Consider the following 55791-nt stretch of genomic DNA (forward strand, 5'->3'; position numbering starts at 1 on the left):
CAGGGCCACGGGAGCGACGTCGTTATATTCCTGGTTTTCTCCGGTCATGCCCCAGACGAAGGCATAGGGACCGGTGCCGGCGCCCATGTGGATAGACCAGGCGGGCGACAAGACGGCGTCGCCATTGGCGACGATCAGATGGCGCGTCTCTTCGGGACGCCCCATCAGGTGAATGATCCGGTCCTCCGCCGCCATATCGAAATAGCAATAGGCTTCCATACGGCGCTCATGCAGGTGCGGTGGCATGGTGTTCCAGACGCTGCCTTCCGCAAGATCGGTAATGCCCATCAACAGCAAGCAGGAGGGGGTCACTTCCGGATGGATATACATGGCGAGGCGGCGCTTGTTGGAGCGGCGGCCGTCGCCGAGATCGACGGCCTTCGATTCCGCCCTCTTGATCAGCTTGTGCGGAATGTCGGCACCCGCCGGAACCGAATTCATGTAGAAGCGGGCCGGGGTCTTTCCCGACAGGCTTTCCATCGCAATCTCGCACGCACCGCGGCCGAGATAAAGCACGTCGCGGTTTTCCAGCGTGAAGGATCGACCATCGACGGTGACGGTGCCCGTGCCGCCCAGATTGGCGATACCCATTTCGCGCGCCGACAAAAGATAGGGCGTGCCGATCTCGGAGCCAGAGCCGAACGTCACACTTTTGGACACCGGCATGGCGCCACCCAGAAGCAGCCGATCGACATGGGTATAGGTGAAGTTGGCGGCGTCCGGCACGAACAGGTCCGTCATCAGGAAGGCGCTGCGGAGTTTTTCCGTATCGTAACCTTTGACGTCTTCCGGGGCTGCGCCGTACAAAATCGTCATGCTCATGCTGCTTGTCCTTCCTGTCCGACATGCTGCAGGCCTTCGGAAAGGCACAGGATTGCCAGCGCCTGGCCATAGCCGGTCGGTTGAATGGGGATATCCCTGTAGAACTGGAGATCTTTGCCCATGCGGGTGCCGTAGGAGACATTCAGCACGGTGCCGGTTTCGTCGATATTGTCCATCACGACCTGCATGGCCTTTAGGCCAGCTGTGCGCCACTCGAGGGTCCCGAGACCAAGGCGATAGCCCTTGAGCAGGCCATAGCCGATACCGGCGGTGGCGGAAATTTCCTCGTAGGACGTGGCATCGTCGAGCAGTGTACGCCACGCGCCGGAAGGCGCCTGCAACGACAAGAGCGCATCGACCTGGGCGACCAGTACGCCCTGAAGGAAGTGCTTCACGGGCTTGGCAAGGTCGGCGAGATCGAACAGATCGAGCAGGCCCGCTGTGATCCATGCATTGCCGCGCGCCCAGCGCGCCCGGGCGAAATTGTGCCGTCCGTCAAACGTCCAGCCGTGGAACCAGAGGCCGGTATGGGTATCGGCAAGATAGCGGGTGTGAACGAGGAACTGGCGCGAGGCTTCGTCGACGAGTTCGCGTCGGCCGCTCGCTTCACCATAGGATGCCAGAAACAGGGCGACCATATAGAGCGTGTCGTCCCAGAGTTCGTCATGGTTGACCTTGTCGGAGACATGGTGTTCGAAGCCACCTTCTGGGGTGCGGCCAAGCTCGGCCATCACGCGGCTTGCCCATTCGTCCAGCACCGGCTGCCAGCGTGGGTCGCGGGTCTTTGCCCAGAGTACCGACAGGCCGAGCATCGGCGCCGTCGTGTTGACGTTGAGCTGCGGCAAACCCGCCTCAATGCGCTGCAAATACCATCGTTCGACAAGCTGGCGCAGATCGTCGCGGCCGGTAAACTGCCAGAGCTTGATCAGGGCATAGAGGCCAACGCCCTGTGGCCATTCCCAGCTGTCGAAGCTGATGTAATCGCCGGCAGTGCCGTCGAGATTGGGCTCGTGGAAACGGCCGTCGTGCTTGAGGCCGGTCGTTCCGGCGACAAGGCGATCGAGACCATTGCGAATATCGCGGCCATCTGGACCCATGAATGCTCCTCCACTGCGCCGCTCTTCTGGCGGCTCGTTGAGGAAATAAATGCACGCAGAATTATCTTGCGCAATCTGAAAATTTTTCTCATCTTGTGGCGACGGAGGCGGACATGGCACTCAAACCGATCGCGGGCAAACGTGGAAAGAAAAGCAAACGGGTACGCCTGGAGGATATCGCTGCGGCCTGCGGCGTGTCGCTGAGCACAGCTTCCCGGGCGATTGCCGGTGAAAAAGGGGTCAGGCCGGAAATCCGCCAGAGGGTGCTCGAAGCGGCGAAGATCGCCAATTATGTGATCCCGACGGCGGTTGCCGGCCAGAAGGTCATTCTGGCTGCATCAAGCGCGGCGATGATCGACTACGTGCGCAACCAGTTCACGCTCTATGTGCTTGAGGGGCTGAAGGAACGGGCGCAGGCGCTTGGGCTTGAGATCGTCACGCGGCCGATCGCCGACCGGAACGAGGAACTGGCAGTGCTGAAGGAGGCGCAGGATGATCCGCAGGTGGCGGGCCTCCTATTTCTGACCGTCGACGACGAGGGCATGCTGGCGGCAACGCGGGGCTTCGACAAGCCGGTCGTGCTGCTCAACAGCGATGATCCGTTCATGCGGCTTTCCAGCGTGACACCCTGCAACCGCTCAAGCGCGCGGTTGGCGGCTGATCATCTGATCGGGCTTGGCCATGAGCGCATCCTGTTCCTGATGCGGCCGGGACGGCGCACCATCGAGCGGCGTTACGAGGGCTGGAAGGATGCACTGCTGCATCACGGACTTGCCGCAGATGCGGATCTGGTTGTCCCCGTCGATGACTGGCTGCCGGAACTGGCGGCGCAGGCCATTGCCTCACGGATCGAAGAGCGCGGGCTCGATTTCAGCGCCGTTCTGGCCGCCGGTGACAGCCTCGCCGTTGGCGCGATGATGGGCGTCCAACAGCGGGGTTATTCGGTGCCGGGCGATGTGTCCGTCATGGGCATGGACGATCTGCCGCAGGCGTCCTTCCTCAACCCGCCGCTGACGACGATGCATATCCCGATGCGCGAAATCGGCTCGGTCGCGCTCGACCTCCTGCGCGACAGCCTGTCTGGCCTCCCCTTGCCGCCACGCCGCGTCGAACTCGCCTGCCATCTTGTCGAGCGCGCATCGACAGCGCGGCGCCGATCTATGCCTGAATAGCACGTCTTGCAGGTTGCTCCAAAGATTTGAGTTAAGTGCGATTCCTTCAAGGCTTGGTGCCCCAACCGTCGCACCTGCTCGTTGAGCGCTAGCAACAGAGGTGGTGGCGTTGATGCACGGATCCGAAGCCTCGCGGATGTCGATCTTTGATGACGTGGGCGATGCTACCTTTTGGCGAGCGGCGGACGGAATTCAGACGTGTGCAGCCAAGCACGCGGTGGAGGATGGCGCAGCCGATGACAACGTCCGTCTATCGAACGTGAAACGTCCGATGGTGGTCTCGCCAGGGTATGACAGAATATAGCGCTGCAAACGTAAACGGCGGCGTGTTCAAAATGCTGACCACATCGACGATGATGTCGAAATTCGCGTCGATTAGCGGCCGGACGATCTCAAACATCAGCGGGACCTTTCGTCGAGAACCCGGTTTCGGCATGAAGATACTGGCTGTCTGCAGGTATGATCGGTGGAGCGGGGTCATTGCTGGACGGCATCGCCACAATAGGAACGGGAAGCACGATCTCGACCGTGGATTCTATCATGTCCGGGGGGAACGGAAGGGAGGTGTCCCGCCTTTTCGATCATATCCAAGCCTGTCTGATCCGCATCCTTGTGCCCGGACGATTTTTCCAAAGTGATACGGTCGATGAAACCGTCCCGCAACACCGTCCCGCGCAAGCGACCCGATTGATCCTTGTTGAAATTGTCCGAGTTGGACAGAGGCGGCAGGTTCCTGCTTAATTGGTCTTGAACGGCCTCGATCCATTGCTCCTTTGATACGGGCGATCGTGCCCAGGCAGGTGTGCCCGCAAGCCAGCGGTCCATGCAATTGCAAGCGATATGTGCCACCCAAACATGCCCTTAATGATCTTCTTCACACCTGAATTGACCATCGCGTACCCCTACTGATTTGCATAGGCCGGTGACTGCTCCAGTGTTTAACACGGACGCCGCCGAAAATAACGCTGCAGCTTGAATGATCTGAAGTCGGGACGATTACACTGGCAGCCAAGATGCCGTCCAGCTTGGAGTTCGCAACATCCGGCAGCGCGCAATCCACCGCAGCGCGGCCTTTACGCCATTGGCTGAGCGAGGACATTCCGGATTGCAGCCCGAAACCAACGAGCTGTTGTTGAAAGCGAGCGATGCCGGCTATTTTGCCTCTGGCCTAAAGCGGCCTTTAACGGGTTGTGGAGTGGTGCCTGCGCGTCGTGCCGCTTTGCCTATGGCACAATCGTCATTGTTTCTTCGGAAAAGGGCGTTAAATGCAGCGGTCTTGCGGTGGCCCGGTGGCATACATACCTAGGGAATATCCGAACGTCTCTTTGTGAGTAAGAACATGGACAAGTCCGCAATTTCGCGCTCGATCGTCGCCGTCCGCACGTCCATCCCCAACGATGCATTTACCGCCCATGCGCTTGGTACCGTGCGGGAAGGCAGTGGCGTCGTCATCCGCAGTGACGGGCTCGTCCTGACGATTGGCTACTTGATTACGGAGGCGGAAGAGGTCTGGTTGACGACGTTTGATGGGAGGATCGTGCCCGGCCATGCGCTGGCCTATGACCAGGAGAGCGGGTTCGGTCTTATCCATGCGCTCGGGACGCTAGACTGCCCGTCCCTGGTTCTGGGAGACGCGTCCAGAGCGAAAATCGGCGACCCGGTTTTCTTCGCAGATGGTCTTGGCCAAACGACCGAAGCCAAGATCGTGGCCAAACAGGAGTTCGCGGGATACTGGGAGTATCTCCTTGACGAGGCGATTTTCACGGCACCCGCGCATCCGTTATGGGGTGGCGCGGCACTCGTGGACCAGGACGGTGCACTTTTGGGAATTGGTTCTCTCAAGCTGGAGATGAGCCGGGGCGCAACCCGGTCCGATATCAACATGGTCGTTCCCATCAACCTGCTTCGGCCGATACTCGATGATCTCTTGACCCGCGGCAGGGTCGACAAGCCTGCTCGCCCTTGGCTGGGAGCGATCACCGCAGAGAGCAACGGCGATGTCGTCGTCGTCAGCGTGGCCCCTGATGGCCCTGCGGCCAACGCCGGCTTGAAAGGCGGCGATGTCATTTCCGAGGTCCGCAACGAAGAGGTCGGCGGCCTGGCCGACTTCTACCGGCAGGTCTGGAGCAGCGGCGACGCAGGTGCGGAGATCCCCGTCAGGGTCCTTCGCGACGGCCGGGAAACCTGGCTGAGGGTCAAGTCCGCCGATCGGGAGAGTTTCCTCAAGCGCCCGCACCTCCAGTAGCTCGGATCGGCAGACGTCCGGCTGAGCGCCAACGGCGGTATCCGTAATCGTGTTTCGAAAGCGATCTACCGCCCTCCTTCGACTGCCTGGTAGGTTTTCGGGCGCGAATTGAACGGTCTTGACAATGGTCGCGAGCGGATTGGCCGTCCCTGCACCCTGGAAAATGTGGAACCCTACGCCGGCGTGCGCGTTGATGGTTGCGCAACAGCCTCGCACGACATCTGACGGCTGCAGAAGAGGTAATCACTATGAATTCCAAGCAGTTTTTGATCGCAGCGATACTGTCGCTTTCTGTCACGCCTTCCGCACTTGCTCAGACACCAGAGGATCCAGCCGTCAGCGCCTGCAGGTCTACCGGCCTTGTGGCGCTTCAAGACCAATCGGCAGAGATAACGGGACTGGAGTTTGACGCCGAAAGCCTTGCCATCAGTGCAGCCGACACCAAGGTCGAGGACGTTGCGGTCAAGACCGTCATCCTGGGAGAGGCCTATATCGAACGAAAGGGTGTGGCCGGGAAGGCGGATCGTTTCGTTTGCCTTGTCGGCGAGAAGGGAAAAGTGCTTCTGACTTTCTTCACCGCGAAATAGACTGAAAACTCGCCTTAAGCCAGGCCACGTAAAGTCTGGTCACGGTCCTTCCTGCGACACACGGTCGTGCGTTGGCGTGGGGAACCGCAAGCCTCCCCACGCCATGGTTGGCGAGCGGTTGGGAGAGGGCTTCCCCCCAAGAATTAATCAGAATAGTTGTCATTTTTTCTGCACTAACATGAAGATCCCGAAAGGGCGACGGACGCTGGCATTGCTGTAAGCGCTATCAGGAGAACAAGCTTGGCTGGTTTCATGCTGTTTCTGCGGGGTGCAGTTGGGGACGACGTGGGCTTTTCTGCCGGCAGGCCGCGCAATATCGATCTGTTTCGAGATGTGCAGAGTTCTTTTGGACCGAAGGCACGGACGTGGCTGTTGAATTCCACTTGGAACTGAACCGGCTTGGTTAAATCTGCTGTTTCAAACCATCGCACAGCCCAACGGCAGATCTGTTCCTTCACTCTGGAATGGCTGCTTGGTAGCGGTCGAAATACGCAAGGATCATTGCTGCCTACCTATAGCGCCGGACTTGCGCGCGAAAGGAAGACAGCGATACAGGTGACGTCTTCCATCCTTAGTTGTGTGTAACGGAGATAAACAATCTATGGACTGGGCGTCAGGAACGGATTCATTGCGTCATTGGCTTTGAATTGGCGCCGTTACATTGCCAGCTCCGTGAGGTGAGTTTTTCCGTTTGGTGGCTTTAAAAGGAACAACGTTTCTTATAATCCATTATGTCTACTGATTTTATAGGCAATGTTCTGCAACCTTGCAAATGGATCGGTGGCTTATGGCCTATCTCCTCAGTCTTCTCGACAAAAGCCCTATCGACGAGGGTACCGCCGCCACAGATGCCCTGCGCGCAACGGTGAGGCTCGCTCAAAAAGCGGAAGAGCTTGGTTATCATCGTTTCTGGGTGGCCGAGCATCACAGCATGGCCAATCTTGCGAGTTCGGCGCCGGAGACGTTGATTGCGTATCTTTTGGCAAAGACGGCGAGAATCCGTGTTGGTTCGGGCGGCGTCATGCTTCAGCACTACAGCGCCTATAAGGTTGCCGAGAGTTTCAACCTTCTGGCGTCGCTGGCGCCCAACCGTGTCGATCTCGGTGTCGGCAAGGCGCCGGGCGGCTTTCCGCTCTCGACCCGCGCTCTTCAGGTGGGAGGCGGTACAGCCGGAAAGCCGGACTTTGCCCAGCAATTGTCCGACATCAATACCTATCTTGCTGCTGATCCCGCCTCCGAAGGCCCCCATGCAACACCGTTTCCCCCCGCGCCGCCGGAGCGCTTCCTGCTTGGCGCCAGTGTTGACAGCGCAGAGCTTGCCGCAGCCAAGGGCTGGCGGCTTGTCTTTGCCGGGCAGCTGAACGGTGACCCGGAAAACCTGGCCAAGACCTTTGACGCCTATGCGCGGGCAAGTGGGGGCAAGACCCCGATCCTCGCGCTTGCGGCCTATGCCGCCGAAGACGCTGCCGTCGCGCGCAAAGCTGTTGGCGATCTGCGGATCGTCAAGGTTTTCCTCGCCGACGGCCGAAGCGTCAATGTCGGCACCGAGGAGCAGGCCGCCGAATACGCGCGACAGGCCGGCGTCAGTATCAACCGTCTCGAAACCAAGGCGCCGAGCGTGCTGCACGGCACCGCCGCCGAGGTCCGCGGTCAACTCGACGAGCTGCACAGCCGCTACGGTATCGCCGAATTCATCATCGAAACGCCGCCTCTTGCTGCTGCTGAGCGCTTTGCCTCCATCGAACGCCTCGCCAAGGAACGGCTGTCGCTCGCCGCCTGATATCGACAAAAAGGATTTCTCCGATGGGTCAGAAACACATTCCGTTCGGCATCATGCTGCAAGGCCCCGGTGGCCATATGAACGCCTGGAAACATCCGAGCGGACCTGCCGACGCCAGCGTCAATTTCGAGTTCTTCGTCAACACGGCCCGCCGGGCCGAGGCGGCAGGCATCGCTTTTGCCTTCGTTGCCGATGGCCTCTACATCAACGCGCAGTCGATCCCGCACTTCCTCAATCGGTTCGAACCGATCTCCATCCTCTCAGCTTTGGCGGCGTCGACCTCGAAGATCGGCCTCGTCGGCACCGTCTCCACCTCCTACAGCGATCCGTTCACCGTTGCCCGCCAGTTTGCCACGATCGATCAGATCAGCGGCGGCAGGGCAGGCTGGAATGCGGTGACGACGCCACTCGAAGGATCGGGCCGAAACTACAGCCGCGAGCATCCGGAACACGAGCTGCGCTACGAGATCGCCGATGAATATCTCGAGGTGATCAAGGGGCTGTGGGATTCCTGGGATGACGACGCCTTTCTCCGCAACCGGGAAACGGGCGTCTATGCCGACAAGACGAAGTTGCATACGCTCAGTCACAAGGGGCGCTTCTTCCGTGTCGAAGGTCCACTGAACATAAGCCGTTCGAAACAGGGCCAGCCTGTCGTCTTCCAAGCGGGGGCGTCTGATTCCGGTATCAGGCTCGCTGGCAAGCATGCCGACGCGGTTTTTACCAATGGTGGACCGATCAATGACGCGAAGGTCTTCTACAAGCAGGTCAAGCAAAGCGCGATTGCGCAAGGCCGCCGCGCTGCTGAAATCGGTATCTATCCCGGCATCGGACCGGTGGTCGGCGCGACAGCCGAAGAGGCGGAACTGAAGTATCAGGCGATCCGCAATCTCGTCACCATCGAAGAAGCGCTGCTCTATCTCGGCCGCTTCTTCGATCATCACGATTTCAGCGTCTATCCGCTGGATGAAGCCTTTCCGGATATCGGCGATATCGGCAAGAACAGTTTTCGCGCCACGACCGACCGGATCAAAAAGACCGCGCGCGAAAAGAACCTCACCCTGCGCGAAATCGCCCTTGATGCCGCAACACCGCGGACGGCGTTCATCGGTACGGCGGACCATATCGCCAGCGAGATCATTCGCTGGGTGGAGGAGGGGGCTGCAGACGGTTTCATTCTCGGTTTCCCGGTGATTGCCGAAGGACTCGACGATTTCGCCACCCATGTCCTGCCGATCCTGGAACAGCGCGGCTTCTTCAATCCTGTCCTTGAGGGGGAAACGCTGCGTGATCACCTCGGTCTCCCCTTCCGCGAGAGCCGGTACACGGCCCAGGCCGAAGACGTCGAGCGCGGAAAGGCGGCCGGCGCCTGAGGGCTCCGGGAAAAGGCCATGAACATTATCGCACAGCCACGACGCCTGAATGATCCCGTAGAGCGCGGCATCGCCGCCTATCTCGACGAGATCGTCGCCCTTCGCCACGATCTGCATCAATATCCGGAGCTTGCCTTTCAGGAACGCCGCACCAGCAAGCTGATCGCCTTCCATCTTTCTTCCTGGGGTTATGACGTGACCACCGGTGTCGCCGGAACAGGTGTTGTCGCCACGCTGAAGCGCGGAGCTGGCGAGCGCCGGATCGGTATTCGTGCCGATATGGATGCGCTGCCGATCGAGGAGGCAACCGGGCTTGCCTATGCCAGCAACAATCCAGATGTCATGCATGCCTGTGGCCATGATGGCCATACCTCCATCCTCTTGGCGGCCGCCCGCTATCTCGCTGAAAGCTCGGCCTTCAATGGCACGCTCCATCTGATCTTCCAGCCCGCAGAGGAAATCGGCGCGGGTGCCCGCAAGATGATTTCGGAAGGTCTGTTCGAGCGCTTTCCGGTCGATGCGATCTTCGGGCTGCACAATTGGCCGGGTGTACCCTTGGGCCAGTTCGGGTTTGTCTCCGGCGCGGCAATGGCCTCCGTCGACCAGGCGAAGATCCGGATCGTCGGCAAGGGCGGCCATGGGGCTGAACCGCACCGCGCCGTCGATCCGGTTCTTGTCTCCGCGTCCTTCATCACCGCGCTGCAGAGCGTGGTCTCGCGCAATGTCGATCCACAAGAGATGGCGGTGGCGACGGTCGGATCGATCCACGCGGGCTCGGCCTCCAACGTCATTCCGGAAAGCGTCGAGCTGAAGCTGACCATGCGTGCCTTCACGGAAACTGTTCGCCAACAGCTGCAGGAACGTATTCCCGCTTTGGCGCGGGCGCAGGCCGAAAGTTTCGGCGCCGCGGCTGAAGTGGACTACCGGCTGGGGTTCCCGGCGCTGATCAACCACCGCCAAGAGACAGATTTCGCGCAAAGCGTCGCGCTCGACACTTTTGGCGCGGCAAGGGTCGAGGAGGGGTTCAAGCCGCGCACGGCGAGCGAGGATTTTGCCTTCATGCTGCAGGAAAAGCCTGGCAGCTATCTGTTCGTCGGCAATGGCGACACCGCCCCCCTGCACAGCGCCCATTACGATTTCAACGACGCGATCATTGCGCCCGCCGCCCGCTACTGGGTGCGGTTGGCGGAAACTTTTCTCGATTAGACATCAATAGGATTGGCGAAAATGAGCGATACGTTTGTCTACACCACGTCCCTCGATCCCCGCGCAAAACCGCTGATCGACGAACTCACTTACGAATATGACAGCCGCTACGGATCCTATTTCAGTGCAGCGGGCGCGGCCGAAGAAATGAACCGTTACCCGGCCGAAGCCTTCGCGCCGCCGCATGGCAATTTCCTGCTTTTACAGCGCAATGGCGAAACGATCGGCGGCGGCGCCTTCAAGATCTATGACGAGCGCACCGCCGAGTTCAAACGAATCTGGACGCGGTCCGACCTGCGCCGCCAAGGGCTCGCCGTCAAAGTTCTGCTTGAGCTTGAGGTGCAGGCGGCCCGGCAGGGTTACTCCCGGATCTACCTGACAACCGGGTTTCGCCAGCCAGAGGCCGTCGGGCTTTATCTGAAATACGGCTACACCGCGCTTTTCGATATCGCCGTTGACCCCGAGATCTACAAATCACTGCCCTTTGAAAAAGAGATCGGTCACCTCGCGACTGTGGGCCTGCCTGCAGGCGTGTCTGCAGAACAGCCATTCCAGCACGCAGCCGGACAGCGCTGAGCGATCAGAAACTTCATCCTTTACCAGGGGGCACACATGGCGCTCACGACAGATTTTGCAGGCATCGAGCCAAGCCGCAGAGCGGCCGAGCACACCCAGGACTATTCGCGCTACCGGATCATCCCGGCGCGCCATCCCGGCCGCCTGGCCGGTACAGTGTTCGCGGGCCTCGTCATTGCCGCAATGCTCTATTCGACCTTTACCAATCCGCGCTGGGGCTGGAATGTCTTTGCCGAGTGGTTCTTTGCCGAACCGGTTCTGGCTGGTCTCGGCAGGACGCTGCTGCTCACAGCGCTGGCCACCGTGTCAGGATCGGTGTTGGGTACGGCGCTCGCGCTCGCGCGTGTCTCGAAATCGCCGCTCCTGTCCGGCCTCTCATGGGGCTATGTCTGGCTGTTGCGTTCCATCCCTCTGATTGTGTTGCTGCTGGTTCTTAACAATCTCGGCTATCTCTACGAGACGATCCGTATCGCCGTGCCATTCACCGGTGTGGTGCTCGTCGATTATCCGACAGTGCAGCTACTGACGCCGTTTGCCGCCGCGTTCCTCGGTCTGACGCTGAACCAGTCGGCCTTCTTCTCCGAAATCGTCCGTGGTGGCATCCTGTCTGTCGATCAGGGACAGCTTGAGGCGGCCGCCGCGCTAGGCCTGCCGCGCCACCGCCAAGTGTTCCGTATTGTGTTACCGCAGGCCATGCGCTCGATCCTGCCGACCGGCTTCAACGAGATCATCGGTCTGGCGAAGAGCACGTCGATGGTCTACGTGCTTGCCCTGCCGGAGCTGTTCTACACGGTCCAGGTCATCTATCGCCGCAACCTTGAAGTCATCCCGCTGCTGATGGTGGCGACAGCCTGGTATCTGGTGATCATGACGGTTCTGTCGATCGCCCAGTATTATATCGAGCGGTATTTTTCGAGGGGCGCGGTACGCAATCCGGTGCCTCTGCCTTTCCAGTCCTTCTTCAACCGCCTTCGTAAACCGCGACCACAACAGACGGCTGAGATAAGCAGCCAGGCTGTGCGCAAGTCCGGCTTTCGGGATGCCCCCCTAGTGCGAGCTGGTGCTCCCGTGCGCATCCACGGCATTTCCAAAAGTTTTGGTGCGCTGAAAGTGCTGGACGCGATCGATCTGACCCTTCCGGCAGGCAGCGTCACGGCTATTCTTGGACCGTCCGGTTCCGGCAAATCGACCCTGCTCCGCGCCGTCAATCATCTCGAGCGTGTCGATAGCGGATTCATCTCCGTCGATGGTGATCTCGTCGGCTACCGGCAGAATGGCGAGACGCTCTACGAACTCAAGGAAAAGGACATCCTGAAACGCCGCGCCGATATCGGCATGGTTTTCCAGAATTTCAATCTCTTCCCGCATCTCACAGTACTGGAAAATTTGATTGAAGCGCCGATGCAGGTCCGGGGGACGGATCGCGCTGCGGCCGTCGAGCTGGCGCGGGAACTTCTTTCCCGCGTCGGCTTGACGGACAAGATCGACGCCTACCCCCGCCAGCTCTCAGGCGGCCAGCAGCAGCGCGTCGCTATTGCCCGGGCCTTGGCGCTGAAGCCGAAGGTGCTCTTGTTTGACGAGCCGACATCGGCGCTGGACCCGGAACTGGTGGGTGAAGTGCTGGATGTGATCAAGGAGCTGGCGCGCACCGGCACGACACTGGTCATCGTCACCCATGAAGTCGGGTTTGCCCGCGAAGTGGCCGACACGGTGGTGTTCATGGAAGGCGGCCAGATTCTGGAGGTCGGTCCGCCCGCGCGCATCTTCAGCCAGCCGAACCACCCGCGCACCCGCGAATTCCTCGCAAAAGTTCTCTAGCAAATTCCCTGCCGCCTGAGCGGACGGGATGAGACTGATATCAACTGCAACCTTAAGATGAAAATGGAGATGGACCACATGACATTCTTGCACCGTGCTAAACTTCTGATGGCAGGCGCCGTTACGATCGCGGCCCTTGGGTTGGGCTGCGCGCATGCGGCCGAGAAATTTGACTTGAGCCCGGATATTTCCAAGCGGGTTCGTGCCGAAAAGGATGATGCGGCGGTCAAGGCGATCTCCAGCGACTTTAAATTCGTGACGCCGGGCAAGTTCACCGTTGCGATCAACGCCTGGGATCCGCCGATCGCGACCTATGCTTCGGATGCAAAAACGCTCGTTGGCGCTGATCCCGATCTCGCATCTCTTCTGGCGGATTCGCTTGGTCTGGAGCTTGAACTTGTGTCCGTCGCCTGGGCAGATTGGCCACTCGGTGTTGCATCCGGCAAATATGACGCCGTGATCAGCAATGTCACCGTCACCGAAGAGCGCAAGGAGAAATTCGATTTCTCCACTTACCGCAAGGATGTGCTGGGCTTCTACGTCAAGGCCGATAGTAAGATCACCGAGATCAAGCAACCGAAAGACGTCGCCGGGCTGAAGGTCATCACCGGCGCCGGCACCAACCAGGAGAAGATCATTCTCGAGTGGGACCGGCAGAACGTTGCCGCCGGTTTGGCGCCGATCGAGGTGCAATATTATGACGACCGTGCTGCCGTCGATCTGGCGATCCAGTCGGGCCGCGCCGACATCGAGTTCAATCCGAACGCAACGCAGGCCTATAGCGCTTCGATCAAGAACCAGACCAAGCTCGTCGGCATCGTCAGCGGCGGCTGGCCGTTGGCCGCAGATATCGCGGTCACGACCCGTAAGGGCGGTGGCCTTGCCGATGCGGTAACGGTCGCGATCAACGATCTGATCAAGAGCGGAAAATATGGCGAGGTGCTGAAGCACTGGAGCCTCGAAGCCGAAGGCGTCGACCAGTCCTTTACCAACCCGGCCGGCTTGCCGAAGAGCGGTTCCTGACCCGGTACGAGGCGGCCTGGCGCTGTTTCATCGCGCCGGGCCGGATATTCCCATGGAGACAATAACAATGACCAATAGACCTGCTTTCCGGAACTTCCTTTTGACCGTGCTTGCCTCGACGCTGACCTTTTTCGGGACCGCCCAAGCGGACGAGGTGTTCGACCTCAGCCCCGAACAACCGGCCCGTATCCGGGCAGAGAAGAATGACGCCGCCATCTCTGCGATCTCGAAGGATTTCACATTCGTTTCCCCCGGAAAGTTCACGGTCGCGGTCAGTCCAGGCGGACCGCCGCTCGCCACCTATGCGATTGATGCAAAGACTGTGGTTGGAGCCGACCCGGATTATGCGTCCGCCATTGCCGATAGTCTCGGGCTTGAACTGGAGCTTGTACCGGTCGCCTGGATCGACTGGCCGCTTGGCCTGGTATCCGGCAAATACGATGCTGTTATCTCCAATGTCGGCGTCACCGAGCAGCGCAAGGAAAAGTTCGACTTCTCCACCTACCGCCAAGGGCTGCACGGTTTCTTCGTCAAGTCGGACAGCCCAATCAGCGCGATCAAGGAGCCGAAGGATGCCGCGGGACTACGCATCATCGTCGGTGCCGGCACCAACCAGGAGCGCATTCTGCTCAGATGGAATGACGAAAACGTCGTGGCCGGGCTGAAACCGCTGGAACTGCAATATTACGACGACGAGGCGGCGAGCCTCTTGGCTGTCTCTTCGGGCAGGGCCGAAGTCATCGTCCAGCCGCATGCACAACTCGTCTACATCGCCGCGCGCGATCACAACATCAAACGCGTCGGCACCTTGAGCGCCGGCTGGCCTGATCGCTCCGACGTGGCCATCACGACGAAAAAGGGAAGTGGACTGGCGGACGCTTTGACCGTCGCCACCAACGGGCTGATCGAGGAGGGCGTCTACGCCAAAATTCTCGATCATTGGCAACTTGCCGAGGAAGCTCTGCCAAAATCAGAAACCAATCCGCCCGGCCTTCCTAAATCCTGAAAGCCTACCTAAATCCTGAAGGATCAACGATGAGCAGCATCGCCATCAACCACATCGGCTTTCTGACGCCGGGGAATTATCCTGCTGACGATCCATTGTCTGGGTTTGAAAAGACGTTGAAACTTCTCGAATATGGCGAGGGGATCGGCTTCCAAAGTGCCTGGGCACGCCAGCGGCATCTGGAACCCGGTATCTCGTCGGCGACCGCTTTTCTGGCGGCGGCAACCCAGCGCACCAGCCGCATCCAGCTCGGCACGGCTGTCATTCCGATCGGATATGAAAGTCCCTACCGGCTTGCCGAAGACCTCTCGACGGTCGACGTCCTGTCACGCGGACGGCTGAACGTCGGCTTAAGTGCCGGGCGGCCGCTGCATGCCGATCTGATCGCGCCGCTGGTCTTTGATGGCGATTGGGAAAACTATGACTTCTCACATACGCGGGTGCTGCGCTTCGTTGACAATCTGAAGAGCAATCCTGTCGGTGACGAAACAACTTTCATCAAGACGCCCTTCGGACCGCAAAGGCCTCGGCTACAGCCTTATGCCAAGGGGCTGACGGACCGGATCTGGTACGGTGGCGGATCGCTGCGCTCGGCCACTTGGGCAGGACGTAACGGCTTCAATCTTCTGATCGGCAATGTCACGACCGGCGAACAAACGGATGATTTCTTCGTCGCCCAGTCGCGGCAGTTGACAGCCTACCGCGAGGCCGGTGGGGCAGGCAGGCGTGTTGCCCTCGGCCGCGTCATTGTGCCCACCGATAGCGCCGATACGCAAACCCGCAAGCGCTATCTCGACTACGCGGCGGGGCGCAATGAGCGGACGCGGACACCGCAAGGCGAGCGCCGAACGCTCTATGCCCATGACATCGTCGGCACGTCAGAGCAGATACTGGAACGGTTGTTTGCCGACCCGATCCTGCCGCATGTCAGCGAACTCAGGCTGGAACTTCCCTATGAATTCGAAGATGCGGAGTATCGCCAGATCATCCACGACTTCGCCAGCCGTGTTGCGCCCCGGCTCGGCTGGATCAACGATGTTGACCGGTCGCGATAATACCGGCTGCAAACGAGCGCAAACGCGCCAGCACGAAGCTCGACAAAAGACAGCCTATACTGGAGAGTGAGCGCGGTGATGTCTGCGCTCCGAGCCGGCTCATCAGCAGGGGGCTTTGCAATTATGCGCTGTGTGGAGCGATGCTGAGCGAGAATCCGGCATGCGCGTCGTTCGGACACGCAAAACTCCTCGATGATGGGCCAGTTTTCCGGTTAGTCCCGACGTAAAAACTGTGCAGTTCGGAGGTCCAGTGTTGAACGGCAGGGGCCACAAGGCGGGCGGCGCCTGCAGGGCGCCGTTTCCACCACATGAGACCGCCGCTGATAAACATCAAGATGTCGGCCTATTCGGCAGGGAGATCCGCTTGCTCAGGCAAAGTGTAAAGGCGCTGCGCGCCGGTCATGGTCTCGACGCCTCTGACCCGGTCGTGCGGATCTTTTTCCGTCTTGGACGAGGGATCGGTTTTCGGTTGCCGCTCGTGACATTCTCCCAGGTTATCCTTGAGACGGTCTGAAAAGACATCTCGTTCCAGTTACAGATCAACCTACCCCATGGAACCAAACGAGGTTTCGGTGATTGTGCCATGATGAAAGAACAGACACGGACGGCGCACGATTTGCCGAACATCGCGACAGCGGGCTGGTCAATTCCCAAGACCGTAAAGGAACGCTTTCCTCTGCAGGGGAGCAGTTTGAGCAGATACGCATCGGTCTTCGACGCAACAGAGATCAATTCCACCTTCTACCGTCAGCACAAGCCCTCGACTTTCGCGCGGTGGGCCGAGTCCGTGCCCGACGGCTTTCGGTTCTCGGTAAAAATCCCGCAGGAGATTACGCATACCAGGATGATGAAAGAGATCGGCGACCCGTTCGATAGTTTCCTTAAGGACATCGCACCACTCGCTGAAAAACGCGGCCCGCTGCTATGCCAATTGCCGCCGTCTCTGGCATTTGATCCTGCGCACATGGAAGCAGCTTGCAGGATGATGCGGGATGCCGATGCGGGACCGATTGTCATGGAAGTGCGGCACAAAAGTTGGGCGTCGGACGAAGCGGTCGCACTTTTAAAAAAGTATACCTTCGACCGGGTGCTTGCTGATCCTCCGCTCATATGGACCGCTGAGGATTTCACTGTCCCTGCACGGTATGTCCGCCTGCATGGAAAGCCGAAAATCTACTATTCAACCTATAGCGATGAAGAGATAAGGTCGCTTTCAAAACTGCTTTCGGCGGGTAGCTGGTGCGTGTTCGACAACACCGCGTCGGGGGCAGCATTAAACAATGCGCTCACGATGGTCGATAGCTGCAAGCCGGATAGCAACGATGATGTGTCCTTCCGTCATGCGGACCCCAAAAAGGTCCTGTCGCGTCACAAAGCCAGCAGCATGTTTGGAAAGTTGACATCACCATGAGTTTGGCCGCCGGCGACACGTGTTCCATGCACCCAATTGATTGCGGAAAGCCCACGGGTTGGTCGATGCGGGAGGACCGCTGCGGCATGAATGCGTTTTTCGATCGCTCAGCACCCACGGTCGCAGCCGACCTGGTTGGCGCGGCATTTCATATCGCGGGTGTCGGTGGCGTGATCGTGGAAACGGAAGCCTATACAGATGAAGACCCGGCATCCCACAGCTATAAGGGGCAAACTCCTCGAAACAGGGCCATGTTCGGGCGACCGGCAAGCGTCTATGTCTACCGGTCCTACGGGATCCACTGGTGCCTGAATTTCGTCTGCCGCGCCGGCAGTGCCGTCCTGATCCGCGCTTTGCAGCCGACGACCGGTCTGGAATTTATGCAGCAGAGAAGGGGATTGGACAATCCTTTTCTGCTTTGCTCCGGTCCGGGGCGTCTCTGTCAGGCGCTCGCCGTCACGGGTGATCTCAATGGTTGCCTGCTGACGGAAAGACCCCTCTCACTGACGGTCCCGGCGGAGCGGCCGACCGTCACCGCCGGGCTACGGATCGGTATCACGAAGGCGGCCGATGTGCCCTGGCGGTTCGGTGTCATGGGGTCGCCATTCCTAAGCAAGAAGCTGTGATGGGCCTGTTTAAACCAGTTATGATGTCGGGCGTTTCGCTCCAGCAAACTGATATGATAGCTCTGAGGGCAGTGCACAGATCCAGGTGCTGATTCCACAACGCCTCTCGGTAACCAATTGGAGACGACTTTTTGACGCAACGGGCAGGCAGCGCTGATCTTCCATTGCATGGCGGGCGCGTGCCGAAATGGCTCGGCGACCGGATGACGCGCCTTGGCGCTGTCATGACCGAGGCGATCGTCCAGCATTACGGTCGTGACGAGTTTTTACGCAGGCTGGCAAGCCCGTTTTGGTTCCAGTCGTTTGGTGCCGTCATGGGGATGGACTGGCATTCCTCCGGCATTACGACCAGCGTCATAGGCGCGCTGAAGCGTGGTTTGACACCCCTGTCCGGTGAACTTGGAATCCATGTCTGCGGCGGGCGCGGGGCGCACTCGCGCAAGACCCCGGATGAACTGGCGGCGATCGGCGACCGTGTCGGCATCGACGGCCTGGCGCTTGCCACCACCAGCCGGCTGGTGGCAAAGGTCGATAGCGCCGCGGTCCAAGATGGTTTCGATCTCTATCTGCATGGTTTCATCGTCACCGACGATGGCAAATGGGTTGTGGTCCAGCAGGGGATGAACGATGGGCGGCGGCAGGCCCGGCGCTATCACTGGCTTTCGGAAGGCCTGACAAGCTTCGTCGATTCACCGCACGCCGCGATCGAGGGCCGTGACCAGGGGCAGATCGTCAATCTGGCTGACCGCCGCGCGGTCCAATCACGGGAAGGGCAACTGGACGTGCTCGCATCCCTGGGGCCGGACAGGATCGTGCGCGAGATTTGCACGCTGGAGGCTGAGCTTGCGCCGAAAAAGGCGTCGGCGAGCGATGCACAGCCTCTGTTGCCACATCTCGTCATGCCGGACCATCACGATGTTCGCCAGAGCGATGTGAACATGCGCCGCCTGCACGGCAACCTGGCGGCGGCGGCCGACCGTGGGCCACTGGATTTCGAGAGCCTTCTGTTGACGCCGGGTGTCGGCGCCAGAACGGTCAAGGCCTTGGCCATGGTCGCAGAGGTGGTGCATGGCGCCCCCTATCGGTTTTCCGATCCGGCACGGTTCTCGCTCGCGCATGGCGGCAAGGATCGCCACCCGTTTCCCGTACCGCTAAAAGTTTACGACGAGACGATCAGTGTCATGAAATCCGCGGTGCGGAAAGGCCGACTTGGGCGCGACGAGGAATTGCAGGCGCTGAAGCGACTGGACGATCAGTCACGGCGGCTGGAGCGATATGTCACCGGCCCCGACCTCAAGGAAATCATCGCCGGTGAGTTCCACATTTCGGCGCAACTCGGTGGACGCAGCGTGTTCGGATGGGAGCCGCCTGATGATGCCGGCTGATTAAACAACCTGAAAGAGGATTTGCCCAACCGTTTCGAACGCCGGATAATCAGATCCCCTTTGATCTGTTGACGAACTGTTATTGCCCCTAAATGTCCAGGGATCGAGCGCGTGGGCAATGCGCCTGCTTAAAAAAGCCGCGAAAACACGCCGAATTTCCGCGTCAATAAACTCGAAATAATATTCTGTGTATATTGGATACGACTTAGAATGGTCGCGAACGATTTTCCCAATCAAGGATTTACCAATGGCTGATGATACGAACTTAGTGCCGGCACTCGAAACTCCTTCCTCCGGGGCGTCTTCGGCGCCAAAGGAAAAGAAGACGCGTGCACCCAGGAAGCCGAAGGCCGCTGCGGAAGCCGTTGCTGATACTTTGGTAAGCGCTCCGGCAAAAAAGTCCCGCGGTCCTGGAAAGAAACCAGCGGCGACTATCACACCTGTTGCAGCCGAGCCGGCCGCCAAGACACCGGCCGCCAAGACACCGGCCGCAAAGAAGGCGACAACTGCGAAGGCTCAGCCTGCCAAGCGCTCGCCGAAACAAGTCGACGCCGCGCCGGTTTATACGGACGGTTTTTCCGATCTTCTGAAGCTTGAGGAAGAAAACCAGACGCTTCGTAAAGCGCTTTCCGAAAAGCTTCGTGCCGAGAACGCGGATCTCCGCAAAAAGCTCGGAACGGCTTGAACGTAGACGACTTCAAGCAGCCGGCGATGTAATGCGGGTTCACGACTAAAGTCGTGGCTCGCATTGCAAGCCCGGTCTCCCGCTCGATACTATATACTCAGGAAACCGAGTCGGGAGATGTTCGATGAGATCACCATGGCAACTAATCAAGGGGCTTGTATCACGCAGCAAGTCGGATGATGCCGGTGCAACGGCCGATGAGATCACGGCAATCCCTGATCCGAGGGTGGAATCATCAGAGCAGCAGCACACTGCGCCGCAAGGTGAAAGCGAGGAACTCACGCGTTCACCCCCCCCCACGACGCCTGATCATGACGATACAGACCGGCAGTCGGCTTCTGTTGGTGAAGATTACGGGAAATCCTCATCAACTGTCCAAACCGCTCCATTGCCTCTTCGGGCAGCAGAAAACGTGGCTCCGGCGGCAGCTGACAAGCCTGCAGCGGTCGCGCTTGGCGATTCTTCTCTGGTCGGCGAACGAGATACTGGGACCGTTACAACCGGTTCAAGAAAGGCAAGGTCGAAGGCGCCTCAAACGCGAGAAAATCTCTCCAAGCAGATTATTGTCAAGATAGCCGTTGGACAGCCCCTAGCGGGGAAGAAGACTGCCGTTGACGGCGCTGCAGAGCTCGACCGCGAAATCAACAACCTGCGACTGCACCTGTCTGCAAAACTGTTTGAGCAGAACAAGCTGTTACGGCGTATGATTGAGCGTTACGGGGACAAATGAGCGTAATCCTGGTGGTCCGGTGACGATTTTGAAAGGAAAGCGTCCCGCCGAGCAGGCTCCTGGCGCCTCAACAATATTGGCATCGCCCTTTTCCCGAGGGCTCTTTGGTGCTCCGTTTCGACGAAGCACTGGATAACTCCGCCCCTGGCGACTTGGCGGTTCAGTATCTGAAGCGACTTTCCAGTAGGCAGGTGCGACGTTGTCTATGTAGTCGTCGATCAAAACGCCAGGCCAACGCGTCGGATGAGCACATTGTTTCTTACCCTCGTTGCCACAGCTCCACATACAGCCATGCCGATTATGTCTGTCGTCAATCGCCACGTTGTAAAATCGGCCGGACAGCGCTTTAAGCCGTTGGCTATCGCTGGTCCTCGGCCATGAGGCGGTTGATCTCAGATTCCAGGCTGAAGGGCTGTTCAGTTTCAATTCCATTGGCCTTCTGAGTGTGTGGTGGCGTCTCAGATACGTGAGCGGTGCCAGCACGACGGGCGGCCGATCGTTCTGTCACCAAGGCACGGTACCGCATGGCAACCTCCGGCATCGTCATCTCCCCGGAAATCCAGTCCTCGATCCACGCGTGGAATCTGTCGTCCTGCTCAATGACATGTCCGGCTTGCTGAGCACGCTGAAACGCGCTCTGCGCAGCGCGTCGTCTGATTTCCGCTGACATATATCCCTCACCCTGGTGTTCGCTTGGCAGACAGAAGTGCCGTCGCTTGAGGTCCGATATCTCGACACCTTGTCTAGATCATGATTTCGCCACCTGTGACGGGGATCACCGCTCCGGTCATGTAGCTCCCTTCGTCAGAGGCAAGAAGTACAAACGCACCAGCGAGCTCCGCTGGCTGTCCGGCGCGGCCGATCAACGTCTGCTTGCCGAATAACTCCGATTTTTCCGACGGCATTGTGGATGGGATGAGGGGAGTCCAAATCGGTCCGGGGGCGACGGCATTCACGCGAATGCCTTTTTCTGCGACCATCTCGGCAAGCCCAGCGGTAAAGTTTGAGACGGCACCTTTGGTGGCAGCATATGCAAGAAGGTGCGAAGACGGTTGCCGGGATTGGATTGATGTCGTGTTGATGATCGAACTGCCGGGGGGCATGTGCGCGATAGCAGCTTTCGACAAAAAGAACGCCGCATAGATATTTGTGCGGAACGTCTCGTCCCATTCGTCGGCCGTTATGTCCTGGATCGAACTATAAGTCCTTTGAAAGGCCGCGTTATTGACAAGGACGTCTATGCCACCAAGTTCCTTAACAGCCTTGGTGACAAGCCCAATGCAATGTTCTTCGTTTTTGATGTCGCCAGGCACGACGAGCGCTTTGCGCCCAGCTTCCTCTACCCATTTCGCAGTCTCCTTGGCGTCTTCATCCTCATTCAGATAGGAGATAAGAATGTCGGCACCTTCGCGCGCATAGGCAATGGCCACCGCCCGGCCAATGCCGGAATCCGCTCCGGTGATCAGGGCGACTTTGCCCTTCAATTTTCCAGCTCCCTTGTAGGACTTTTCGCCGTGGTCAGGAATTGGCTTCATCAGCTTCGTTTCGCCCGGCGGTGATTGTTGCTGTTTCGGCTGCGGCGGCATCGGACGGCGGCTATCGGTCATGTTGCGGCTCCTGGCTGAACGAATGTCTGCAGGAACTTGCCAGGAGCGTGGAAGTTCCCGAATCTCTAAAAGTCGCAAAAGCGGAGAGCTGCCCTAGTTCAAGAGCAAGGCAGGGAGGCGCACATGAACAAATCCAGCGACGTGGCTTCCGTCGAGATCGAAGACGATGAGCCGGGCAGGGGCCGGGATGCAGAGACCCCGAACGAGATTCCGTTCAAAGGACTGCGTGATGTTTTTTGGCGCGTGTTCACACAAGTGATCGAAGACCGGGTCACTCTCGTCGCCGCAGGCGTCGCTTTTTATATCTTGCTGTCACTATTTCCCGCTTTAGGCGCGCTGGTCTCGCTCTACGGCTTTATTGCCGACCCGAGCACGATGGCCAAGCACATCACGTTTGTGGCAGACATCCTGCCACCAGGCGCGTTCGACATCATATTGACGCAACTCAACGTCCTTGTTCAAGCCAAGCCATCTTCCTTGACCATGGGATTTTTCCTCGGTCTGATGATCGCATTGTGGAGTGCCAACAGCGCCGTGAAGGCGATGTTCGATGCGATGAACATTGCTTACGCCGAGACGGAAAAGCGCGGCATCATACGGCTCAACCTGATCTCTCTCACCTTTACCGGGATCGCCCTGCTCTTCGTAGCCATCTTGGTGGCGGCCATCGGTGGGGTTCCTGCGGTTCTCTCATATCTGTGGCTGGATCGATGGCAGGAAACGCTCATACGCATCGTGCGGTGGCCTGTGGTTCTGATCTTTGTCGGCAGTGGCATCGCGCTGATCTACCATTTTGGTCCGAGCCGGGAGTTCGCAAAAGTTCGATGGCTGAGCTGGGGGGCCGTCTTCAGCACGTTCTTATGGATCACGGCTTCAATCTTGTTTTCCTTCTATCTCGAGACTTTTGCTGACTATCAGGCCACCTATGGCGCGCTGGGCGCGCTGATCGGCTTCATGATCTGGACCTGGATTTCTGTGATCATTGTCATCGTCGGGGCGGAACTCAATGCGGAACTTGAGCATCAGACCGCGCGCGATACCACCACAGGGACACCGCGTCCTTTGGGGGAGCGCGGCGCTTATGTTGCCGATACGGTTGGGGCGGCGGCCGACTGAGCGCGGAACTTTGAGAGGGGAACCGAGTTTCCACCAGACGATACTCGCGGGACTGAAAAATCATTGAAACTAGCCACATACAACGTGAACGGCGTCAACGGCCGCCTCGACGTCCTCCTTCGATGGCTCGATGAGGCGTCACCTGATGTTGTCTGCCTGCAAGAATTGAAGACGCCAGACGCCAGATTTCCTCTCAAGGAAATCGAAAAAGCCGGATACGGGGCGGTTTGGCAAGGCCAGAAATCCTGGAATGGTGTGGCTATACTGGGTCGGGGCAGGAAACCGATACTTACGCGAAGAAGTTTACCGGGCGATCCCGACGACTTGCATAGCCGTTACATCGAGGCTGCGGTCGAGGGAATGGTAATAGGCTGCCTGTACCTTCCTAACGGGAACCCGTCGCCAGGGCCAAAATTTGACTACAAATTGGAGTGGTTCGAGCGTTTGGCACGCCACGCCGCGGAGTTGCTCGCCCTGGACGTTCCCGTCGTCCTGGCAGGCGATTACAACGTAATCCCGACCGCGTTGGACGTCTACAAACCCGAGCGCTGGGCTGAGGATGCGCTGTTTCGAACCGAGGTCCGTGACGCGTATAAGCAGATCGTCGACCAAGGCTGGACGGATGCCATCCGAAGACTGAACCCCGATGCGAGGATCTACACGTTTTGGGACTATGTCCGGAATGCCTACGGCCGGGACGCTGGCTTGCGGCTCGATCACCTTTTGCTCAGCCCATCCGTTGCCGGGCGGCTTCGAAGCGCGGGCGTCGACCGGCATGTGCGGGGATGGCAACACACCAGCGATCACGCTCCGGTGTGGGTCGAGCTTTCCGACGATTAAGAACGATCAAACCTTGGAGACCACGATGAGCAGAAATTTACGTGAGACCGTCCGGGAACGGATCGAGGACGTCGTCGATATGTTGGTTGGCAAAGGCTCCAAATCGGCAGACGTGTTCGACGCGATGCAAGCTGAAATCACCGCTCTTCGTAGGGCATACGATCGCGATCCCGCTCCAGCGGATGACGGCAGCGCGCAAGAAACTTTGGAGGAGCCTTCCAACGACTGGCCTGGAGCCGATGAAAAGATTCAACCTGGTGACGTGTGAGATGCCAGTCGAACTGAAGTCCATACTGGATGACGTTGTCGAGAAAGTTCGCAATGCTGCACCGCGGATTTTCGATGAGGCCGTCGATAAGGCCAAGGCGAGCGGCAAGCCTGTTCCCCGCAAGTTAGACTTCGTTAAATTCGGCATTGCCGTGTTCATGCGCAACGGGGAAATCGCGTCTGCAGGCAACTGCCGCGTCGGCTTTCCCATTCAGTCGATCTCCAAGGTCTTCGCACTGGAGGTTGCCCTTGAAGCCCTCGGCGAGAAGCTGTGGACGCGCGTCGGCCGGGATCCGTCCGGCGACCCCTTCAACTCGATCATTGATCTGGAACGCGCCAGGGGTGTTCCACGCAACCCGTTCATCAACGCCGGTGCGCTGGTTGTCTGCGATATTCTGGTGGGTCTTGGCGGGCGCGCCGGTCCGAACCATCATGTTGTCGACCTCGTGAAGCGGATGCTCGACGGTGACGTTCCGCGACTCAGCCGGGACGTGATGGATAGCGATCGCACCAGTGGGGACTTGAACCGATCTTTGATGTTTATGGCCAGACACCACGGGAACTTGAAAAACGCGGTAGAGAGGGTCATGGATGCCTATATCCACCAGTGTGCGGTCACCCTGGACTGCCGCAGCCTTGCGAGGGCTGGGCGGTTTCTTTTGCTTGATGACCCCGACGACGAAGACGGTGTGAAAATTGCGGCGGCGCGGCGGGCGCGGCGCATCCTGTCGATCATGATGTTGTGCGGCCAATACGATGGTTCAGGTGATTTCGCCTATCGCGTTGGCCTTCCGGCAAAGTCCGGAGTAGGGGGCGGCATTTTGGCAATCGCCCCTCATCGCGCCTCGATTGCGGTCTGGTCACCAGCGTTGGATCCAATGGGCAATAGCTGGCTCGGAACTCTGGGCCTTGAGTTCCTGACGTCGAAAACAGATTGGTCGGTTTTTGGTGCGTCTCGCCGCGCGTTTCGCGAGAGTCAATCATAGGGTCAATTTTCGCATCGGTTTCCCCGCGTTTTCCATTCCATTCCAATCCGGACTTCGGCTTGGTGAAATTTAGTGTTTCAAAGCAAAGGCAAAGCGGATCAAGGGCAAAAGAAAATACAGATCAAATTAGCGCGGACATGAACAGGCTGGCTCAGATTGACGGGTGCAACGTCTCTCGATGCATTTTCCAATGTTTGACGATCACCGTGTCTCGAACGTGCCAGCCAAATGGGACTGGCGGGCGTCCACTCCCGGTTTTGGGCGCCTCTTCTGGCCGAACGTTGGAATGTTCCACACCTTTGAGAGCGTTCCTGCCGGCGCTTCGCACAGCCTGTTGGAAATGTTGCTTATTCGACCCCGTACGTGGTCCCACCGTGCAAGGGTCCCTGCCGCGTTGAAGTGGGTTTACGGAGACCGCTTCCAGGTAAAATTCTCTCTGGCGCATCGTCTTCAAATAGGGCACGAATGCGCCCATGTCCCTTTCGAGCCAATCCCTTCTGCGATCCACCTCTGTGTTCCTTCTTATAGGTTTTACGGCGCTGATGGCTATCGTGGTCATGAACTTCTGGCTTGGTGAACGGGCGCAGAGCAATTTCGAAGATGCAAGCGCGGCCCGTGATACGCGGATCGCAGCAGTCGAGTTAAGAAATGCGATGCAGACGGCCGAGTCCAGCCAGCGCGGGTTCATCATCACGGGCAATGAAATTTACCTTGCGCCTTATCAGGCCGCTAAAATCCAGGCGCGCCGTCATCTATCGTCGTTACAGACGTATCTGCCATCCTACGCTGGTTCCGACGTGAAGTTGGAGCGGCTGAGTACACTGCTCACGGCCAAATTCGAGGAACTGGATCGAACGATAGATCTCAAGCGGGACAAACGCGACGAGGAGACCCTGGCTATTATTCGCACCAATAGCGGCAAGGCATTAACGGACGAAGCCAACGTGTTCTTTGCAGGTATAATCGGGCAAGCAGATAGCAGGCTGACGGCGGTTGTGGAAGAAGAGCGGGCGAACTCCGGGTGGCTTCGTCTTGTGTCGGGCATCGGCGCGCTGGTCATCATCGCTGTTGTCGGTGGTGCTGCCTACGGTATCGCAGGCTACACCAGGGAACTGCGGACCACGCGGGACGAGGTCAACGCTCTCAACAGCGAGCTCGAGCAACGTGTCGTTGCCCGCACCGCCGATTTGGCGCAGGCCCGTGACCGCGCCGAAGTGCTTCTGTCGGAAGTCAATCACCGCGTTGCCAACAGCCTCTCTCTCGTCGCATCTCTCGTCAGCCTCCAGTCCAGGGCTCTGGTCGATCAGTCTGCCAAGAACGCGCTAGCGGAAACCCAGGACCGCATCTTCGCGATCTCCCTGGTCCACAAGCGGCTTTACAGCTCGGCCGATGTGCGCACGGTCGAGTTAAGCGAGTACCTGAGCGGGTTACTTGAACACCTTCGAACGTCGTTGCGAAACGAAGGGCACGGCGTAATCCTGTCATTCGAGGTCGAGCCGATCGAACTGGAAACGGATGCCAGCATCAATCTCGGCGTCATCATCACTGAACTTGTCACCAATGCCTTCAAGTACGCCTATCCCGATGGACCTGGACATGTTCGCGTGCGGGTGAGAACTGTCGGTCAACAAATTGAGGTGGTTGTGGAAGATGACGGTATCGGCCGCGTTGAAGGTGGGCCGGCGAAGGGGACTGGCGTGGGCACCCGCATCGTCAACGCGATGAGCATGAGCTTGGGGGCGAGCATTGAGTATCGCGCGCGGGATCCGGGCACTGCTGCCTATCTCGTGTTTGCGCCAAAGGCGAAGCACGGCCTTGCTGCACAATGAGGACCTTCGGGATGGAGCCATGGGCGGCTTCGAATGCGCATGCTTGGGGGAGTAGAATGATGTGTGACCAATGCAACGCATAATTTTCCTCGCGGTCGCGATGACGGCCGGCCTCTGTTCGGCAAGGGCAGAGGAGGGGTCTCAGGGCCTCACGCAGAGGACCACTCTTCCGCCTTTTCAAGAAGCTGCGCCCACTTGTGGCAAGCCTCCGGGACTGACGCGTGTCCTGGCATACGTCCAGGAAAATCAGCGTGAATTCCTTGAAGGGGTTAACCACGGACTGGTAATGGCTGCCCGCGACCGCAATCTGATGTACAAGCGCAGCCTTGCGGAAAACAACGCCGCCAAAGCGGTGGCGGAAATAAGAGCTTTCAAGGACGCCAAGGTCGGCGGGTTGGTTGCGACCTCCTCGGATCCGGCTGCAGTGAGCGGCAGTCTCCAACAGACAATCTGGTCGGGTGCCTTCGTTGGGACCATTGTGCCGCCGCCAGCAACCTTGCTCCTCAATGCGCCGCAATATGCAACCGGAAAGGCGCTGGTAGATGCAGCAATCGCCCACATCAACACCAAGCTCGGCGGCAGGGCCAATGTCGTTTTATTGACGCAAGACACGATGGAATTTCTGACACCAAGGTTTGAGGCAATGCGCGATGCCCTGGCCATGATCCCCGGCGTGACGATTGTCGCCGATATCGCGCCAAATCCAGTCACGCAGGAGAGCGGCTTTGCGACCATGAATACGGTCCTCATGGCCAATCCCGACGTGGATGTCGTTCTCGGCGGCGATGCCGTGGTACTCGGCGCGCTAAAGGCGCTTCGGGCCGCGGCCAAGGATCGGCCCGATCAATTTCTCGGTGGGATTGACGGTGAACCGGAAGCGGTGTCCGAAATAAAAAAAGACGATAGTCCCTTCAAAGCCAGTATCTCTCTGTCCTCGCCCGTATTCGGCTACGCGATGGGGCAGTTTGCGGCCGATTGGCTGGAGGGTAAAAGCGTTCCTCAAACGATGGATATCCTCCCCATTGCGATTACGAATGAGAACATTGCCCAGTATCAGGCAGACTGGGAGAACCCGGCAATTGTCTTTGCCGATCGCGGCCGCAGGGATCGCTACCTCAAAATGTATGGCAACATCTGTTACGATACACGTGACAACTACGTGAACTTTCCCTGGTCATCAGAAGTCAGGAAATAGAGGCTTTTAACAGTCGCGCGTCTTGCGCCTGGCCGAGGAAGCCATCGCTCGTGTGCACGTCGGGGCTTGACCTCGCCCCAGGGGCGTCCCCTGCACATTCTGGCATGAGTGGCACATTCCTTCTTGCCGGACGCTTCGGCGTCACCACACAGCTTTCTGCCAAAGCTCTGCGGCTCTATGCCGAGCATGGGGTTGCTGGTGCCCGCCCATGTCGATCCGGCCACCGGATTTCGCTATTACTTAATGGAGCAGTTGCCCCGTGCCCGGCTGATTGCCAAACTACGGCGGATTGGCCTCTCGGTGGTGCGTGTCGCGCAAATGGTAGAGATGTCACCGTAGGCACGCATCGTGGGACTGGACAGTTGGCTCGCTGGCGAGAAAGAACGCCATACCGCATAGGCAGAGCTGACCGAGGCAATTTCGCGCCAGGCCCATCGAGCCGTCACTGATTAACGCTGCCGCAACCCGCGCTGCATCCGCCATCAAAGTCATCTACCGGCAGCGCAATGTTGGGGTCGCGGCGCTCGATGGCTTGACGGCTGAAGCCGAGGCCTGCATCCGCGCGTATCCTAAAGCAAACGGCCTAGTCGCCGATGGCAGGATGCGCATTGTTTTCCACGATTTTGTCACCCGTGACAATGAAGGGCTCGTCGGGTCGCCGTCGCCTATCGGGGCAGTGTCGAGCCCGACGGCGACCTTCGGTTGAGGTTTCAACCGGCGCGACGCGAGGTTTTCTTGCCCGTTCCCGCTGACTATGAGAATTTTCCGATGGTGCTGCGCGTCTACGATGCCTTGGAACCGGCAAACTTTCCTTTGTACCACTTGTTCCATTGGTGTCCCCGGCTACGTTCTCGGGGATCAAACCACTCACCACCGAACTGCGCCATGAATTTCTCGGCATCCTCTTTCAGTGAGAAGCACTGAACGACTAACGTCTTGTCATCGTGGCATAGGGAATGGCCGCGGACGCACCGCGAAAGGCCCTTGCAAAATTCGTCCTGGATCGCGGTTTGCTTGTCGGTACAAAGAGCGCTGTCCAACGCAACTTGAAATGGCCAACCGCGATCAATGCCTGCCGCAGTCAGCTCACCCTTACGAGCGCTCATACTTTTGTTTCCCGTTTGTTCCTGATAGGATTTGCCACCTAATGTGAACTGATACAAGTCCCCTATCGGGCAACTCAGTTTCAGAGATTGGCGGGTTTAACCGACCCCGATCTTTCAGCGTCGCCGTGGGGCTTCGCTAAAAGAATCGTTTCGATCAGTCCTTCGGAGGTCTGTTTGCCGATTTTCAGTTTTCCGACCTGGTGAAGCTCCGCCAAGCCGCTCTCGATTGGGACGCCATTTTCCACGAGCAACGACTTGATCTCGTCGATCGTCTGCACCTCTGAGCCGACCAACAGTTCCGTCCCGCGCAGTCTTGTGAGCAGATATGTAAAATCTTTGGACATAACAACGATCCTGGCAGTGTTGGGGCTGACACATCCGCCAGCCCCGACAATAATTAGCCTTCGGCTTTTTGGTTCACGACAGAGGTGGCAATAGCGGTTAGTGCCAGATCGGTGGCTTGTTCCTCATCAAGCGTAGACTGCAGAATCTCGGCGGCTTCTTCATAGCCAAGTTCCAGCGCCCACGTGCGCAGCGTGCCGTAGCGTGACATTTCGTAGTGTTCGACCGCCTGGGCGGCAGCAAGGAGGCCAGCATCAAGGGCAGGGGAACCTTCATATTCCTCCATGATTTCGGCACCCTCGTCAGTAATGCCGAGGATAGCGGCGCACGTTTTCGCCTCAGGCTCCTCGCCGATCACGTTGAAGATGGCTTCTAGGCGGGTCACGTGTATTTTGGTCTCGTCCAGATGCTTGCGAAAAGCAGACTTTAGCTGAGTATTTGTCGCCGCTGCTTCCATCTCTGGCAATGTGTCAACGATCTTCTGTTCGGCAAAATAGACGTCTTTGAGCGTGTCGAGGAACAGGTCTTCGAGTAATTTGGCCATGGGATTGTTTCCTTGGGACATTGCACCGACAGCCGGGCAATTGTGTGCCAACAACTCATTGGCGGACCCAATGTTCCGTCTCGCCACGCCACAGGTGCATCGCCAACTTCGCGCCTTGATGGGTCATATCCGCCTAGCGTTCCTGCCGTTGGAAATCGGTTGCGTACCTCAAAGAGAATGTCACATTTCATCTTGTGCACCTAGTACACTAGACTATGGTCGAATGCGCTGGAGGCCGCAGAGGAGGTGGCTTCTCAACAAAAAAGATGTCAATCCTTGGGAGGAAATGATGCATAAATCCGATACCGCAATACCACCAATGGACCTGAATATGCTCCAGTCCGTTCTCGACGCTTGGTGTATTCAGCAACACATTCTGCGCAAGGATGCGACTGCGGAAGCGAGGATATTGATCAATGAGTATAAGCGCGGCAATCGCTCACAGATTAAACTCGTCGACGCACTTATAAACAGCACCACGCACTAGCGATTGTAGTCGAGAACCCGGCCTCAGCAGCCGGGTTTTTCATGTCGAATAAATACGCGATTCCGGATTTAACGGGTCACCGCAGGAAGCCGTCGCGTCCGAATTCTTCCCAACCCGCCAGTTCCGTGCTCGTCTCAGCAGACCCCGCTTCTGGTGACGGAGAACTCGACCCCTTCTTCAATGATCGCGTCAGTTTCGCTTTGTAAGCAGCCCGCCGTCGGTTTTCGGCCGCGGCCGCCACGTCATCCTCGCGCCATTCGTCAACGGCACTGCTATCGAGAAGTTCTTCGACAAACCGTGGATCAAAAACGTGGAAGGTGATCTGCCTGGCGCGGCCCGCGAGTCGTACGGTCCTTGTCCCCGCGCTGGGGAGGCGACCGTCGGCAAGCCAACGGTGCCTCTCCCCAGGCTTGATTGTCAAGATGTCCTGAATCTCGCGGGGGATCACGGGGAGGCTTTCGATATCCTTCATTGCCGCTGAGACAACGCCCGCTGCGGCGTTGAACTCGGTCTTCGCTTCGGATGCCATTGCAAGGACCAGTTCGCCAGATTCGAGAACCAGGGATTTCTTTGAGGAAATCGGGAGGCGCGCCCGTATCTCGAGAAGTATTCCGTGTGCGCGCACCGACGACCCAAGGGTGGCTTTCGATGGCAGCGTCCAAGTTCTAAGGAGTTCGATCTCGTTTTGCTCACGTTTCGGCATGCTGCCTAAATGGCGTTGAATTTAGTCAAGTCAACGGAGGGCGGATGGGCCATTGGGCACGAGATTATCTTGCATCATTGCTTTGCAGGCATTTCCAGCGCCGCGAACCAGTCCGCATAAGGCGTATTCTTTGCCATGTGGCTGTTGTAGTCAGGGGCTCTGTCGTCCCACCACACCGGGCCGCGTTCGCCAAGTGCGATCTTGGCTAGGTCTACCCGCTTCCGCGCCAGCGCCGTCGCGACCCTCTCGCCTTCAGCATCGCGCACCATCCGTCTAGCAGACATCAGTTCCTTCACGAGCCGATCTCGCTCGCGTTCACTGATAGCTGGATTGCTCCTGCGCCACAATCGGCCGCGAACGACGAAATATCTTCCATCGGGGGTGTCGGGGTACCGACTTCGATCTTCGGGTTTTTGTCTCATGACAAAGGAATTTTAATGAGGCCGATTGGTTCCGGATGCGAGGTGGCGGCGTGTGAATTGGACACGACGCAGCGATTTCTCCGATTTCTCGCTGCGTGCAACGACACGCCAAGCGAGCATCCAATTCGTCCGCTGAGTCCTCCACCAGCCCACGGGGAGAGCCGCATGGTCGATCCACCGGCAGAAATGGCACGTGGTATGGAGTGGAAGGTCGAACTCGATCAGACCGTGGATTATGCCGTTCAGCTCATTCTTGAGGAAGCCATATGCTGGGTTGGTAAAGAGCTGAATTCCTGACTGCCATCATGAGCGCAGCCTCGTTAGATGGAAGGATGCCGGATCGTTGGAAGTCTACCACGCTTGAAGGCTCCATTCAGGAGATTCGTCGGCGAAGGTCCACCGAATACGGTCCGAAGTTCTTGCAATCATGACAAACGCTCGGCTTACGAATGCATTCCGACCAGGTTACCGCATACCGTAGTGACGAACGGCTTCACGCATCGCTCATTAGAGCAGGCGCTCGCCGAAGGGATCGCCATGGCTCTTGAACTGAACAAAAAAGGCCGCTTGAAAGGCGGCCTCTTTGTATCGAGCGAGTGTTTTGTCAAACTATCTCGGGCTTTATCGACGGTACAGATTGGCGTGCCCCAGCTGAGATTTCGTCATCGGCTGGGATTGTTCCGTTCGGCGTCAGTTCATTGACAGCTTTGGGGAGCTCGCGGCTCAGACGGCTTAGTATTTCGTCAGGCGATAATCCTGTTCTCGCTGAGAGATCGGCGAGAACGTCCGGTCCGAGTGCCTCCGACAACTGGCCATCGTTGATTTCTGCATTTGGCCCGGTTTCAACCCACGATTTCGCAGTTTCGCCGTGCCCGTTCTGCTGGAACTGCTTCAGTAAATCGCCAAGACCTCTGCTTAGTATACCTCCGGTCGAAGCGCCGCCCGGAAGACCCCCAAGGCCTCCCAGACCACCAGTTCCGCCGCCCAAACCTCCGAGCAACCCGCCAAGACCACCCGACTGTTGACCTGGCGTCCCATCCCCCTGAGGGTTCTGGAGACCGCGCAGGAGTTCGCCGATCTTGTCCCTGTTTTGAAACCCGGCGACTGCCAGGACTGCGAGAAGTGCCTTCAATGCGCTACTTGCCATTTCCGTGTCTCCCGTTGCTTGTTGGAGGGATCAACCCTCGGCCTTCTGACCAAGTTTTCACGGTTGCGTGATTGTTCTTGAAACGCCTTGGACGAGCACAAGTTCCTCTCGCCCATGCGAAGGTCAGGTACCGAGAAAATGGCGGCGATAGCCGCCCTGGCGGTCATGTGAACTTAGTCTCGACGGTTGCCGATAGCGCTGTTCATGTGGACTATGCTGTCGCGGCTGGATTTTTCTGGCAAGTTTGCTTTGATGCTCGAAAATCCAATAGGTGGCACGCAGTTTTCAGAAACGCGCATCAAATCCACCCCGTCTTCTTAAAACGGTAGAAGAGCACGCCGCACAGGGTGACGATGACACCCAACACCACGAAGTAGCCATATCTGCTTTGTAGCTCCGGCATGTTCTGAAAATTCATCCCGTAAATACCCGCGATCGCGGTGGGTACGGCGAGGATGGCGGCCCAGGCGGCGAGCTGTCTAGTGATTGTGCCTTGCCGTTGTTGTTCGAGAAGATTGCTGGCCTCGAACACCGAGGTGATGACGTCCCGGAGACCGGACATCATGGTCTCAACGCGTTTGACGTGATCGAGGACGTCCCGGAAATATGGTTTGGCGTTGTCGTCTACGCAGGGTAGTTCAAGATGCGTCAGTTTTCCAACGACCTCTGCCATGGGCCCCAGTACGCGCTGGAACAGGATGACCTGACGGCGCATCCGGAAAATTCGCCTGATCTGCTCGCGCTCTAGGAATGAGATCAGCATGTGCTTTTCCATGGCGAGCACGTTGTCTTCCATTTTTTCGACCATCGGCAGGTAGCCGTCAACTATGAAGTCGATGATCGCATGCAGGACATAATCCGGGCCGTGATTCAACAAGTTGGGCGACTGTTCAAGCTGGTCCCGTAACTCCTTGTGCGCGCGCGCCGAACCGTGACGGACGCTGATGACGTGATGCTTGCCGACGAAAATGCAGGTCTCTCCGTTGACGATCTTGTCACCCTCCAGATGCGCGGTCTTTGCGACGACGAAAAGCTGCTCCCCGTACACATCGACCTTAGGGACCTGACGGCCGTTAAGCGCATCCTCGACTGCCAATGGATGCAGTCCGAACATCGCTTTGAGGTTGTTCATCTCATCGACTGTCGGTTCGGCGACACCGATCCAGGCGAACTCGCCGTCTTTCGGTTCGAACGCCTTTTCGCCGAGCGGCAGTTCTTCGCCGCGTTTTCCGCCGCGGTAGATGTATGAGGCAACGACTGTCATGGAAATCCAGATGCTTTTAGAAGTTGAAGGTCGTACCAATTCTCGCGACGGCGTAGCGTCACGGCAAGTAGCTCTTACCTGCGGAGGTTGGCTTGTGCGTCAATTAGCCTCGTGGTCTCATCCGCTGGATCAAGGGAGCCGAGGCATGAACGAGGACGATGGTCAGGCCGCCGATCAGTATGGCAAGGGCGGCCTGGATCGTAGATGTTGTCGTCCAATGGAGGATTTCAGCGAAGTAGGCGGACACGCTTCCAGCTTCCGCCGCTATCGCTTCGATGAAGTGTTCCGGACCATGATAGCCCAGTTCTGCCATACCGTGCACCAGAATGCTTCCTCCGACCCATAGCATCGCAGCCGTACCGACCATGGCCAGAATGTTGAGAAAAACCGGGACTCCTACGACAAGCCCGCGCCCGAGCGCTCTCAGCAGGCCGAGGGATGATCCAGCGAGGGACAGACCGACGTCGTCGGCCTTCACGATGAGCGCTACGACGCCGTAAACGGCCAACGTGATCAGGATTCCCACCGAAGCTAGCACCGCCGCTTGCGTGTAAATGTTGGACGCCGCAACGTTGGCCAACGTCAATGCCATGATTTCGGCGGATAGGATGAAATCCGTCCTTATCGCCCCTGAGACCTTCTGATGCTCCAGTGCGGCCGGATCGGATGTTCCCGATACTGCAGCCTCGTGATTGTGGGAGTCATGAGGCACGAAGGCTTCGTAGAGCTTTTCTGCCCCCTCATAACACAAGTAGACGCCGCCGATCATCAAAAGCGGAGTAATAGCCCATGACGCGAAATAGCCGAGAAAAAGTCCGGCTGGCAGGAGGTAGAGAAGCTTGTTCTTCAGCGACCCCAGAGCAATCTTGGCGATGATCGGCAGTTCGCGCGCCGGGGACAGGCCGACGACGTATCTCGGCGTCACAGCCGCATCGTCGATTACGACCCCTGCCGCTTTTGCCCCCGCCTTTGCGGTCTGCGCGGCAATGTCGTCCAGGGACGCCGCGGCCAGCTTGGCGATGGCAGCGATGTCGTCAAGGAGTGCGATCAGTCCTGTGGCCATGTGTCTTTCCGATTGGTTCTGAGAATTATCCCGTCACGGGAAAATGGGCGTATGGCGTTCCGAAAGGCATAGAGCGGACTTGTGCCTATATCGCCTTAAACCACCCCGATCGAACCGAGAAGTAGCACGAGAGGTTGATTTCTGGTCAGGCCCGGCGGCGATGGTTGCTGTCACGGATGCTCCAGCGCCGCTTGGCGCTCTGCATTGCGTTCACACTATATGGTGCAACGCAGCGGTCCCGGCAACTCTCGCATTCGGCTCGGCTGGATGATGAATGCGAGCGACTTGCCCCAGCTAGCTTTCAGTGCTGTCACGTGTGTCCAATGCCATGTCATGGAGTGCCTGCGTGTCTTCGAGATTATATTCCGCGGACAGGATGACGCTTAAAAACGCCGCGCGGGCAATCTCCTTCTTCGTGGCTTCTGGATGCCGATCTTTCACCGCGGCAATCAGCGCCTTGGGTTTCATACCTGGCGTTACGAGTTGTCTGATCGTGGCCGCGATCCCTTCGATCTCACGAAGTTCTTTCTCGCGCATGAGTATCTCCGATGGATAGTTGCCCCGCAAAAATGCCATTTTTGGATGAGAATTTCATGACTGTGCCAACAGACGGCCGATCATGTCGCACAGCCGGCCTGGGATGCGTCGTCTCTTGGCGCAGCGATCGGACTTGGGAGCGTTGATAGCCTACACTTCGGCGGGTCGTCCTACCCTACACGTCATCGATTTCAAGACGAAATGCCCTCAACCGCGCAGTTTTGTTGTTCCGAGCCCCAAGTTGGTTTGCCGTCGCCGAAGCGATCCCGTCAGCTTCGCTCAGTCGCCAATCAAGCTGCGCGTCGTGATGCACTTGGATGCTTCACGGACATAGTCATCAGAAATGGTAATATCTGCGGACAGCGCCGAGCACCGCAGGCCAGATTCTCGAGTTTGGAGTACAGCATATGAGCGACCCCTATAATCTCTCACGCTTCATCGAGGCGCAGGCACTCGTTTATGACACTGCCCTTGGAGAGTTGGAGCGGGGCCGCAAACAAAGCCACTGGATGTGGTTCATTTTCCCGCAGTTTGCTGGCCTCGGCCATTCGCCAACCGCGATCAGGTTTGCGATTTCCGGGCTGGACGAGGCTCATGCCTATCTCGCCCACCCGTTGCTTGGTGATCGCCTTGTCAAGTGTACCCGCGCGATTAACGTGGTCCGCAATCGCACCGTCCATGAGATATTCGGGTCTCCCGACGATCTGAAGCTGCACTCGTCGATGACGCTGTTTCGGGAGACGGCCAACGATCCCGAGCCGTTCCGCACAGCCATTGAGCGATACTTTGGCGGTGAGGCCGATGCGAGGACTCTCGAACTCCTTAAAGAAGGACTTGCGCCCAGGGCAGGGCATTGATCGTAGGCATTTTATTAAGATTGTTGGCTAAGAGTCCTTTCTTATGATCGACCGAATTCGTCGGGAGTGCGTTGTATTTAACGAACGAAGGAGGCGAGCATGTATCAGCGTACCGTCCTAGTCGTAGACGACGAGCCATTGATCAGGATGGCCCTGGCGGATTGCCTTGCAGACGAAGGGTACGCTGTCCTGGAGGCCTCGAATGTCTTGGAGGCTGTTGCAGTGTTGGGTCGGCATCGGATCGACGCGCTGATTACCGATGTGGACATGCCTGGCGCGTTAAACGGCTTTGATCTGGTGAGATTGGTTGCCAGCTATGGCGCAAGGGTCGCGATGATCGTGACCTCGGGTGGCCATTCCGCGGCCGAGATCGAGGGAGAGCGGGCCTGCTTTCTGGCGAAGCCGTATCGGATGGAAGCCATTCTCATGGAGTTGGGTAACCGGATGCCGTCAGTTGACGATCCTGCGGCGGCTTTAACGGGCTGACCCGTCTTCGCTATGTCCGCGCCATGCCGAGGGACGTGCTGTCGAATATGTCGTTCGGCGACGTCGGATCAATTATCCGCAGGTCCTGAAAATCCCGCTTGCCAAATTCATTTAATGATCATCAATCGTTTCGATGGCTAGCCGCAGTGACTTCGTCGCGCCGGATGCACTCATCGAACATTTGCATCGCTGGGGCTTTGTTTGAAGCGGATCGGCTTGGAAGCAGGCCCATTGTCTCAATGGTTGTATGAAGGTCTGACGAAAGCTGGCTTTGATGTTGTTCTGCTGGAAACCCGTCACGTGAAGGCCGCGCTGTCGGCGATCGCAGCAAGTACTGCGGCCGCATTGTGGGTGATCATGGCGGAAGGGAATTCCAGGGCGTGACGACGCCAACGACGCCCAGTGCCTCACGGCGCGCGATCATCTCGGCGCCGGCCAGATGGCTGGTGACGTTCTCGGTGTTTGGCCGCTTGCCTTCTTCCGCATGCCATTCGACGAATGATGCGGCGTACTCGATTCCGCCAAGGGATTCTGCTAGCGGCTTTCCCTGCTCCAACGTCACGATCAAGGCCAGATCGTTTTTGGCTCCGAGCATCAGCTCATACCAGCCGCGCAGGATTTTGGTGCGGTCCTGCGGCAAGAGCGTGCAGCATTTTGGAAAGGCACGTGTCGCCCGTCGTTGGCCTCTGTTGTCTCGTTGTCATCCAGACCGCAAACCTAGTCAAGCGGCACGGACGTGGCGGGATCGCGGACTTCAAAGGCCGAATGATACTCGACAGCCTGCATTGACGTTGTCTTCGAAGTGCCAAACCCGCTCGGTGACGTCCCTTCATTATGAACCTGGCCGATGTTCGCGGAAGGCGGCAGCAAGCGCGCGTAGTGCGTGACGGGATTTTGTGTCTGTCAGCGTGGAGAACATCACAATCTCGGTTGAAGGCAGTGGAGGTAGACCGAAACGTTGACTGACTTCTACGGTACCAGGAGGGGCGAGGCGACAGGAAAAGGCGGAGATCGCAAGGCCGGCCGAAACAGCCGCAGTGACCATCGACGATGTCCCGCCAAGGAATACTTCTGTCCATGCGATGGAAACAGCATCCAGTGCGCGGGTGGCGATGTCGCGGACACCACAGGCAGGAGAAAGTGCTGCCAGCCGTAGAGGCTCACCCCGACGATGTTCGAATTGTGGGGCAGCGAACCAGCCGAAATGCTCCGGGCCTAACACCTCGCCATCACGCCGGTCGTCTTCACGGCGCACTATGGCGGCATCCAGTTCCCCGCGATCGAAGGCGTCCAGCAGCAGGCGTGAATGATCCATTCTGACTTCGATGGTCAGGCCAGGATCGTGGGCGCTGAGCCGTGCCAGAAGGGTTGGCACCTCCGGTCCTGCCACATGGGCGGCGATACCAAGCCCGAAGCGGCGGCGGGCTGCCGACAGGCCCGCCACGGCACGGTCGTGGGCTGCAAGGAAGTCGCGGGCACTTGTCAGGAATACAGCACCTTGCGCCGACAGGCGTACCGAGCGTGGCGTCCGTTCTATAAGGCGCTGCCCGAGCCTGTCCTCAAGACGTTTCAGCTTGACGCTGATCGCTCCCTGGGTGGTGCCCAGGACTTGTGCGGCATGGGTGAAGCTTTGAAGATCGGCGATGGTGACGAACGCCTGCACGGCATCCACGTCCAAAGTGGTCATGGCAATGATCCGAAATTGTTGTCTCAGATATGTTCAACCATCCGGTTCAGCCGTAGTCAAGGTTTCGGTATATCGAGAGTCCACCAAGGCAACGCGCGAACTCAGGGCTGTGTATCCTCTCCAGGCTGAGTTCACGGTATGCCCTAATCAAGGACGACCGACCTTATCATGACCATCGCCCGATCTTTAACGGCCGGCAACCGAAGCGCCGCTCTCACCGCCGTTTGCCTATCCGCCTTGATGTTTGGCCTCGAGATTTCCAGTGTTCCAGCTATCCTGCCGACGCTGGAGCAGGTCCTGCAAGCGGACTTCATACAGCTTCAGTGGATTATGAACGCCTATACCATCGGAGTGACAATGGTACTGATGGCCACAGGCGCGCTGGCTGATCGCTTTGGGCGTAAACGAGTGTTCATGGCCAGCATTATCGCCTTTGGGTTGGCGTCTCTGGCGTGCGGGTTGACGGAGAGCGTTGCTGTGCTCATCGGCGGCCGTTTTCTACAGGGCCTGAGCGGCGGCGCGATGCTCGTATGTCAGATCGCCATCTTGTCACATCAGTTCCGCACAGCGCGTGAGCGCAGCATGGCCTTCGGCTGGTGGGGAATTGTCTCGGGTGTTGGGCTGGGGTTTGGCCCGATTATCGGCGGTACGATTGTTGCGCTGTGGAACTGGGAATGGGTGTTTCTAATCCATGTTGGGCTCAGCATCGCAACCGTGTTGCTGGCGGCCAGGGGCGTGCAGGAATCGCGCGACCCGGATGCGACGCAGCTTGATTTCATCGGCGTTACCACGCTGTCAGTGGCGGTGTTCTGCCTCGCTTTTTACATCACCCAAGGAGCGCAGCTTGGCTTTGCAAACCCGGCAGCGCTTGCGACCCTGTCTATCTCGATCGCAAGCCTCGTCGCGTTTATCATTGCGGAAAAATCCAGCGCAAGGCCGATGTTCGATTTCTCGGTGTTCCGCATTCGACCATTTTCCGGTGCCATCATTGGTTCCGTAGCCATGAACATCAGCTTCTGGCCGTTCATGATATACCTGCCGATCTGGTTTCAGGCGGGCCTCGGTTATGACAGTATCGCCGCCGGACTGGGATTGCTGGCCTATACGCTACCAGCCCTTGTCATTCCGCCGCTGGCTGAGCGCCTGTCCTTGCGCTATCAGCCCCACGTGGTCATTCCGGCTGGACTGTTCACAATTGGCCTCGGCTTCATGGTGATGAAGCTCGGAAGCAGTGGTGGGGATGCGAACTGGCTCACCATGCTGCCAGGTTGCATTCTGTCTGGGGTTGGGCTTGGTGCGACCAACACGCCGGTCACTAACACCACAACAGGCGCGCTGCCTCCCGCGCGCTCCGGGATGGCCTCAGGCATCGACATGAGCGCGCGCATGATCTCGCTTGCCATCAATATCCCCGTCATGGGCTTTATTTTGGTCGAAGGTGTGTTGTCATCGCTCAGGGCGAACATGCCGTTTGAAACGGACCCATCTGTCTTTCGCCCTCTTGCGGAGAAGATCGCCGCAGGAACCGCCGGTTCGCCGGGGTTTGGCGCATCAGACATCATCGTTCGCCAGGCTCTTGCGGAGGGCTTTGGCTGGGTGATGATCTATGGCGGCGTAAGTGTGTGGTTATTGGCAACGATCAGTTTTGTCGTCTTTGGACGTCGTAGGCCGATCGCATCTGTTTAGGCGACCAAATAGAGCAATCATAAAAGGCTAAACCGGCGCGATCTGAACGCCGCAGATTGGACAATAGATGAGTTGGTGAGCCGGATGGAACCATTGGTCAATCACAGCCTCCATATTCCGAATGGCAGCAGTGGGGCCGTGTCCGGAATCGCCAATTTCGGGCGCGATGATGAAAACGCCGAATTGGTTGACGAGATTCGTGAGCAGGGGTGACCTGAGTGAACGGGGAAGCCCCGGCAACCGAACTTCGGTGACACGCGATCTATTCGAAGTGCGTGCTGTCAGGGAAGGGGACCGTGCCGCCGCCTTGCTCATTTCATAGAGAGGGGTGCAGCGGGTTTTCCGGTGCTGCCTCTCCAGGCGTCACCGGGGCGAACGATGAGGCGACAAACCCTGTCACGCCCAACAACGTTTGCGATCGCATCGATTGGAACACGTGTTACCCACAACACGGCGGCGGGGAATACCCCAGACCCCGACGACCCGGAGCGCTTCTACATGACGATGACCTTCGATGTGCAGACCGACGGCAAGACTGTGCTGACTAGTCCCAACCATGCCGAACGGTACACCGTCGCTCCCTTCGGCAGAGTGGAGGAGAACCATGCAGCGCGCCTTCACACTCGGCACCCGATACCTCTTCCTTAGGCGGTCGGTTGCGGGATTTTGTGACAACCCACACCGGTGTTTTTGTCACGATCAACTCAACGCTCGCTGTACCGTATAAAATTGGGTCGCTCAGTGATTGTCACGTTTGTTAGAACTATTGACTTGGAGGGCGACGCTCCCGATACGCACGCGTCGTAACGCGGCAGATATCCGAAAAACATCATCCGGGTGCGCGTTCAAACCTTGTCGTAGGTAAATGACGTCAAGAGCGTCGTGACGAAATTACTGGCCTTCTCCTTGACGAGAGTTTCGGTCCATTCGTCTGTCCCTCTCAGCATGAGCCCGGTGTAAATGCTGTCGACTGCCGCCTCTTCAATGCGCTTGATATGCGATCGGAAGACTGCCTCGTCTCCGGTCCTATAAACATCCCGGACGACCATCCGCAAAATTTCCTGGATGGCGATCTGCCAGGCAGTGCTGATCGCCTGCAGCTCATTGGTTTCTTTTGTCATCACATCTCCGGGCGTTGCTGACGACGCGTTGCCACCAGTGACGCTAAGGGGCATGGCAGCATTGTGCGCGATACAAAAAAGGCCAGGCAATCGCCTGACCTCATAGGTAGTTTGCTTTCGACAGTGCCAGTACATCCGTGGTCAAAGGAAAGCAGTTACCGATTATACGGCCTGCAGGTTGCAGGCAGACATCTTGCCCGACTTGTTGTCACGCTCGAGGTCGAAGCCGATCTTCTGACCTTCGACGATTTCGCGCATTCCGGCGCGCTCGACGGCAGAGATATGAACGAAGGCGTCAGCGCCACCGTTGTCAGGCTGGATGAAGCCGAAGCCCTTGGTGGAATTGAACCATTTAACTGTGCCAGTGGTCATGACGAACCCTTTCATAGCAATAAGATGGCCGCCACGCGAACGCGTTGCGGATGGTGATAGCGATTGTTTTAAAGGGAGGGTTCGTTCAAAGCGCGTTGCCAATTGCGCGGTAACCAAAGCTCAGCAAGAAAAATATCGATGAGCTGGTATCGCAGTAAGAAGCTGGAATGTCAACCTCCCGTTTCTGGCATCGATAGTTCGGGTGGAAAGCCGTCGTTTCGCTGGTAGTCTTTCGCGTTTTCAAGGCAAGCTATAAAGCATGGGCCGCTTCTATCGGCGCGGCATGCACACCACATCATTGAAGTTTGGAGAAAGACAAATATAAGAACTAAGCGGCTTCTCCCACGATCCGCGCCATCGATTTTCAATATGCGCGAAGCATGTAGCGGAAGACGGATATGCCCAAACAAAAGAAGCCCGCTGTTGTCAGCACTGGAATTGCCGGATTGAATGAAATCCTGCGCGGTGGCCTGCCTGCCTCCAACCTTTATATGCTCCAGGGCGCACCCGGATCCGGGAAGACGACAGCCGCGCTGCAGTTCCTGCGCGCCGGCGTCGAGGCAGGTGAAAGCTGCATCTACGTCACACTTTCGCAAACCGCTGCGGAGCTCGAGGCCATTGCCGTATCGCACGGTTGGACGCTCGACGGGATTCGCGTCGAAGAGCTCTCGACATCAGGCACAGTCAATGAGGCCGATGACCAGAGCATATTTCTCACTGCCGATCTTCGGCTTGACGAGACCCGGAAAGCCATTGAGGCGGCAATTGAGGAGCATCGGCCCCGCCGTCTCGTTTACGATTCGCTTCTCGAGATCCGCCTTATCACTGGCGATAGCCCCCGCTTTCGGCGTGAACTGATCGGCTTTAAATCCTTCCTTGCGAAAAGGAACGTGGTGGCGCTGCTGCTGGATACTCAGACCCCCGGCTACGATCGCAGCGGCGAGGAGGTTGAAGGTCTGGCCCACGGCGTCATCCGTTTTGACAAGTCTCTGGAGGAATATGGCGGGGTGCGCCGCCGTATCGAGGTCTCAAAGATGCGCGGCGTGCCGATTGCCGACGGCTATCACGATATGGCGATCAGGGAAGGGGAGGGCGTCGTCGTATTCCCTCGCATCATGGCAAGCACTGCGTCGGAGAGCACAAAGCCGCAACTGATCAAGTCAGGGGTCGCCGAGCTTGACGAAATGTTTGGTGGCGGCCAAGAACCTGGGACCACAACATTGGTGATCGGACAGTCTGGCACCGGCAAGTCAACGATGTCATCCCTTTATGCGACGGCTGCGCTCGAGCGCGGTGAGAGTGTCGCGCTGTTCCTTTTCGAGGAGCGGCTGGAAACATTCTTCCGCCGGTCCGAAGGCCTGGGCATGGAACTCCGGCAGTTCCACAAAGACGGCAAGCTGATCCTGCGCGATTTCAATCCCAACGAAATCTCGCCGGGAGAATTTGGGCAAATCGTTCAAGACGCGGTCACGCAGAATAAGTCGCGCGTGGTGGTCATAGACAGTCTTACGGGCTACCTCAATTCTTTGCCGCACAGAGACAAAGCGGTTCGCGATATCCAATCACTTCTAAAATACCTGGCCCGCTCTGGTGTCCTGACCATGCTGATCGTTGCTCAGCATGGACTGATCGGACAGAATGTGGGTATTGATGTCGACGTGAGCTTTCTCGGTGACACCGTTCTGCTTCTGCGGATTATGGAGCACGAAGGGCGTCTTCGCCGAAACATTACCGTGGTAAAAAAACGCCATGGCCCGCATGATCTGAATGTCCGCGAACTGTTGATCGAGACCGGAGGCGTCAGCGTCGTGGCCTACAATCCGCTCCCAGACCCGAAATGAAGGCAGCCGCCACGGAAAGCGAACTCGACTGGGTGCTCGTCCTTGCTCCCTTTCGCAAGGACGCCGATTACATCGCTGCCTTTCTTCGGGAACACAACATCCAGGTCAAGGCTGCGAAGGTTGACGACCATCTGTTGGAGGATCTCACCCAGTCTCCGGGCATTATCGTCATAACTCATGAGGCACTCAATGCGCAGGTTGTCGCAAGAGTGGCGGCTCATCTTTCAGACCAACCGGACTGGTCGGAAGTGCCCATCATCGTGCTTCTGGAGCGCTCGGCGCCAATTGCAAGAATTCGCAGTCAGTTGCAAAATTCATGGCCAGGATCGCGGCTCTTGTTCCACACGCGTCCGATTGCGCCGCTGGAGCTTGTCAACGGTATCCAGTCGAACCTTTTGGTCCGGCTGCGCCAACGACAGGTGCGGGATTCCATCGAGCGAGAAAGAGAATTGCGTCTCGAGCTCAATCACCGGGTCAAAAATATTCTGGCGAGCGTGACATCGATTTTTCAGATGACAAGGCGCGGGGCGACCACCGTTGAGGACCTGGCCAGCGATTTTACCGGTCGCCTTCAGGCGCTTTCCAACGTGCATACAGCTGTTTTTGAGGCTGGTGGGGAGGACGTGTCCCTTTCAGCCGTCGTTGGCCTGACAGTGTCTCCTTACAACAGAGACGGCGTAAGTCGTATCCATGTCCGTGGGCCAGATCTTGTTGTCACCCGGGACGCAGGAACCACCATCGCACTGTGTTTGCATGAGCTCATCACCAATGCGATAAAATACGGCGCGCTCTCGCAATCCGACGGACATGTCGAACTTGCGTGGGCCCTTACCAAAGCCGATGGTCCTCAATTTTCTTTGACGTGGGTTGAAGCCGGGGGTCCGACAGTGCGTGAACCGAGCCGGCAGGGATATGGCACCCGCTATGTCCGTTCCGCGCTGGGATCTTTGTTTGGCAAGGCTCCTCAGATCGTATTTGCTCCGACCGGTTTCCAGTGCGGTGTCAGCGGTCCTGTGGCACGAATTTCCGCACAGAATGTAAATTCATAACCATTTCAAAAATCTGAGATTGACCGAGAATTGTCCATAACACTTTGAAAGGGAATTCAATCCACTACGGATCGATTCGGCCGTCTGCGCGTTCCTTGTCGACTTATAAAAAAGACATATCTGCAGCATCAAGGATGGAGAGATCGACGAATGGGGCAGAAAGGGATCACGGTTATTGTCGTCGAGGACGAACCGCTCGTCCGGTTGGATATCGTGATGTCACTTGAAAACGAGGGCTTCATTGTGCTTGAAGCCTCAAATGCCGACCAAGCCATCGATTTACTAACCGAACGTCCTGAAATCCGGTTGATGTTCACCGATATCGACATGCCAGGCAGCATGGATGGCCTGAAGCTGGCAGAAGCCGTGCGGGACAGATGGCCACCCGTCAAGATCATCGTCGCCTCCGGCCACCGCCAACTCACCGACGAACTGCTTCCGGTCGAAGGCCGGTTCTTCAGCAAGCCATATGACCACGCTCGCATCATCACGACGATTCGGGAGATGCTTGCCGTCTAGGTCGAAGTCAAGCGCGGTCGGAGGCTCGCCTTTTAGAAGCCCATGCCGCAACCAGCTGGAGGTAGGAGCGGTGTCCTTCTTAGGCTTTTCGGCAATCATGGCTTCCATAGTGATCAGCAGGCCAGCCAAGGACGCGGCATCTTGAAGGGTGGTTGTGGCCACCTTGGCTTTGTTGATGACACCCATGGCCAAGAGATCGCCATACACGCCACTCTGGCCATTCCAGCCGAACTGCAGATCCGACTTTTCACACACCTTGCCCACGACGATCGATACGTCGCCGCCAGCGTTTTCAGCGTCTGGCGAACGGGCGCTTCGTCCGCCCTCCGGACGATCACCATGCCCGCCCGCTGGTCGTCATTTGGCGAAGGCTGGGTTGTCGAGTGCCTTGGTTACGCAAGCAAGCACGACACTGCCTCACGGCGGGATTTCCTGTTCGATCGCCGCATGCGTGGCATGCACAGGGTCATCGTCCGGGTCCTTCTTTTCCTTGACCTCGAACTCTGTCGATCCACGTCTGCGTATGCCGGCGACCCACCGGCCAGCTTGGCCAGTCACTCATGCAACTCACTCATGAACCTTTTCGCGGTCTCCGTCGGAGAAGGTTTCCTCGATCTGCGCCCGGATTTGCGCAACGCCGCCATCGATTTTGGCCCTGGAGCCGTCGATGATCGTGGTATTCTCCTTTTCGATGAAGACTTTCTTGGCACGGCCCCGCATGTTGATCTCACTCGCAACATCGGCTTGAGTTTTGGGTTTGCTAGCGATCTGGCCGCACTCAGCTGACCCCGGTGATCATCGAAACAATCTCGTTCTTGTTGGTCTCTGCGGTCCTGCGGATACCGATCTGCTTGCCGCGGCGCAGGACGCAGATGCGGTCCGAAAGCTTGAATACCTGATCGAGGCTGTGGCTGATGATCAATACACCGATATTACGCGACTTCAGCGATTGGACGATCTCCTCGACCTTTGCCGTTTCGGCGACACCGAGCGCCGCCGTCGGCTCGTCGAGTAGGATCAGCTTCTTTGCCCAGCGCGTGGCACGCGCAATCGCCACGCCCTGACGCTGACCGCCGGAGAGATCGCGGATCGTTGCGTGTGCGGACGGAATGCGCACATCGAGTTCCTTCACCAGCTTTTCCGTCTCGGAAATCATCGTCTTGCGATCGAGCAGGCCGATGCCGTTGGTGAGTTCGCGTCCGAGGAACATGTTCATATAGACCGTCTGCTGGTCTGCCAGCGCCAGATCCTGATAGACCACCTCGATCCCGTGCGCGCGAGCCATGGTGGCGCTCGACATCGCGACAGTGTCGCCCTCGATAGTGATCGAGCCTGACGACGGGCCGTAGACGCCGGAGACGATCTTGATCAGCGTCGATTTTCCAGCGCCGTTATCGCCGACCAAAGCAACGATCTCGCCGGGATAGATATCGAGCGAAAAATTCTCGATTGCGACCACGGCGTCAAAGGTTTTGCGGATATCCTTGAGCTGCAGCACAGGGGCCTGAATATTCATGATCGTTCTCCTATACCGGCCAGGATTGAGGTTCGCCGAAACCATTCTCGATGCTTTCGACTTTCGGCAAACCCTTGGAAATTCCAGAGACGCCGACGACGTAGGCGCGGGTAACAAAGGCTTGCCCGCGAAAACCGAAGACGGCGGTGTCGCCGGGTTTCGGCGCTTTCGGTCCGGTCGCATCGATCATCGCGTAATAATCGATGGCGGATGGCGGCGGCACTTCGACACTGCGCAGCGAAGAGGCCGCAACGGTCGGCTCGTCTGAGACGATTGCCTTGACGTCATAGTCCGGAAAGATCGGGTCGATGTAGAAGCCGCCGCCGAAACAATAGGCCTTGCCGCCGGACAGGTGCGAGACCTCGGTGAGGTAGCAGACGGCCGGAAGCTCGGGCAGGTCTTCCACCACATGCAGCGCCGTTGTGCCGTGCAGACCGTTTCCGGGTTCGCATTGCGTCGCCCCGGCGTCAGCCAACCCCTGCAACAGAACGCAAGATGTCGTGCCCGGCGCATTGACCTCGACGCCGGTGCGTCCGGCTTTCGCCAGTGCTTCTGCCGCCTTGGTCAGCGTCGCCAGATTGTGCGTCGGCAAAACCTTGCGGCTCTTGTGGTCGAACAGCAACGCCGGAAACGTGGTGATCCCGGCAAACCGCCCGCCTTCCAGCGCATCGAAGGCATCGGCAACGGCAGCCACATCGGCAGCGCGGAAACCGCCTTCATGGCCACGATAGAATGTATCGCCCTCGGCCTTGATGCGGGCCAAAAGGTTCTGCACGTAGCCTGCGGCTTGCGCACCGGCAGCGGTCTCGCTTGCCTTCTCGTCATTGAACACCGTCCAATAATCCGGCCGGAAGGTCGCCGCAGCAGCCTTGGCTTCGTGGCGCGCCACCTGCTGCAGATGGCCGAGATGACCGACACGAAGGCCTGCCCGGTGGGTGGCGCGGGCGCAGGCCATGTCGACGGCCACGGAGCGATCGATACCACCACGCTGAACAGCAGAGCAAAAGGAGCTTGAGCGACCAACCTGCTTGGTCATGGCGAAAATCTTCAGGCCGAGGCGGTCAGCTTGCGTCTTCAGCACCCGGGCATTGGCCTCGACGGCGTCGAGATCGAGCACATAGGCATTGGCCGGGATCTTGCCGTTGCGGTGAAGCGCCATTGATGCTTCCAGGAATTTCGGGTTGCGGCGGCGCAGAACGTCGAGAAACATGGGATATCCTTTCTTCAGCGCAGCTTTTCGCGCAGCGACACGGCAACGGCGGCGAGAATGATGAGACCACGGACGATCATCTGGTCGGAGACGGAAAGTCCCATCAGGATCAGCCCGTTGTTGAGCATGCCCATCATCAGCGAACCGACGAGTGCGCCGATGATCGAGCCCTTGCCACCGTTGAGCAGCGTGCCGCCGACGATGACGGCGGCGATCACTGTCATGAGGTCGGTTTCGCCAAGCGTGTATTTCGCAGCCTGCAGGCGGCCGGCATAGAGCAGGCCGGCAAGGCCAGCGAGCGCGCCGCTGATCACAAGCACGGCAAGACGGATACGCGGTACGGAAATACCGGACACGCTGGCCGCGCGGGCATTATCGCCGGTCGCCAGCACATGCGCACCGAAGCGGGTTTCACGGAAGATCAAGTGCCCGGCGGCGATGGCAATCACCGTCCACCAGATCAGCGAGGGAATGCCGAGCAGCGAACCGGACCCGAAGAAGCCGGTGAATGTGCTGTCGGTGACCGGAATGGAGCGCAGGTTGGTCAGCGACCGGGCCACGCCGGCAAACAGCCCAAGCGTTGCCAGCGTCACCAGAAACGACGGCAGCCGGACATAGGCGACCAGCAGGCCATTCACCAGCCCGATGGCGACGCCTGCCCCTATCCCGGCGGCAATGCCGGCGATCATGCCATAGGCATTCATCGTCACGGCAGCAGAGAGCGCTGCGACCGCAACGATCGAGCCGATCGACAGGTCGATTTCACCTGCAGACAGCACGAAGACCATGCCGATCGCCATGATCGTGATCGGCGCCGTCTGCAGTACGATGTTGGAGAGGTTGCGCACCGTCAGGAACCCGCTGTCCCTCAGCACGATGGCAAAGAACAGGAAGATCGCCAGAAAGCCGACATAGACGACATATTGCTGGATATTGATGCGGCTGATCATGCTCATCGCCGGGTTGGCGGCATTGCTGTGAGCGCTGGACATAGTTGTTCCTTTGAAGAGCAGGGCAATGGGCGGGAACCTTTGGCTCCCGCCGGGCAGCGGCGCGCTTTACGACCGGCCGGTGCGACGACTTCAATCTGCGCGACTGCGCGACCCTTACTTAATGGCTTCGGCAATGGTGGCCGGAACATCCCTGTTGAGCGACGTCTTCCATCCGTCCTTGACCGTGTCCTTGGTGACCGCAAGCGAATCCACCACCAAGAAAGGCTCCGACTGCTTGCCGACCAACGATCCCGCCGCGGCACGCGCAGCAGTGACACCGATACTATAGGCTTCATCGGCCACGAGTGCTGCAACCGCGCCGCTCTTGACCATATCGAGTGCTGCCGGTTCGTTGAGGTCGAGCGTGACGATCTTGGTATGGGTATTGCCGGCAGCCCGCAGGGCGGAGAGAACACTCAGCGCCGGCTCGGCCCAGGTTACGTAGATACCGTCGAGGTCCGGGTTCTGCGTTACCATCGCCTGGGCGATCTCTTCCGCCCGTGCCGGATCGGCCATACCCGCTTCGGCGGTGATCTTCATGTCGGGATAATCCTTTTCGATCGTCGACTTGAAGGCCTGGTCACGCTGATTGGTGACGTAGAAATCGGCATCATGGAAGATATAGCCGACCTTGCCCTTTTTCCCGAGCGCTTCGGCCATCGCGACACCGGCCTTGTGTCCCATCTGGAACAGGTCGTCGGAGACGATCGTCACATAATCCTTGCCCTGCACATACCCTTGCGGCGAGTTGTCGACAAAGGCGAGCTTGACGCCAGCTTTCAACGCCGGATCGTAGATCGGACCGGCCGTTGCCGGATCGACTGGCAGCGACAGGATGATCGACGGCTTCTTGGCCAGCACCGTTTCGACGTCGGCCTTTTGACGCGCGGCATCGAAGCCCGCATCCGTCTGGGCGACAACCTCGACGCCGAGCCGCTTGAATTCATCTTGCGCGCCGCTGTTGACGGCATTGGTGTATTCGCTCATCTCATGCCAGACGAGGGCGGCGGTAAACTTGCCGTCCTTGATCCTGGCCTCTTCATCCGGTGTCAGCGTGAAGCTTGCGGCAGGGGTCGGCTTTTCGCCATGCGGGCCGGTGGTTGCGCCATCTGCGGCGAAAGCATGCGTGGCTAGAAGCGCTGCAACCAACCCGGCAGGGATCATCGAGAACTTGTTCATTGTTTCACTCCTCCAGAAACTCTTCGGGTGCGGTGACCGGCGGCAACATTGAACCGCCGGTCGTCGCCCATCACTTGGCGGCGTCAAGCACAGACTGCGGCGCGTCGCGATTTAGCGATTGCCTCCAGCCTTCGGAAACATCTGCCTTGGTCACGGTCAGCGCTGGGGCAACGATGAAGGCAGGCGTTTCCTGGCCGAGCAGGGCCTTGAGGCCCGTGGCTGCCATTGTCTGGCCGAGTTCGTAGGCCTTGTCGGCGACGAGCGCGACGATATTGCCACCCTTGACCATGTCGAGCGCTGCCGGTTCCGACAGGTCGAGCGTCACAACCTTGGTCTTGGTGTTCCCTGCGCTGCGCAGCGCCGAGAGCACGCCTTCGGCAGGCTCGGCCCAGGTGACGTAGATGCCGTCGAGATCCGGGTTCTGCAGCAGCATGGCATTGGCCAGCTCTTCAGCGCGGGCCGGATCGGAAATGCCCTGTTCGGCAACGATGTTGATGTCCGGATAATCCTTCTCGATCGTCGTCTTGAAGGCCTGGTCGCGCTGGTTGGTCACATAGTAGCTGGCATCGTGGAAGATGTAACCGACCTTGCCCTTGCCGCCGATTGATTTCGCCAGCGCATCGGCCGCCTGCTTACCCATCTGGAACAGGTCGTCGGTGACGATCGCCGCATAGTCGGTGCCATGTTTGTAGCCGGCCGGCAAATTGGAGAGGAACACCAGCTTGGTGCCATCGGCGACGGCCTGCTTGAAGGCTTCGGCCGAAGTCGTCGGATCGAGCGGCAGCGCCAGAATGACATTCGGCTTGGCGGCGAGCGCGGTCTCGATGTCGCTGCGCTGACGGGCAGCGTCGAAGCCTGCATCCGTCGTTACGACAACGTCAACACCGGCCTTGGCAAATTCATCCTTGGCACCGGCCGAAACCGCGTTGATGAAATCCGACGACGTGTGCCAGAGCAGCGCCGCCTTGTAGCCCTTGCCCTTCAAGGCAGCGATGTCGCTGTCGGAAAGCTTGATTTCAGCGCTCGGCGTCGCTGTTTCGCCGGCCGGGCCGACGGTCTGGGCATGGGCTGCGGTGATCATCGCGCCGGTCAGAAGCGCGGCATTCAAAAGTTTCCGGATAAGCATCTTTCTGTTCCCTTTTTTCAGATTATCGATGGTTCAGTTGGTCGTTCGACGATGCCGCAATAGCGTGCCATGAAGGTGGCGAACGCCACGATCCCGGCGAGGTATTCCTCGACATCGACATGCTCCTCGAATGTGTGGCAGTTACGGATATCGCCCGGCGCGCAATAGACGGCAGGTACGCCGAGCCGGTTGACGAAGAACGGTGATTCCGACCAGAACGGCGCGCCCTGTATCGTACCCCGGCCAGCCATCGCATCTTCGACCGCAGCGCAAAGCGTCGACACTTCCGGCAAGTCCCGATTGATTTCCGCAGCTGACCCGCCAAGTGCATGGTCGCGCCCAGCCGGGTAGGACATCTCGATCCTGATCTCCGGATCGCAGACTGCGCCGCGAATAACGCTTTCCAGTTCAGCAGCCGCGGTATCGAGAGATTCCCCAGGCAGGAGCTTGCGGATCAGCGATAGCGTGCACTCTTCCGGCACGGCGATGAAACCACCGCCCGAAAGCCCGGTAATCAACAGAAAGCCGCGCCCGATCAATGGATGTTCGGCCCGCGCAGAGATATCGTCTGAGTGTTCCCAGAGCGCCGACATCACCGAATGGCTCGCCTTAAGCGCATCGCGCCCCAGCTCCGGCACACCGAAATAGGCAGATTTGCCGGTGATCTTGATATCGGTGATGAAGAAGCCGATCTGCGCCGGATAAACCGCAAGCTGCGTCGGCTCGACATAGACTGCGAAATCCGGCTTTGCCACTTCGCCCGCTTCGATACGGTTGGTGTAATCCTTGATCCCGGCAGATACGCCGGTTCCCAGCTGACCGCTTTCCTCATCGCCAACAAAAGCGAAGGCGACATCGCCCTTGAGCTTGATCCCGGCCTTGTCGAGAAGCGACAGCGAGGCCAGCGAACTACAGATGCCGGCCTTCAGGTCACCCGCACCGCGGCCCCAGATCTGCCCTTCGATGAGGGGGGCGCCAAACGGGTTTTCCCGCTCGGTCCCGGCCCAATGCTCCCGCCAGCCATCGACATGCACGGTGTCGGTATGGCCGATGAACAGCAGCCGCTTGCCACCCCCCACCCCCCTACGCTCGCCGCGAATATTCGGTCGGCCCGGTAGGAAATCGGAAACCGTGATGCCGCCGATCTTGCGTGCCAGCATCTCACCTTCGAGATAGCTAACAAAATTAGCCTCGTTGCCGGTAATGCTCTCCGCCCCGATCGCGCCACGCAACAGGGCAATCGCATCGTCGCGATCAAGCGCCGCGCGCAGCCTTTCCGTCAGGGCGTTTGACGGGCTCATCGCAACGCCTCCCTGAACGTGACGGTTTCCGCCGGGGGCAGCGACATGCGGCTGTCGGGCGCATCGGCGCCGAACAGGGCATTGTGCAGATGGCTGAGCCCGATCGCCGCCGCGCCAACGATGGCCGCGCGGGGCCCGAGCTGGCTCGCCTCGATATCGACGGGATAGGGAAAGCAGGTTGGCAGGAATTTGCGGATGCGCTCGATCAGTTCCGGCCGCAGACCGATTGAGCCACCCATGATGACCTTTTCCGGGTTGGCAATCGCCGCAATGGCACTGATGCCACGGGCCAGATATTTCGCCGTCTCGTCCAGCGTCGCTTTGGCATGCACATCGCCGCTCGCCGCCCGCTCGAAGATGATCGGCACGGTCACCATCTCGCCGGACGCCGCAGCGTAATGTTCCATGATGCCGATCGAAGCTGTGACCCGCTCGAACGCACCGGTGCGTAGCGATTCCGGATCGAAAGGATCAGCGCCGAACGGCAGGAAGCCCAGCTCACCGGCGGCATTCATCGCGCCGCGCACCAGTTGACCGCCGACCATCAAGCCGCCACCGATACCGGTGCCGACGGCGATAAAGGCGAGATTGTCGATTCCCTGCCCCTGTCCCAGCCAGTTCTCACCCAGCACCGCCAGATTGACGTCGTTCTCCAGGATCACGTCCATGCCGAGCGCCTTTTCGAAGGCGGCGGCAACGTTCATCGTATCGAAATCGGAGATATTCGGTGCCAGCAGGATGCGACCGGTCTTTGCGTCCGGTGCACCCGGTGCGCCGATGACCGCCATGCGGATGCGCTCGCGTGGAATCTTCAGATGATTTGCCGCCTGCGCGCAGAGTTCGGCGATCTGATCGACAACGAACTGGCCACCGCGCCGATCGGTCGCAACCACTTCCTCGGCAAAAACCTGGCAGGCCAGATCGGCAATCGCCAAACGGATCTTCGTGCCGCCGAGATCGACAGCGGCAATATAGGCAGCATCCGGCACGAGTTCATAGGTCACCGCCGTGCGCCCGACATGGCCGCTGGTGCGGCCGGTTTCGCGCACCCAGTCATCCAGCTCCAGCTGGCGGACGATTTCGGAAATGGTCTGCTTGGAGAGCCCCGTCTGCTTTGAAATCGAGGCGCGGGAGATCGGTCCGTTCTGGATGATCGCCTCCATCACGGCCCTTTGGGAAAACTTCCGGGAGATGCGCAGGGTTTCGCTCACAGTCACCTCAATTAATTCGTTCTATCACCGAACTATTGATCTGAACAGGATGTGTGTCAACCGGAAAAATGAACAGCCGACGATTCCGTCGGAAATTTCCGCCCCGCATGTGCGACCCGATTGATCAAGGACCACTTGGACACCGTGGTGCAATGGGGTAGAGTGGTAGAAAATTGGATAATTAGGTAGAATGGAGTATCTCCACATGAGCCTGAACGTGAAAGACCCCGAAGCACATCGCCTGGCCCAGGCGATCGCCCATGCGACTGGGCAGAGTATGAGCCGTGTCGTGACCGATGCGCTGCGTGAGCGTTACGCGCAAATTGAAAAACAGAAAGGCAGGGCTTCTGTTGAAGAACTTCTTGCGATCGCCGACAGGGCCGCAGCCCATCTAAAGCGACCTTATGCCGATCACGCCGAGCTTCTCTATGACGAGGACGGCCTGCCGAAATGATTATCGACACATCCGCCATGGTGGCGATCCTCTATGGCGAGCCGGAGGCTGCTGCCTTCACGCGACTGATCCACGATTCCGCAACCGGCCGGATCAGCGTGGCAAACTATTTGGAACTGTCCATGGTGATCGAAAAGCAGCTCGGGGCGGAAGGCATGAGGCAGGCCGATGCCTTCTTTCGCCGTGCAGCGATCGCCATCGAGCCTGTGACAGTTGAGCAGGGCCATCTGGCCCGACAGGCATTCCTCGATTTCGGCAAGGGCAGGCATAAAGCTGGACTGAATTTCGGTGACTGTTTTGCTTTCGCTCTCGCCAGAGATTTCGACGAGCCGTTGCTATTCAAGGGCAACGATTTCACAGAGACAGACATCCGTTCGGCTGCATGACATGTGATCTTGCACGATGCGTGGAGGGCTGACGGGCTGACTGGTGTTTTGGTCCCCGGAAGCGGCTCCGCTTTCGGCTCGTTCGTCATCGACAACAAGCACAATCGACAACAAGCACATTGTCTTGCAGGAGTGGGTACCCGGCCGTCTTTCTACAGAGCACCAGACATCACCGGGACTTAGAGGACGTTGCATGGTTTTAACGCGAAATCGTGCCAAGCATCTGCAAAGACGTCACTTTTTCTGGTGGGGAATGGCGACGATCAAACGTAGAGAATAGGTCCAAAAATGGCTTGCCTGGGCCCCTGGATTCTCACATAATTTCAATGACTTATAAGAAAAGTCTTGAAGTGCCCTCTGTTTTCCGATCGCGAGCGACCGTGGATGCCGCCTTTGTGCCCTGGCTTTGGGTATCAGTCAACCGGCGGGGTCAGCGGGAATAATTTGCGCTTCCCGCATCATCAGCTAACCCCTATAAGGGCTGGTGAGGTTCCTGCCGATTGAAGATCGAACAACGGGTCGCGGGTTCACATCCAATGAAGGCGAACAATCCACATCTTTCACTTCAGGCTTCCATTGTCACGGCCTAAACCTTTTGGCCCGTGCCTACGACATAGCGATTGAAGCCGATCTCTGCCGACGTTGCCCTCCTGTGAATTTGAGCCATCGTTGGCTCAAATATCGCGTTAGCGCGCTCCAGGTTCGCATGATTAGCCTGATAGGCCGGCATTCTCTCTCGAATTTCG

59 protein-coding genes and 4 pseudogenes (2 of these 63 running past the window's edge) are annotated in these 55791 nt (G+C 58.3%); 35 read left to right on the forward strand and 28 right to left on the reverse strand.

Annotated features, from left to right (window positions below; genetic code table 11):
* Together kduI and R6X40_RS23000 are read right to left on the reverse strand one after the other, a co-directional pair.
* Positions 1-822 carry the 5' portion of a 5-dehydro-4-deoxy-D-glucuronate isomerase gene (kduI, locus tag R6X40_RS22995; protein ID WP_318416375.1) on the reverse strand. The gene continues 15 nt to the left of window position 1, outside the view, so the window shows 822 of its 837 coding nt (coding positions 1-822); it begins with the start codon at positions 820-822; its stop codon lies beyond the left edge, outside the window.
* A complete protein-coding gene (locus R6X40_RS23000; RefSeq protein WP_318416377.1) occupies positions 819-1919 on the reverse strand; it encodes a glycoside hydrolase family 105 protein in 1101 nt (366 codons plus the stop codon). The genes kduI and R6X40_RS23000 overlap by 4 nt, the downstream gene beginning before the upstream one ends.
* A 113-nt stretch (positions 1920-2032) precedes the next feature.
* Here R6X40_RS23000 and R6X40_RS23005 point away from each other — a divergent pair, with 113 nt between their 5' ends.
* Positions 2033-3091: a LacI family DNA-binding transcriptional regulator gene (locus tag R6X40_RS23005; RefSeq protein ID WP_318416379.1), complete on the forward strand. Its 1059-nt coding sequence runs from the start codon at positions 2033-2035 to the stop codon at positions 3089-3091.
* A gap of 477 nt (positions 3092-3568) precedes the next feature.
* Here R6X40_RS23005 and R6X40_RS31680 read toward each other — a convergent pair whose 3' ends face one another.
* Entirely contained in the window at positions 3569-3916 is a 348-nt protein-coding gene (locus tag R6X40_RS31680; protein ID WP_412178446.1) for an energy transducer TonB, read from the reverse strand.
* Between the two features lie 514 nt (positions 3917-4430).
* Here R6X40_RS31680 and R6X40_RS23010 point away from each other — a divergent pair.
* The 16 genes from R6X40_RS23010 (at position 4431) to R6X40_RS23085 (ending at position 20597) form a co-directional block, all read left to right on the forward strand.
* The gene (locus R6X40_RS23010) at positions 4431-5336 is read left to right on the forward strand and encodes a S1C family serine protease (RefSeq protein WP_318416381.1); all 906 of its coding nucleotides are present in this window, start codon (positions 4431-4433) and stop codon (positions 5334-5336) included.
* Between the two features lie 248 nt (positions 5337-5584).
* Complete coding sequence (locus R6X40_RS23015; RefSeq protein ID WP_318416383.1) at positions 5585-5923, forward strand: hypothetical protein; 339 nt, start codon at positions 5585-5587, stop codon at positions 5921-5923.
* Positions 5924-6710: 787 nt separating this feature from the next.
* Positions 6711-7703, forward strand: a complete 993-nt coding sequence (locus R6X40_RS23020; RefSeq protein ID WP_318416384.1) for an MsnO8 family LLM class oxidoreductase — start codon at positions 6711-6713, stop codon at positions 7701-7703.
* A 23-nt stretch (positions 7704-7726) separates the two neighbouring features.
* On the forward strand, positions 7727-9076 hold the full coding sequence (locus tag R6X40_RS23025) for an LLM class flavin-dependent oxidoreductase (protein WP_318416385.1): 1350 nt from the start codon (positions 7727-7729) through the stop codon (positions 9074-9076).
* Between the two features lie 18 nt (positions 9077-9094).
* Positions 9095-10282: a M20 aminoacylase family protein gene (locus tag R6X40_RS23030; protein ID WP_318416386.1), complete on the forward strand. Its 1188-nt coding sequence runs from the start codon at positions 9095-9097 to the stop codon at positions 10280-10282.
* A 21-nt stretch (positions 10283-10303) separates the two neighbouring features.
* Positions 10304-10858, forward strand: coding sequence for a GNAT family N-acetyltransferase (locus tag R6X40_RS23035; protein WP_318416388.1), 555 nt, complete (start codon positions 10304-10306; stop codon positions 10856-10858).
* A gap of 36 nt (positions 10859-10894) precedes the next feature.
* Positions 10895-12676 carry an amino acid ABC transporter permease/ATP-binding protein gene (locus R6X40_RS23040; protein WP_318416390.1) on the forward strand — a complete coding sequence of 594 codons (1782 nt, stop codon included), beginning with the start codon at positions 10895-10897 and terminating at the stop codon, positions 12674-12676.
* 78 nt (positions 12677-12754) lie between these two features.
* Entirely contained in the window at positions 12755-13699 is a 945-nt protein-coding gene (locus tag R6X40_RS23045) for an ABC transporter substrate-binding protein (RefSeq protein ID WP_318416393.1), read from the forward strand.
* A gap of 67 nt (positions 13700-13766) precedes the next feature.
* A complete protein-coding gene (locus R6X40_RS23050; RefSeq protein ID WP_318416394.1) occupies positions 13767-14705 on the forward strand; it encodes an ABC transporter substrate-binding protein in 939 nt (312 codons plus the stop codon).
* Positions 14706-14734: 29 nt separating this feature from the next.
* Positions 14735-15760 carry an LLM class flavin-dependent oxidoreductase gene (locus tag R6X40_RS23055; protein ID WP_318416396.1) on the forward strand — a complete coding sequence of 342 codons (1026 nt, stop codon included), beginning with the start codon at positions 14735-14737 and terminating at the stop codon, positions 15758-15760.
* 364 nt (positions 15761-16124) lie between these two features.
* Positions 16125-16274, forward strand: coding sequence for a hypothetical protein (locus R6X40_RS23060; protein ID WP_318416397.1), 150 nt, complete (start codon positions 16125-16127; stop codon positions 16272-16274).
* A 69-nt stretch (positions 16275-16343) separates the two neighbouring features.
* Positions 16344-17171, forward strand: a complete 828-nt coding sequence (locus R6X40_RS23065; protein ID WP_318416399.1) for a DUF72 domain-containing protein — start codon at positions 16344-16346, stop codon at positions 17169-17171.
* 86 nt (positions 17172-17257) lie between these two features.
* A complete protein-coding gene (locus tag R6X40_RS23070) occupies positions 17258-17797 on the forward strand; it encodes a DNA-3-methyladenine glycosylase (RefSeq protein WP_318416400.1) in 540 nt (179 codons plus the stop codon).
* Between the two features lie 131 nt (positions 17798-17928).
* Positions 17929-19182: a DUF763 domain-containing protein gene (locus R6X40_RS23075; protein WP_318416401.1), complete on the forward strand. Its 1254-nt coding sequence runs from the start codon at positions 17929-17931 to the stop codon at positions 19180-19182.
* Positions 19183-19429: 247 nt separating this feature from the next.
* Complete coding sequence (locus R6X40_RS23080) at positions 19430-19867, forward strand: hypothetical protein (protein WP_318416403.1); 438 nt, start codon at positions 19430-19432, stop codon at positions 19865-19867.
* Between the two features lie 124 nt (positions 19868-19991).
* Positions 19992-20597: a hypothetical protein gene (locus R6X40_RS23085; RefSeq protein WP_318416405.1), complete on the forward strand. Its 606-nt coding sequence runs from the start codon at positions 19992-19994 to the stop codon at positions 20595-20597.
* 358 nt (positions 20598-20955) lie between these two features.
* Here R6X40_RS23085 and R6X40_RS23090 read toward each other — a convergent pair whose 3' ends face one another.
* Positions 20956-21267, reverse strand: a complete 312-nt coding sequence (locus R6X40_RS23090; protein ID WP_318416407.1) for a hypothetical protein — start codon at positions 21265-21267, stop codon at positions 20956-20958.
* Positions 21268-21340: 73 nt separating this feature from the next.
* Entirely contained in the window at positions 21341-22204 is an 864-nt protein-coding gene (locus R6X40_RS23095; RefSeq protein ID WP_318416408.1) for an SDR family oxidoreductase, read from the reverse strand.
* Between the two features lie 123 nt (positions 22205-22327).
* On the opposite strand from R6X40_RS23095, the gene R6X40_RS23100 reads away from it, so the two are divergent.
* The 7 genes from R6X40_RS23100 (at position 22328) to R6X40_RS23130 (ending at position 28776) form a co-directional block, all read left to right on the forward strand.
* On the forward strand, positions 22328-23320 hold the full coding sequence (locus tag R6X40_RS23100) for a YihY/virulence factor BrkB family protein (RefSeq protein ID WP_318416410.1): 993 nt from the start codon (positions 22328-22330) through the stop codon (positions 23318-23320).
* 63 nt (positions 23321-23383) lie between these two features.
* Positions 23384-24160 carry an exodeoxyribonuclease III gene (gene xth, locus R6X40_RS23105; RefSeq protein WP_318416412.1) on the forward strand — a complete coding sequence of 259 codons (777 nt, stop codon included), beginning with the start codon at positions 23384-23386 and terminating at the stop codon, positions 24158-24160.
* A gap of 25 nt (positions 24161-24185) precedes the next feature.
* Entirely contained in the window at positions 24186-24428 is a 243-nt protein-coding gene (locus R6X40_RS23110; RefSeq protein WP_318416413.1) for a hypothetical protein, read from the forward strand.
* Between the two features lies 1 nt (position 24429).
* Entirely contained in the window at positions 24430-25413 is a 984-nt protein-coding gene (glsA, locus tag R6X40_RS23115) for a glutaminase A (protein WP_318416414.1), read from the forward strand.
* Positions 25414-25955: 542 nt separating this feature from the next.
* Positions 25956-27242, forward strand: a complete 1287-nt coding sequence (locus R6X40_RS23120; protein ID WP_318416416.1) for a sensor histidine kinase — start codon at positions 25956-25958, stop codon at positions 27240-27242.
* Between the two features lie 226 nt (positions 27243-27468).
* Entirely contained in the window at positions 27469-28437 is a 969-nt protein-coding gene (locus R6X40_RS23125) for a sugar ABC transporter substrate-binding protein (RefSeq protein WP_318416513.1), read from the forward strand.
* A 108-nt stretch (positions 28438-28545) separates the two neighbouring features.
* Positions 28546-28776 carry a hypothetical protein gene (locus R6X40_RS23130; protein ID WP_318416417.1) on the forward strand — a complete coding sequence of 77 codons (231 nt, stop codon included), beginning with the start codon at positions 28546-28548 and terminating at the stop codon, positions 28774-28776.
* 443 nt (positions 28777-29219) lie between these two features.
* On the opposite strand, the gene R6X40_RS23135 is transcribed toward R6X40_RS23130, so the two are convergent.
* The 5 genes from R6X40_RS23135 to R6X40_RS23155 all read right to left on the reverse strand — a co-directional run bounded on the left by R6X40_RS23135 (position 29220) and on the right by R6X40_RS23155 (position 31903).
* Positions 29220-29543, reverse strand: coding sequence for a hypothetical protein (locus R6X40_RS23135; protein WP_318416419.1), 324 nt, complete (start codon positions 29541-29543; stop codon positions 29220-29222).
* 80 nt (positions 29544-29623) lie between these two features.
* Positions 29624-29887: a hypothetical protein gene (locus tag R6X40_RS23140; RefSeq protein WP_318416421.1), complete on the reverse strand. Its 264-nt coding sequence runs from the start codon at positions 29885-29887 to the stop codon at positions 29624-29626.
* Positions 29888-29940: 53 nt separating this feature from the next.
* On the reverse strand, positions 29941-30429 hold the full coding sequence (locus R6X40_RS23145; RefSeq protein WP_318416423.1) for a ferritin-like domain-containing protein: 489 nt from the start codon (positions 30427-30429) through the stop codon (positions 29941-29943).
* 563 nt (positions 30430-30992) lie between these two features.
* Positions 30993-31619 carry a hypothetical protein gene (locus tag R6X40_RS23150; protein ID WP_318416425.1) on the reverse strand — a complete coding sequence of 209 codons (627 nt, stop codon included), beginning with the start codon at positions 31617-31619 and terminating at the stop codon, positions 30993-30995.
* A 74-nt stretch (positions 31620-31693) separates the two neighbouring features.
* Positions 31694-31903 carry a hypothetical protein gene (locus R6X40_RS23155; protein ID WP_318416426.1) on the reverse strand — a complete coding sequence of 70 codons (210 nt, stop codon included), beginning with the start codon at positions 31901-31903 and terminating at the stop codon, positions 31694-31696.
* 303 nt (positions 31904-32206) lie between these two features.
* On the opposite strand from R6X40_RS23155, the gene R6X40_RS23160 reads away from it, so the two are divergent.
* Positions 32207-32338, forward strand: coding sequence for a hypothetical protein (locus R6X40_RS23160; protein ID WP_318416428.1), 132 nt, complete (start codon positions 32207-32209; stop codon positions 32336-32338).
* A 307-nt stretch (positions 32339-32645) separates the two neighbouring features.
* On the opposite strand, the gene R6X40_RS23165 is transcribed toward R6X40_RS23160, so the two are convergent.
* The 5 genes and pseudogenes from R6X40_RS23165 to R6X40_RS23185 all read right to left on the reverse strand — a co-directional run bounded on the left by R6X40_RS23165 (position 32646) and on the right by R6X40_RS23185 (position 36052).
* Positions 32646-33188, reverse strand: coding sequence for a YidB family protein (locus R6X40_RS23165; RefSeq protein ID WP_318416430.1), 543 nt, complete (start codon positions 33186-33188; stop codon positions 32646-32648).
* A 298-nt stretch (positions 33189-33486) separates the two neighbouring features.
* Positions 33487-34452, reverse strand: a complete 966-nt coding sequence (locus R6X40_RS23170) for a magnesium and cobalt transport protein CorA (RefSeq protein WP_318416432.1) — start codon at positions 34450-34452, stop codon at positions 33487-33489.
* Between the two features lie 103 nt (positions 34453-34555).
* Positions 34556-35515: a DUF808 domain-containing protein gene (locus R6X40_RS23175; RefSeq protein ID WP_318416434.1), complete on the reverse strand. Its 960-nt coding sequence runs from the start codon at positions 35513-35515 to the stop codon at positions 34556-34558.
* A 26-nt stretch (positions 35516-35541) separates the two neighbouring features.
* Positions 35542-35664, reverse strand: a pseudogene (locus R6X40_RS23180) (KUP/HAK/KT family potassium transporter); the annotation flags it as partial.
* 145 nt (positions 35665-35809) lie between these two features.
* Entirely contained in the window at positions 35810-36052 is a 243-nt protein-coding gene (locus R6X40_RS23185; RefSeq protein ID WP_318416436.1) for a hypothetical protein, read from the reverse strand.
* A gap of 407 nt (positions 36053-36459) precedes the next feature.
* Here R6X40_RS23185 and R6X40_RS23190 point away from each other — a divergent pair, with 407 nt between their 5' ends.
* The 3 genes and pseudogenes from R6X40_RS23190 to R6X40_RS23200 form a co-directional block, all read left to right on the forward strand.
* A complete protein-coding gene (locus R6X40_RS23190) occupies positions 36460-36909 on the forward strand; it encodes a DUF1810 domain-containing protein (RefSeq protein ID WP_318416437.1) in 450 nt (149 codons plus the stop codon).
* A 99-nt stretch (positions 36910-37008) separates the two neighbouring features.
* Positions 37009-37395 (forward strand): response regulator, encoded by a 387-nt coding sequence (locus R6X40_RS23195; protein WP_318416439.1) that lies wholly within the window; start codon positions 37009-37011, stop codon positions 37393-37395.
* Positions 37396-37575: 180 nt separating this feature from the next.
* Positions 37576-37731 (forward strand): annotated as a pseudogene (locus R6X40_RS23200) (IS110 family transposase); the annotation flags it as partial.
* On the opposite strand, the pseudogene R6X40_RS23205 reads toward R6X40_RS23200, so the two are convergent.
* Both R6X40_RS23205 and R6X40_RS23210 read right to left on the reverse strand, forming a co-directional pair.
* Positions 37719-38157 (reverse strand): annotated as a pseudogene (locus tag R6X40_RS23205) (aldehyde dehydrogenase family protein); the annotation flags it as partial. The pseudogenes R6X40_RS23200 and R6X40_RS23205 sit on opposite strands and share 13 nt — an antisense overlap.
* A 70-nt stretch (positions 38158-38227) precedes the next feature.
* Positions 38228-39082: a LysR family transcriptional regulator gene (locus tag R6X40_RS23210; protein ID WP_318416440.1), complete on the reverse strand. Its 855-nt coding sequence runs from the start codon at positions 39080-39082 to the stop codon at positions 38228-38230.
* A gap of 168 nt (positions 39083-39250) precedes the next feature.
* On the opposite strand from R6X40_RS23210, the gene R6X40_RS23215 reads away from it, so the two are divergent.
* Complete coding sequence (locus R6X40_RS23215; RefSeq protein WP_318416442.1) at positions 39251-40768, forward strand: MFS transporter; 1518 nt, start codon at positions 39251-39253, stop codon at positions 40766-40768.
* 84 nt (positions 40769-40852) lie between these two features.
* Positions 40853-40981 (forward strand): hypothetical protein, encoded by a 129-nt coding sequence (locus R6X40_RS23220; protein WP_318416444.1) that lies wholly within the window; start codon positions 40853-40855, stop codon positions 40979-40981.
* A 632-nt stretch (positions 40982-41613) separates the two neighbouring features.
* Here the strand turns inward: R6X40_RS23220 and R6X40_RS23230 are convergent.
* Positions 41614-41889, reverse strand: coding sequence for a hypothetical protein (locus R6X40_RS23230; protein WP_318416446.1), 276 nt, complete (start codon positions 41887-41889; stop codon positions 41614-41616).
* A gap of 162 nt (positions 41890-42051) precedes the next feature.
* Positions 42052-42261 carry a cold-shock protein gene (locus R6X40_RS23235; protein ID WP_027687039.1) on the reverse strand — a complete coding sequence of 70 codons (210 nt, stop codon included), beginning with the start codon at positions 42259-42261 and terminating at the stop codon, positions 42052-42054.
* A 398-nt stretch (positions 42262-42659) separates the two neighbouring features.
* Between R6X40_RS23235 and R6X40_RS23240 the strand changes: the two genes are divergently transcribed.
* The 3 genes from R6X40_RS23240 to R6X40_RS23250 all read left to right on the forward strand — a co-directional run bounded on the left by R6X40_RS23240 (position 42660) and on the right by R6X40_RS23250 (position 45670).
* Positions 42660-44102 carry an ATPase domain-containing protein gene (locus tag R6X40_RS23240; protein WP_318416449.1) on the forward strand — a complete coding sequence of 481 codons (1443 nt, stop codon included), beginning with the start codon at positions 42660-42662 and terminating at the stop codon, positions 44100-44102.
* A complete protein-coding gene (locus tag R6X40_RS23245) occupies positions 44099-45151 on the forward strand; it encodes a sensor histidine kinase (protein WP_318416451.1) in 1053 nt (350 codons plus the stop codon). Before R6X40_RS23240 ends, R6X40_RS23245 begins: the two co-directional genes overlap by 4 nt.
* Before the next feature lie 150 nt (positions 45152-45301).
* Positions 45302-45670 (forward strand): response regulator, encoded by a 369-nt coding sequence (locus tag R6X40_RS23250; protein WP_318416454.1) that lies wholly within the window; start codon positions 45302-45304, stop codon positions 45668-45670.
* Positions 45671-45702: 32 nt separating this feature from the next.
* On the opposite strand, the pseudogene R6X40_RS23255 reads toward R6X40_RS23250, so the two are convergent.
* From R6X40_RS23255 to R6X40_RS23290, 8 genes and pseudogenes are all read right to left on the reverse strand, one after another.
* Positions 45703-46396, reverse strand: a pseudogene (locus R6X40_RS23255) (TCP-1/cpn60 chaperonin family protein); the annotation flags it as partial.
* A 52-nt stretch (positions 46397-46448) separates the two neighbouring features.
* Positions 46449-47186 (reverse strand): ATP-binding cassette domain-containing protein, encoded by a 738-nt coding sequence (locus tag R6X40_RS23260; RefSeq protein ID WP_318416456.1) that lies wholly within the window; start codon positions 47184-47186, stop codon positions 46449-46451.
* A 10-nt stretch (positions 47187-47196) separates the two neighbouring features.
* Complete coding sequence (locus tag R6X40_RS23265; RefSeq protein ID WP_318416458.1) at positions 47197-48396, reverse strand: alanine racemase; 1200 nt, start codon at positions 48394-48396, stop codon at positions 47197-47199.
* 14 nt (positions 48397-48410) lie between these two features.
* On the reverse strand, positions 48411-49388 hold the full coding sequence (locus R6X40_RS23270) for an ABC transporter permease (protein ID WP_318416459.1): 978 nt from the start codon (positions 49386-49388) through the stop codon (positions 48411-48413).
* A gap of 114 nt (positions 49389-49502) precedes the next feature.
* Positions 49503-50567: a substrate-binding domain-containing protein gene (locus R6X40_RS23275; protein ID WP_318416460.1), complete on the reverse strand. Its 1065-nt coding sequence runs from the start codon at positions 50565-50567 to the stop codon at positions 49503-49505.
* A gap of 70 nt (positions 50568-50637) precedes the next feature.
* Positions 50638-51693 (reverse strand): substrate-binding domain-containing protein, encoded by a 1056-nt coding sequence (locus tag R6X40_RS23280; protein ID WP_318416462.1) that lies wholly within the window; start codon positions 51691-51693, stop codon positions 50638-50640.
* A gap of 17 nt (positions 51694-51710) precedes the next feature.
* Complete coding sequence (locus R6X40_RS23285) at positions 51711-52994, reverse strand: M20 family metallopeptidase (protein ID WP_318416463.1); 1284 nt, start codon at positions 52992-52994, stop codon at positions 51711-51713.
* Entirely contained in the window at positions 52991-54205 is a 1215-nt protein-coding gene (locus tag R6X40_RS23290; RefSeq protein ID WP_318416464.1) for an ROK family transcriptional regulator, read from the reverse strand. The genes R6X40_RS23285 and R6X40_RS23290 overlap by 4 nt, the downstream gene beginning before the upstream one ends.
* Before the next feature lie 205 nt (positions 54206-54410).
* Between R6X40_RS23290 and R6X40_RS23295 the strand changes: the two genes are divergently transcribed.
* Positions 54411-54659: a type II toxin-antitoxin system VapB family antitoxin gene (locus R6X40_RS23295; RefSeq protein ID WP_046665777.1), complete on the forward strand. Its 249-nt coding sequence runs from the start codon at positions 54411-54413 to the stop codon at positions 54657-54659.
* On the forward strand, positions 54656-55045 hold the full coding sequence (locus tag R6X40_RS23300; RefSeq protein WP_318416467.1) for a type II toxin-antitoxin system VapC family toxin: 390 nt from the start codon (positions 54656-54658) through the stop codon (positions 55043-55045). Before R6X40_RS23295 ends, R6X40_RS23300 begins: the two co-directional genes overlap by 4 nt.
* A gap of 586 nt (positions 55046-55631) precedes the next feature.
* Here R6X40_RS23300 and R6X40_RS23305 read toward each other — a convergent pair.
* Positions 55632-55791, reverse strand: the final stretch of a protein-coding gene (locus R6X40_RS23305) for an amidohydrolase (RefSeq protein ID WP_318416468.1). The gene runs 1355 nt beyond the window's last position; the window shows 160 of its 1515 coding nt (coding positions 1356-1515); the start codon falls outside the window, past its right edge — the gene reads right to left on this strand; the stop codon is at positions 55632-55634.

It is taken from the genome of Rhizobium sp. PL01 (genome assembly GCF_033447125.1).
In the GTDB taxonomy this organism is placed as follows: domain Bacteria; phylum Pseudomonadota; class Alphaproteobacteria; order Rhizobiales; family Rhizobiaceae; genus Pararhizobium.

Bases quoted from the DNA above. Each gene is read 5' to 3' on its own strand.
- R6X40_RS23000 (WP_318416377.1), bottom strand. From the start codon at position 1,919: ATGGGTCCAGATGGCCGCGATATTCGCAATGGTCTCGATCGCCTTGTC.
- R6X40_RS23005 (WP_318416379.1), top strand. From the start codon at position 2,033: ATGGCACTCAAACCGATCGCGGGCAAACGTGGAAAGAAAAGCAAACGG.
- R6X40_RS31680 (WP_412178446.1), bottom strand. From the start codon at position 3,916: ATGGACCGCTGGCTTGCGGGCACACCTGCCTGGGCACGATCGCCCGTA.
- R6X40_RS23010 (WP_318416381.1), top strand. From the start codon at position 4,431: ATGGACAAGTCCGCAATTTCGCGCTCGATCGTCGCCGTCCGCACGTCC.
- R6X40_RS23015 (WP_318416383.1), top strand. From the start codon at position 5,585: ATGAATTCCAAGCAGTTTTTGATCGCAGCGATACTGTCGCTTTCTGTC.
- R6X40_RS23020 (WP_318416384.1), top strand. From the start codon at position 6,711: ATGGCCTATCTCCTCAGTCTTCTCGACAAAAGCCCTATCGACGAGGGT.
- R6X40_RS23025 (WP_318416385.1), top strand. From the start codon at position 7,727: ATGGGTCAGAAACACATTCCGTTCGGCATCATGCTGCAAGGCCCCGGT.
- R6X40_RS23030 (WP_318416386.1), top strand. From the start codon at position 9,095: ATGAACATTATCGCACAGCCACGACGCCTGAATGATCCCGTAGAGCGC.
- R6X40_RS23035 (WP_318416388.1), top strand. From the start codon at position 10,304: ATGAGCGATACGTTTGTCTACACCACGTCCCTCGATCCCCGCGCAAAA.
- R6X40_RS23040 (WP_318416390.1), top strand. From the start codon at position 10,895: ATGGCGCTCACGACAGATTTTGCAGGCATCGAGCCAAGCCGCAGAGCG.
- R6X40_RS23045 (WP_318416393.1), top strand. From the start codon at position 12,755: ATGACATTCTTGCACCGTGCTAAACTTCTGATGGCAGGCGCCGTTACG.
- R6X40_RS23050 (WP_318416394.1), top strand. From the start codon at position 13,767: ATGACCAATAGACCTGCTTTCCGGAACTTCCTTTTGACCGTGCTTGCC.
- R6X40_RS23055 (WP_318416396.1), top strand. From the start codon at position 14,735: ATGAGCAGCATCGCCATCAACCACATCGGCTTTCTGACGCCGGGGAAT.
- R6X40_RS23065 (WP_318416399.1), top strand. From the start codon at position 16,344: ATGATGAAAGAACAGACACGGACGGCGCACGATTTGCCGAACATCGCG.
- R6X40_RS23070 (WP_318416400.1), top strand. From the start codon at position 17,258: ATGAATGCGTTTTTCGATCGCTCAGCACCCACGGTCGCAGCCGACCTG.
- R6X40_RS23080 (WP_318416403.1), top strand. From the start codon at position 19,430: ATGGCTGATGATACGAACTTAGTGCCGGCACTCGAAACTCCTTCCTCC.
- R6X40_RS23085 (WP_318416405.1), top strand. From the start codon at position 19,992: ATGAGATCACCATGGCAACTAATCAAGGGGCTTGTATCACGCAGCAAG.
- R6X40_RS23090 (WP_318416407.1), bottom strand. From the start codon at position 21,267: ATGTCAGCGGAAATCAGACGACGCGCTGCGCAGAGCGCGTTTCAGCGT.
- R6X40_RS23095 (WP_318416408.1), bottom strand. From the start codon at position 22,204: ATGACCGATAGCCGCCGTCCGATGCCGCCGCAGCCGAAACAGCAACAA.
- R6X40_RS23100 (WP_318416410.1), top strand. From the start codon at position 22,328: ATGAACAAATCCAGCGACGTGGCTTCCGTCGAGATCGAAGACGATGAG.
- R6X40_RS23110 (WP_318416413.1), top strand. From the start codon at position 24,186: ATGAGCAGAAATTTACGTGAGACCGTCCGGGAACGGATCGAGGACGTC.
- glsA (WP_318416414.1), top strand. From the start codon at position 24,430: ATGCCAGTCGAACTGAAGTCCATACTGGATGACGTTGTCGAGAAAGTT.
- R6X40_RS23120 (WP_318416416.1), top strand. From the start codon at position 25,956: ATGGCTATCGTGGTCATGAACTTCTGGCTTGGTGAACGGGCGCAGAGC.
- R6X40_RS23135 (WP_318416419.1), bottom strand. From the start codon at position 29,543: ATGAGCGCTCGTAAGGGTGAGCTGACTGCGGCAGGCATTGATCGCGGT.
- R6X40_RS23140 (WP_318416421.1), bottom strand. From the start codon at position 29,887: ATGTCCAAAGATTTTACATATCTGCTCACAAGACTGCGCGGGACGGAA.
- R6X40_RS23145 (WP_318416423.1), bottom strand. From the start codon at position 30,429: ATGGCCAAATTACTCGAAGACCTGTTCCTCGACACGCTCAAAGACGTC.
- R6X40_RS23150 (WP_318416425.1), bottom strand. From the start codon at position 31,619: ATGCCGAAACGTGAGCAAAACGAGATCGAACTCCTTAGAACTTGGACG.
- R6X40_RS23155 (WP_318416426.1), bottom strand. From the start codon at position 31,903: ATGTCTGCTAGACGGATGGTGCGCGATGCTGAAGGCGAGAGGGTCGCG.
- R6X40_RS23160 (WP_318416428.1), top strand. From the start codon at position 32,207: ATGGTCGATCCACCGGCAGAAATGGCACGTGGTATGGAGTGGAAGGTC.
- R6X40_RS23165 (WP_318416430.1), bottom strand. From the start codon at position 33,188: ATGGCAAGTAGCGCATTGAAGGCACTTCTCGCAGTCCTGGCAGTCGCC.
- R6X40_RS23170 (WP_318416432.1), bottom strand. From the start codon at position 34,452: ATGACAGTCGTTGCCTCATACATCTACCGCGGCGGAAAACGCGGCGAA.
- R6X40_RS23175 (WP_318416434.1), bottom strand. From the start codon at position 35,515: ATGGCCACAGGACTGATCGCACTCCTTGACGACATCGCTGCCATCGCC.
- R6X40_RS23185 (WP_318416436.1), bottom strand. From the start codon at position 36,052: ATGCGCGAGAAAGAACTTCGTGAGATCGAAGGGATCGCGGCCACGATC.
- R6X40_RS23190 (WP_318416437.1), top strand. From the start codon at position 36,460: ATGAGCGACCCCTATAATCTCTCACGCTTCATCGAGGCGCAGGCACTC.
- R6X40_RS23195 (WP_318416439.1), top strand. From the start codon at position 37,009: ATGTATCAGCGTACCGTCCTAGTCGTAGACGACGAGCCATTGATCAGG.
- R6X40_RS23210 (WP_318416440.1), bottom strand. From the start codon at position 39,082: ATGACCACTTTGGACGTGGATGCCGTGCAGGCGTTCGTCACCATCGCC.
- R6X40_RS23215 (WP_318416442.1), top strand. From the start codon at position 39,251: ATGACCATCGCCCGATCTTTAACGGCCGGCAACCGAAGCGCCGCTCTC.
- R6X40_RS23220 (WP_318416444.1), top strand. From the start codon at position 40,853: ATGGAACCATTGGTCAATCACAGCCTCCATATTCCGAATGGCAGCAGT.
- R6X40_RS23230 (WP_318416446.1), bottom strand. From the start codon at position 41,889: ATGACAAAAGAAACCAATGAGCTGCAGGCGATCAGCACTGCCTGGCAG.
- R6X40_RS23235 (WP_027687039.1), bottom strand. From the start codon at position 42,261: ATGACCACTGGCACAGTTAAATGGTTCAATTCCACCAAGGGCTTCGGC.
- R6X40_RS23240 (WP_318416449.1), top strand. From the start codon at position 42,660: ATGCCCAAACAAAAGAAGCCCGCTGTTGTCAGCACTGGAATTGCCGGA.
- R6X40_RS23245 (WP_318416451.1), top strand. From the start codon at position 44,099: ATGAAGGCAGCCGCCACGGAAAGCGAACTCGACTGGGTGCTCGTCCTT.
- R6X40_RS23250 (WP_318416454.1), top strand. From the start codon at position 45,302: ATGGGGCAGAAAGGGATCACGGTTATTGTCGTCGAGGACGAACCGCTC.
- R6X40_RS23260 (WP_318416456.1), bottom strand. From the start codon at position 47,186: ATGAATATTCAGGCCCCTGTGCTGCAGCTCAAGGATATCCGCAAAACC.
- R6X40_RS23265 (WP_318416458.1), bottom strand. From the start codon at position 48,396: ATGTTTCTCGACGTTCTGCGCCGCCGCAACCCGAAATTCCTGGAAGCA.
- R6X40_RS23270 (WP_318416459.1), bottom strand. From the start codon at position 49,388: ATGTCCAGCGCTCACAGCAATGCCGCCAACCCGGCGATGAGCATGATC.
- R6X40_RS23275 (WP_318416460.1), bottom strand. From the start codon at position 50,567: ATGAACAAGTTCTCGATGATCCCTGCCGGGTTGGTTGCAGCGCTTCTA.
- R6X40_RS23280 (WP_318416462.1), bottom strand. From the start codon at position 51,693: ATGCTTATCCGGAAACTTTTGAATGCCGCGCTTCTGACCGGCGCGATG.
- R6X40_RS23285 (WP_318416463.1), bottom strand. From the start codon at position 52,994: ATGAGCCCGTCAAACGCCCTGACGGAAAGGCTGCGCGCGGCGCTTGAT.
- R6X40_RS23295 (WP_046665777.1), top strand. From the start codon at position 54,411: ATGAGCCTGAACGTGAAAGACCCCGAAGCACATCGCCTGGCCCAGGCG.
- R6X40_RS23300 (WP_318416467.1), top strand. From the start codon at position 54,656: ATGATTATCGACACATCCGCCATGGTGGCGATCCTCTATGGCGAGCCG.